This window comes from Pseudomonas syringae pv. tomato str. DC3000 (genome assembly GCF_000007805.1).
GTDB classification, from domain to species: Bacteria; Pseudomonadota; Gammaproteobacteria; order Pseudomonadales; family Pseudomonadaceae; genus Aquipseudomonas; species Aquipseudomonas avellanae.
In genome coordinates this window covers 6,168,537-6,215,000 of sequence record NC_004578.1, presented here as the reverse complement: position 1 = coordinate 6,215,000, position 46,464 = coordinate 6,168,537, and the positions used below count along the sequence as shown (strand labels likewise).

The 46,464-nt window shown below is 55.5% G+C and carries 37 protein-coding genes, 3 rRNA genes and 4 pseudogenes (2 of these 44 running past the window's edge); 22 read left to right on the top strand and 22 right to left on the bottom strand.

All coding sequences use genetic code 11. The features are described from left to right. The 3 genes from PSPTO_RS28275 to rrf (PSPTO_RS28265) form a co-directional block, all read left to right on the top strand. Positions 1 to 816, top strand: a 23S ribosomal RNA gene (locus tag PSPTO_RS28275) (it extends 2,078 nt beyond the left edge of the window). Positions 817 to 974: 158 nt separating this feature from the next. Next, positions 975 to 1,090: ribosomal RNA gene (gene rrf, locus PSPTO_RS28270) — 5S ribosomal RNA — on the top strand. Between the two features lie 107 nt (positions 1,091 to 1,197). Then, a 5S ribosomal RNA gene (rrf, locus tag PSPTO_RS28265) occupies positions 1,198 to 1,313 on the top strand. A 175-nt stretch (positions 1,314 to 1,488) separates the two neighbouring features. Here rrf (PSPTO_RS28265) and PSPTO_RS28260 read toward each other — a convergent pair. The 7 genes from PSPTO_RS28260 to PSPTO_RS28230 form a co-directional block, all read right to left on the bottom strand. Further along, complete coding sequence (locus PSPTO_RS28260; RefSeq protein WP_011105510.1) at positions 1,489 to 1,965, bottom strand: SRPBCC family protein; 477 nt, start codon at positions 1,963 to 1,965, stop codon at positions 1,489 to 1,491. Positions 1,966 to 1,998: 33 nt separating this feature from the next. After that, the gene (locus tag PSPTO_RS28255) at positions 1,999 to 5,448 is read right to left on the bottom strand and encodes a non-ribosomal peptide synthetase (protein ID WP_011105509.1); all 3,450 of its coding nucleotides are present in this window, start codon (positions 5,446 to 5,448) and stop codon (positions 1,999 to 2,001) included. Next, a complete protein-coding gene (locus PSPTO_RS28250) occupies positions 5,445 to 6,392 on the bottom strand; it encodes a diiron oxygenase (RefSeq protein WP_005771640.1) in 948 nt (315 codons plus the stop codon). The genes PSPTO_RS28255 and PSPTO_RS28250 overlap by 4 nt, the downstream gene beginning before the upstream one ends. A gap of 42 nt (positions 6,393 to 6,434) precedes the next feature. Continuing rightward, entirely contained in the window at positions 6,435 to 7,211 is a 777-nt protein-coding gene (locus PSPTO_RS28245) for a DUF3050 domain-containing protein (protein WP_007247460.1), read from the bottom strand. A gap of 805 nt (positions 7,212 to 8,016) precedes the next feature. Further along, positions 8,017 to 8,754: a GntR family transcriptional regulator gene (locus PSPTO_RS28240; RefSeq protein ID WP_011105507.1), complete on the bottom strand. Its 738-nt coding sequence runs from the start codon at positions 8,752 to 8,754 to the stop codon at positions 8,017 to 8,019. Between the two features lie 319 nt (positions 8,755 to 9,073). Further along, on the bottom strand, positions 9,074 to 10,081 hold the full coding sequence (locus tag PSPTO_RS28235) for an aldo/keto reductase (RefSeq protein ID WP_011105506.1): 1,008 nt from the start codon (positions 10,079 to 10,081) through the stop codon (positions 9,074 to 9,076). A gap of 20 nt (positions 10,082 to 10,101) precedes the next feature. Then, complete coding sequence (locus PSPTO_RS28230) at positions 10,102 to 10,791, bottom strand: HAD-IA family hydrolase (protein ID WP_005771635.1); 690 nt, start codon at positions 10,789 to 10,791, stop codon at positions 10,102 to 10,104. A gap of 154 nt (positions 10,792 to 10,945) precedes the next feature. Here PSPTO_RS28230 and PSPTO_RS28225 point away from each other — a divergent pair, with 154 nt between their 5' ends. After that, the gene (locus PSPTO_RS28225; protein ID WP_011105504.1) at positions 10,946 to 12,427 is read left to right on the top strand and encodes a YdgA family protein; all 1,482 of its coding nucleotides are present in this window, start codon (positions 10,946 to 10,948) and stop codon (positions 12,425 to 12,427) included. Here the strand turns inward: PSPTO_RS28225 and PSPTO_RS28220 are convergent. Beyond that, positions 12,384 to 12,653 (bottom strand): annotated as a pseudogene (locus PSPTO_RS28220) (hypothetical protein); the annotation flags it as partial. The gene PSPTO_RS28225 and the pseudogene PSPTO_RS28220 sit on opposite strands and share 44 nt — an antisense overlap. Positions 12,654 to 12,685: 32 nt before the next feature. On the opposite strand from PSPTO_RS28220, the gene PSPTO_RS28215 reads away from it, so the two are divergent. From PSPTO_RS28215 to PSPTO_RS28205, 3 genes are all read left to right on the top strand, one after another. After that, positions 12,686 to 13,018 (top strand): hypothetical protein, encoded by a 333-nt coding sequence (locus tag PSPTO_RS28215; RefSeq protein ID WP_010203159.1) that lies wholly within the window; start codon positions 12,686 to 12,688, stop codon positions 13,016 to 13,018. Positions 13,019 to 13,200: 182 nt separating this feature from the next. After that, positions 13,201 to 13,701 (top strand): hypothetical protein, encoded by a 501-nt coding sequence (locus tag PSPTO_RS28210; protein ID WP_011105503.1) that lies wholly within the window; start codon positions 13,201 to 13,203, stop codon positions 13,699 to 13,701. Then, positions 13,664 to 16,108: an alpha/beta hydrolase gene (locus PSPTO_RS28205; RefSeq protein ID WP_046464024.1), complete on the top strand. Its 2,445-nt coding sequence runs from the start codon at positions 13,664 to 13,666 to the stop codon at positions 16,106 to 16,108. The genes PSPTO_RS28210 and PSPTO_RS28205 overlap by 38 nt, the downstream gene beginning before the upstream one ends. Before the next feature lie 81 nt (positions 16,109 to 16,189). On the opposite strand, the gene PSPTO_RS28200 is transcribed toward PSPTO_RS28205, so the two are convergent. The 3 genes from PSPTO_RS28200 to tnpB form a co-directional block, all read right to left on the bottom strand. Beyond that, on the bottom strand, positions 16,190 to 16,618 hold the full coding sequence (locus tag PSPTO_RS28200; RefSeq protein ID WP_011105501.1) for a DUF2628 domain-containing protein: 429 nt from the start codon (positions 16,616 to 16,618) through the stop codon (positions 16,190 to 16,192). A 551-nt stretch (positions 16,619 to 17,169) separates the two neighbouring features. Continuing rightward, positions 17,170 to 18,723, bottom strand: coding sequence for an IS66-like element ISPsy5 family transposase (locus PSPTO_RS28195; RefSeq protein ID WP_003409202.1), 1,554 nt, complete (start codon positions 18,721 to 18,723; stop codon positions 17,170 to 17,172). A 17-nt stretch (positions 18,724 to 18,740) separates the two neighbouring features. Beyond that, positions 18,741 to 19,100 (bottom strand): IS66 family insertion sequence element accessory protein TnpB, encoded by a 360-nt coding sequence (gene tnpB, locus PSPTO_RS28190; RefSeq protein WP_003409203.1) that lies wholly within the window; start codon positions 19,098 to 19,100, stop codon positions 18,741 to 18,743. Positions 19,101 to 19,279: 179 nt separating this feature from the next. Here tnpB and PSPTO_RS28185 point away from each other — a divergent pair, with 179 nt between their 5' ends. Continuing rightward, positions 19,280 to 20,833 carry an IS66-like element ISPsy5 family transposase gene (locus PSPTO_RS28185; RefSeq protein WP_003409202.1) on the top strand — a complete coding sequence of 518 codons (1,554 nt, stop codon included), beginning with the start codon at positions 19,280 to 19,282 and terminating at the stop codon, positions 20,831 to 20,833. Positions 20,834 to 20,878: 45 nt separating this feature from the next. On the opposite strand, the pseudogene PSPTO_RS28180 reads toward PSPTO_RS28185, so the two are convergent. From PSPTO_RS28180 to PSPTO_RS28165, 5 genes and pseudogenes are all read right to left on the bottom strand, one after another. Further along, positions 20,879 to 21,232: pseudogene (locus PSPTO_RS28180) on the bottom strand (RHS repeat protein); the annotation flags it as partial. Between the two features lie 182 nt (positions 21,233 to 21,414). Further along, entirely contained in the window at positions 21,415 to 21,753 is a 339-nt protein-coding gene (locus tag PSPTO_RS28175; protein ID WP_052746235.1) for a DUF7668 domain-containing protein, read from the bottom strand. Next, positions 21,750 to 22,322 (bottom strand): hypothetical protein, encoded by a 573-nt coding sequence (locus tag PSPTO_RS30750; RefSeq protein ID WP_327191521.1) that lies wholly within the window; start codon positions 22,320 to 22,322, stop codon positions 21,750 to 21,752. Before PSPTO_RS30750 ends, PSPTO_RS28175 begins: the two co-directional genes overlap by 4 nt. Further along, a pseudogene (locus PSPTO_RS28170) lies at positions 22,305 to 22,808 on the bottom strand (RHS repeat-associated core domain-containing protein); the annotation flags it as partial. The pseudogene PSPTO_RS28170 and the gene PSPTO_RS30750, both read right to left, overlap by 18 nt. Before the next feature lie 156 nt (positions 22,809 to 22,964). Continuing rightward, positions 22,965 to 23,255, bottom strand: coding sequence for a hypothetical protein (locus PSPTO_RS28165; RefSeq protein ID WP_024677613.1), 291 nt, complete (start codon positions 23,253 to 23,255; stop codon positions 22,965 to 22,967). Positions 23,256 to 23,426: 171 nt separating this feature from the next. On the opposite strand from PSPTO_RS28165, the gene PSPTO_RS28160 reads away from it, so the two are divergent. Further along, a complete protein-coding gene (locus PSPTO_RS28160; RefSeq protein WP_007247571.1) occupies positions 23,427 to 24,404 on the top strand; it encodes an IS5-like element ISPssy family transposase in 978 nt (325 codons plus the stop codon). 129 nt (positions 24,405 to 24,533) lie between these two features. Here the strand turns inward: PSPTO_RS28160 and PSPTO_RS28155 are convergent. The 6 genes and pseudogenes from PSPTO_RS28155 to PSPTO_RS28130 form a co-directional block, all read right to left on the bottom strand. After that, a pseudogene (locus PSPTO_RS28155) lies at positions 24,534 to 25,256 on the bottom strand (RHS repeat-associated core domain-containing protein); the annotation flags it as partial. 40 nt (positions 25,257 to 25,296) lie between these two features. Next, positions 25,297 to 25,749 carry a hypothetical protein gene (locus PSPTO_RS28150; RefSeq protein WP_149032210.1) on the bottom strand — a complete coding sequence of 151 codons (453 nt, stop codon included), beginning with the start codon at positions 25,747 to 25,749 and terminating at the stop codon, positions 25,297 to 25,299. Positions 25,750 to 25,757: 8 nt separating this feature from the next. Then, positions 25,758 to 30,476, bottom strand: a complete 4,719-nt coding sequence (locus tag PSPTO_RS28145) for an RHS repeat-associated core domain-containing protein (protein WP_011105498.1) — start codon at positions 30,474 to 30,476, stop codon at positions 25,758 to 25,760. Beyond that, the gene (locus PSPTO_RS28140; protein WP_046463476.1) at positions 30,476 to 31,213 is read right to left on the bottom strand and encodes a DUF4123 domain-containing protein; all 738 of its coding nucleotides are present in this window, start codon (positions 31,211 to 31,213) and stop codon (positions 30,476 to 30,478) included. The genes PSPTO_RS28145 and PSPTO_RS28140 overlap by 1 nt, the downstream gene beginning before the upstream one ends. Then, the gene (gene tssI / locus PSPTO_RS28135; RefSeq protein WP_011105496.1) at positions 31,203 to 33,245 is read right to left on the bottom strand and encodes a type VI secretion system tip protein TssI/VgrG; all 2,043 of its coding nucleotides are present in this window, start codon (positions 33,243 to 33,245) and stop codon (positions 31,203 to 31,205) included. The genes PSPTO_RS28140 and tssI overlap by 11 nt, the downstream gene beginning before the upstream one ends. Before the next feature lie 131 nt (positions 33,246 to 33,376). Further along, positions 33,377 to 33,895, bottom strand: a complete 519-nt coding sequence (locus PSPTO_RS28130) for an Hcp family type VI secretion system effector (RefSeq protein ID WP_011105495.1) — start codon at positions 33,893 to 33,895, stop codon at positions 33,377 to 33,379. A 785-nt stretch (positions 33,896 to 34,680) separates the two neighbouring features. Here PSPTO_RS28130 and tssA point away from each other — a divergent pair. The 13 genes from tssA to tssH all read left to right on the top strand — a co-directional run. Continuing rightward, a complete protein-coding gene (gene tssA, locus PSPTO_RS28125; protein ID WP_011105494.1) occupies positions 34,681 to 36,237 on the top strand; it encodes a type VI secretion system protein TssA in 1,557 nt (518 codons plus the stop codon). Positions 36,238 to 36,269: 32 nt separating this feature from the next. Continuing rightward, a complete protein-coding gene (tssB, locus tag PSPTO_RS28120) occupies positions 36,270 to 36,776 on the top strand; it encodes a type VI secretion system contractile sheath small subunit (RefSeq protein ID WP_011105493.1) in 507 nt (168 codons plus the stop codon). A gap of 28 nt (positions 36,777 to 36,804) precedes the next feature. After that, complete coding sequence (gene tssC / locus PSPTO_RS28115; RefSeq protein ID WP_011105492.1) at positions 36,805 to 38,283, top strand: type VI secretion system contractile sheath large subunit; 1,479 nt, start codon at positions 36,805 to 36,807, stop codon at positions 38,281 to 38,283. A gap of 13 nt (positions 38,284 to 38,296) precedes the next feature. After that, complete coding sequence (tssE, locus tag PSPTO_RS28110) at positions 38,297 to 38,704, top strand: type VI secretion system baseplate subunit TssE (protein WP_011105491.1); 408 nt, start codon at positions 38,297 to 38,299, stop codon at positions 38,702 to 38,704. A gap of 10 nt (positions 38,705 to 38,714) precedes the next feature. Then, the gene (locus tag PSPTO_RS28105) at positions 38,715 to 39,239 is read left to right on the top strand and encodes a PAAR domain-containing protein (protein WP_003413692.1); all 525 of its coding nucleotides are present in this window, start codon (positions 38,715 to 38,717) and stop codon (positions 39,237 to 39,239) included. 31 nt (positions 39,240 to 39,270) lie between these two features. Next, positions 39,271 to 40,209 carry a DUF6402 family protein gene (locus tag PSPTO_RS28100; protein ID WP_011105490.1) on the top strand — a complete coding sequence of 313 codons (939 nt, stop codon included), beginning with the start codon at positions 39,271 to 39,273 and terminating at the stop codon, positions 40,207 to 40,209. After that, positions 40,209 to 40,619 (top strand): hypothetical protein, encoded by a 411-nt coding sequence (locus PSPTO_RS28095; RefSeq protein ID WP_011105489.1) that lies wholly within the window; start codon positions 40,209 to 40,211, stop codon positions 40,617 to 40,619. The genes PSPTO_RS28100 and PSPTO_RS28095 overlap by 1 nt, the downstream gene beginning before the upstream one ends. A gap of 172 nt (positions 40,620 to 40,791) precedes the next feature. Beyond that, positions 40,792 to 41,769, top strand: a complete 978-nt coding sequence (locus PSPTO_RS28090; RefSeq protein ID WP_007247571.1) for an IS5-like element ISPssy family transposase — start codon at positions 40,792 to 40,794, stop codon at positions 41,767 to 41,769. A gap of 160 nt (positions 41,770 to 41,929) precedes the next feature. Further along, positions 41,930 to 42,427, top strand: a complete 498-nt coding sequence (locus PSPTO_RS28085; protein WP_226992671.1) for a hypothetical protein — start codon at positions 41,930 to 41,932, stop codon at positions 42,425 to 42,427. Further along, complete coding sequence (locus PSPTO_RS30080; RefSeq protein ID WP_193383850.1) at positions 42,414 to 43,016, top strand: hypothetical protein; 603 nt, start codon at positions 42,414 to 42,416, stop codon at positions 43,014 to 43,016. The genes PSPTO_RS28085 and PSPTO_RS30080 overlap by 14 nt, the downstream gene beginning before the upstream one ends. Then, entirely contained in the window at positions 43,006 to 44,793 is a 1,788-nt protein-coding gene (gene tssF, locus PSPTO_RS28075) for a type VI secretion system baseplate subunit TssF (RefSeq protein ID WP_046464013.1), read from the top strand. Before PSPTO_RS30080 ends, tssF begins: the two co-directional genes overlap by 11 nt. Continuing rightward, positions 44,757 to 45,764: a type VI secretion system baseplate subunit TssG gene (tssG, locus tag PSPTO_RS28070; RefSeq protein ID WP_011105487.1), complete on the top strand. Its 1,008-nt coding sequence runs from the start codon at positions 44,757 to 44,759 to the stop codon at positions 45,762 to 45,764. Before tssF ends, tssG begins: the two co-directional genes overlap by 37 nt. 13 nt (positions 45,765 to 45,777) lie before the next feature. Continuing rightward, a protein-coding gene (gene tssH / locus PSPTO_RS28065; RefSeq protein ID WP_011105486.1) for a type VI secretion system ATPase TssH crosses the window boundary here: on the top strand, positions 45,778 to 46,464 show its 5' end (the start). 1,962 nt of this gene lie beyond the right edge of the window; the window shows 687 of its 2,649 coding nt (coding positions 1-687); it begins with the start codon at positions 45,778 to 45,780; the stop codon falls past the right edge of the window.

The following is a 46,464-nucleotide window of genomic DNA, read 5'->3' as shown; positions in this document are numbered from 1 at the left end:
CACTGGACTTTGAATTTGCTTGTGTAGGATAGGTGGGAGGCTTTGAAGCGTGGACGCCAGTCTGCGTGGAGCCAACCTTGAAATACCACCCTGGCAACTTTGAGGTTCTAACTCAGGTCCGTTATCCGGATCGAGGACAGTGTATGGTGGGTAGTTTGACTGGGGCGGTCTCCTCCTAAAGAGTAACGGAGGAGTACGAAGGTGCGCTCAGACCGGTCGGAAATCGGTCGTAGAGTATAAAGGCAAAAGCGCGCTTGACTGCGAGACAGACACGTCGAGCAGGTACGAAAGTAGGTCTTAGTGATCCGGTGGTTCTGTATGGAAGGGCCATCGCTCAACGGATAAAAGGTACTCCGGGGATAACAGGCTGATACCGCCCAAGAGTTCATATCGACGGCGGTGTTTGGCACCTCGATGTCGGCTCATCACATCCTGGGGCTGAAGCCGGTCCCAAGGGTATGGCTGTTCGCCATTTAAAGTGGTACGCGAGCTGGGTTTAGAACGTCGTGAGACAGTTCGGTCCCTATCTGCCGTGGACGTTTGAGATTTGAGAGGGGCTGCTCCTAGTACGAGAGGACCGGAGTGGACGAACCTCTGGTGTTCCGGTTGTCACGCCAGTGGCATTGCCGGGTAGCTATGTTCGGAAAAGATAACCGCTGAAAGCATCTAAGCGGGAAACTTGCCTCAAGATGAGATCTCACTGGAACCTTGAGTTCCCTGAAGGGCCGTCGAAGACTACGACGTTGATAGGTTGGGTGTGTAAGCGCTGTGAGGCGTTGAGCTAACCAATACTAATTGCCCGTGAGGCTTGACCATATAACACCCAAGCAATTTGAGTCGAATGACCAGATTGCGGTGACTGTGGAGATGACACGAACCGAAGGTTTGCGTCACGAACGACACCTGCAACAGCTTGCTATCACATACCAGATTTGCTGAAGCGCGCCGTACGGCACGACTCGGTACCCGAATTTCTTGACGACCATAGAACATTGGAACCACCTGATCCCATCCCGAACTCAGCAGTGAAACGATGTATCGCCGATGGTAGTGTGGGGTTTCCCCATGTGAGAGTAGGTTATCGTCAAGATTAAATTCCAAAAACCCTCATCGCTTACGCGTTGAGGGTTTTTGTTTAAGTAGAAGTCACCAAAATTCGCTGGGACGTTACCTGATAACGCATCGGCAACAGAATTTCTTGACGACCATAGAGCATTGGAACCACCTGATCCCATCCCGAACTCAGCAGTGAAACGATGTATCGCCGATGGTAGTGTGGGGTTTCCCCATGTGAGAGTAGGTCATCGTCAAGATTGAATTCCGAAACCCCTCATCGCTCAGGCGATGAGGGGTTTTGTCGTTATGGGCTACTGCTCAGCCAACCGCCCCGGCTGACACCAACATCCACACAGGCAAACACCCACCTCAGGAAATGAAAAAGCCCGCCCAGGCTTTCGCACTGAACGGGCTGCACCAGCAAGGCCTGTATCAGCCAAACAGGCTGCGCACGTTACTCATCGCACCGTCAGCAAACCCCTGAAGAAACCCTTCAAACGCGTCCCCCTCAGGCCCACCCTGAACAGGGTCTGCAACGATTGTCCAACTGGCGACACACGTGTTGTCACCGGTAGCCTCAACCGCCATCGCAGCCCACAGGTTATTGACCGGCAAGCTGGTATGTATCAATGACCAGGTCATGTAATGCGCGTGATCATCCTGGGAATTCAACTGCTCGATCGCCACATTGCCATCCTTGAACAGCTTCTTGCGCACTGAGCGAGGACCTTTGCCGGTGACTTCAGTGCTCTCCAATGCCGGAATAAATGCTTGAAAACCGCCAAAATTGCCCACGATAGCCCACACACTATTGGCATCGCCGCAAACCTCTACAGCCGATACAACGCGGCACATCGTCGGGTTGTTGATCAGTGTGTCGGGCTTTAAATCAATGTGAATATGGTTCATAGACTTCTCCATTAACGTCAGTAGAGGATCGACTCAGATGAAGTCGATTTCTTTCAGGTAATCGCAACCCTTGCGCAGCAGCGCCGGAGTTTTCTGCGGGTATTGCTCGCCCATGCAGCGGACGCCGCTCTGGGTGTTCTGGTACTCGATCATCGAGATGTCGCCGATGTCCTCTTCAAATCCGTCGAGGTAAAAACCCAAAACGCCAAACAAAGCGTTCTGGCTGTCGACACGGCCAAGCTGGGCCTGCCACTGCTCCACGCTGACCAACTCGAAGTCACGTCCAGCCTCGCGGAAGGCTTCCACGTAGTTGTTCCAGCTCAAGGGTTCGGGGTTGTGCAGATTGAACACAGCGCGCTCTGGCTGATAACGACTGGCGTGGAAACCGATAAAGCGCGCCAGAAAGTCCACCGGCATCAGGTCGAAGTTGATGGGGAATTGCGGAACCTGGCCCAGTTGCAGCGACCCCTTGAGCATCAGCATCAGGCGGTTTTTCTGCGGCTGGCACACGCCGGTAACACTGTTGAACGCGATATTGCCGGGACGATAGATGTTCACCCACACGCCTTGATCGCGGGCACGTTGCAGGACCCGCTCAGCGACCCATTTGGACAGGTTATAGCCGTTCTTGATGTAGATCGGCGGGGTAGCCGCCGCCGGTTGTTCAAGCACGTTGCCGGCGGCATCGATGGCGCTGCAGGCAGACAGGGTCGAGACGAAGTTGAAGATCTTCTTGCTGCGCCCCTCACACAGCTTCAGGCATTCAAAGACCGGTGCGACGTTGTCTCTGGCCAGGGTTTCATAATCCTGAACGTGGTTCACATTGGCCGCGTTGTGCACCAGTACGCCAAACTCAAGATCCAGTCGTTCATACACCGCGTCATCAAGGCCCAGCCTGGGCCTGGTTACATCAGCCGGGTAAACCTTCACCCGACTCAAGTCCAGGTGGTCCAGCCGATTCTCCCGCAGGGCGTATTCGAAGCGCTGTTGTGCACTTTGCTCCGGGGTTTCCCGGACCAGACAGGCAATCTCGGTCGTTCCCCAATTCAGCAGCGCTTCAACGATGTGCACACCGAGAAAGCCGTTTGCACCGGTAACAATCACCTTATGAACATCACCCAACTGACTGACGGGCAATGTCGTCAGCGGCGTATCTGCATCGGCATCCAGCAGAGCCTGCGCACTGATGGTGTAACCCGCAGTGCCGTCGCTGTCGATCAGGCTGGCCAGCGTCAGCACGGTCGGTGCTTCTATGAAACGGTTGATCGGGATACTGCGCCCGAACCGCTCGCGAATGCCCAGCAACAGGCGCGACAAAAGAATCGAATGGCCACCCAGATTGAAAAAGCTCTCGTCTGTCGAGATGTCTCCTGGCGGCAGCTCCAACAGCTCAGCCCACAGTTCCAGCAAGGCCTGCTCCTGCGCGGTCGAAGGTAAGCGCCGCGTGGGGTGCTCTGCAAAGCTCAGCGGTATTTCCAGGAGTGCCTTGCGGTCAACTTTGCCGTTATGTGCGAACGGCATGCTCGGCAATGTCGTGTAGACGGCGGGATGCATATAGTCCGGCAGCAAGCGCTGCACATGGGCTCTCAACGCCTGTTCGTCATGAGCGGAATACGGTTGAGCGACAAACGCCAGAATTCGCCGTTGTGCGTCGATCACCACCGCGACCTGCCGATAAAACTGGCTGGCCCTCAGGCAATGCTCGATCTCTTCAGGCTCGACCCGAAAGCCGCGAATCTTCACCTGGTTGTCGCGTCGGCCACTCAAGACAACACCGTCAGCCGTCCACTGTGCGATGTCTCCGGTGCGATAGGCGCGCAGCTCCTGACCCTCAGGCAGCGTCAGCCACACATAGCGCTCGGCCGTAAGCTCGGGATTGTCGATGTAACCCAGGCACACGCCGGGGCCTACGATATACAGCTCACCCTGAGTCTGCTCTGGCACGGGCTGCAAGTGCTCGTCCAGAATCCACACCTGACTGTTGGCAATCGGTCGCCCTAGATGACGATTGCTGCTGGACGGCTGAAACTCGCAGGCAGTGACCAGCACCGTGGCTTCTGTCGGGCCATACAGGTTATGGAAATGGCATTGCCCGCAAAGTTGCGCAATCACATGCGGCTCGCAGACGTCACCGCCGGTCATCACATGCTCGATTCCCAGCGGCTGATCCAGCGGCAGGACGCTCAACAGCGCAGGCGGCAGAAACGCATGGGTGATGCCCTGTTTCAGTACGCTGATCAGTTGTAAGGGATCGCGACGCTGGTCTTCGTCAGGCACGACCAGCTCGGCACCACTGAGCCAGGTGGGAAAGATGTCGATGACCGACGAATCAAAGCTTAGCGTCGAGAATTGCAACACCCGGCTGTGTTCGCTCAGGCTCACATGCTCGGCGTACCAGGCGGTGAAGTGGCTGAGGTTGCGCTGGCTCAGCGACACACCTTTGGGCTGCCCTGTGGTGCCCGACGTGTACAGCGCCATGCACGGCGCGTGCTGATCTGCTCGAACAGGTCTTTTCGTGAGAGCCACATTCACCACACGCACCGCGCTGATATCCAGCGCCGGAAACTCCGCAGCGGCCAGTGGATGCGAGCCATCGTGCAGTAACAGCATCGCTCCCGAGTTTTGCAGAATGTACTGCTGACGTTGCACCGGCTGGCCGGGGTCAAGCGGCAGATAAACCGCGCCGCAGCCAAGAATCGCCAGGATGCCCGCGTACAGCTCGGGCGACTTGGCCAGGCAGATACCGATTACGGGAGGAGCATCGGCTTTCGCGTGCGCCAGCATCGGCAGCAACAGGTACTCAATGGCGATGCTGTGTGCGTGCAGTTCTCCATAGCTGAACGTCTGATTACCGACGGACAGCGCCGGGCGTTCGGCAAACTTCAGCAGCGCCTGCTCCAATCGCTCGGTGATGGAGGTTTCTGCCAGCTTGAGCAAACGGGGCTGCGCCGTTTGATTCAAACGGTGTTCAAACAGCAACTGATCCACCGCCTGCAAACCACACTGGCGATCGCTTTGGGCAGGCGTCGTTGTGGGCACGCTGATGATGAAGTAGTCATCGTCTCGCGACAGCCTGCTGACCTGCAGCGCAATCAGGTCAACCAGCCTCGCGATAGCACGATCACGCAACTCGCGGCCGTTACCTGACGCCTCGGATGACAGCCACTCGCGAACGATCAACCGTTGAGCCTTGACGCTGCCGTGCCAGCACAACAGCTCCAGCCGAGGCAGGCCGAACGCAAGGGTCGAGTCGAAACCGACACGCAGGCTCAGATGAACGCAGCGTCCATAAGCTTGCGGCAACATCGGGCTCAGATCCAGGCTGCCGTCTTCGATCAGAATGCACGCATCAGGCATCGTCAACCCGGCCAGTGCATGCTGCTCACCAATGAGTCGCGCGCCATGCCCGTGGTCTTGTAGCTCGGTACTCAGTTCACCCAGGGTCAGGCTGTGACCGATGAGCACAATCTCCAGGCGCTTCATTGCAGCGATCCCTGAACCGGGAGGTAGTGAGCCAGCGCTCGCTGTACATAAGGATCGTCGAGCATCGAACTGCTCTTGAAGAAGCGCATGATGTTGCCGATCAACGGGTGATGGCGATTGACCGGAAAGCTCAACGCCAAGGTTTCGGCCTTGAGTGCCTGCCTGACCGGATCCGGCACCTGCAAGCGCTCGATCAGCGTAAAGTCGAAGCCGTTCTGGATATCGTTGGTCAGATATTGCGCGATGAAGACCGGCAGAATACGGGCGATGCATTCACGGTCCTGCTCAGCCGCCGTGTGCCAGTAAATCCGCACCAATCGCGCCCAGAATCCCGAGTGACGCCCCTCGTCCAGCAAGTGGTCGGCCATAAGGCCCTTAATCGATTGCTTGACCGAGTCGTCCTTGGCGAACGCTGCTACATCATGGGTCACGGTGTTCTCCGCGATGGCAACGCAAATCAGCTCCACGGCGCTGCGCAGGTGCTCTGGGGCCAACGCCAGCGCTGCGGGTATGGCGCGGCTGAGCTCGATCTCGGTCGGCAACTGAATAGGTTCGATACCGGTCAGGGCGATGGTCTGCTGCATGAAGTCCATGGCCACCAGTGCGTGGTAGTCCTCATCGACCACCACCGTCATCGCGTCATAGCGGCAGGCAAACGGAAAGCGAATCGCGAAGTTGTCCTTGGCAATGCTGCGTGCAGTCTTGTCGACGATCTCGGTTTCGAATATCACCACGTCGTTGATGAACTTGTAGAGGCTCTGCACCAGCGCGTAATCACGCAAATGCGCGCACTCGCGGGTGAACGTGTCGCTGAGCACCAAGGGCTGGCGGCTGAGCGGATAGATCAGTTTTTCATCGTTCTCAACAATCCGGCGCGGGCGAGTGCGAATGGTGGCGCGACCTTCCCACGCATCGATGAACGACATGTAGTCTTCTGCTTTCATGATGGCTTCCTTGTTAAGGCTTGAGGGTGTTGCGACCCGGTTCTACGCACTGGCCTGCATCAGCGGCGCCCGCATGCTCATGCGCAGCGTGTCCCATAGCTGCACCCGGCTTTCCACGGCAGCGATGGCGGCCTGGTACACCTCCGTTTCACGCTGCGCGTCACCGGCAACCAGCCGCGCCAGCAATTGCTCCGCTGCCGGGCCGTGATCTTCGGAGTCCACTTCGATATGGCGCTCCAGGTAGTAGCGAAAGGTCGGCGCCTGTTCGACGGTGATGCCCCAGTCATCGAGAATGCTCTGGAACATCAGCGGGATGACGCTCTCGCGGCCATGCAGAAATGCCGCAGCAACGCTGTGCGCCGGCGCATGCAGGGCGGTGTCGAGGGTGTGTGTCACGAATGCCGAGGCTGCCTGACCCGCATTGACCTGTTGCAGGGCGGTTGCGTAGTGCACGCCTTGTTTCTGCAGTTCGATGAAGCGCTCGATCTGCGCAGTGCTTGCGCCGATTTCGCGCATGGCGTCCAGATACAGTTCGAAGTGGCTGTAGTGACCGTGCCCCAATCTGTCGTCGGACTCTTCCCCCAGCACGATTTCGTTGATCAGACGGGCGGCAGGCGCATCGGTGGGTGGCAGCCACGGCAGTCGGGTGCAGGTCAGTTCCTGCTGCAGCCGCTTGGTCAACGACATAAAGTCCCAGACGGCGAAGACATGCGTTTCCATAAAGCGCTGGAGCACGTGCAGGGAACTGATTTCTGCAAAGATCGGGTGGCGGCTAAGTTCGAGTTTCTTGTGCTCAAGTTGAGTTTTCTCACAATACATAGCGATATCCCTAAGTCATGATGGCAGTAAATGAGTCTTTACTTTTTGGTCTGAGGAAAGTGCCGCTATTGCCGGGTGGAAGTTACGTTGCTGTCGGATCTCAGGCGAACAACTGCCTGGCGATTGAGGCGCTGGTTCGCCGCAAACACACAACGTTACTTTCAATTCAAGACCCGGCGCGTGGTCGGCTTTACGGGCCGAGACCCCTATGGCGTTTGCTTTCCCGACAGCCAGTGCGTTAGTCCAAGCTGGCTGCGAATAAAACTTAAAACAAATTTAACAAGCCGCGCAATAACTTTCTTACACTATTTTACTTGGTGTTTTTTCGATGCGTAAGTTGCCTTATAAAACTCAAGAAGACAGTTTTATAAGCGCGCAGGCAGCCCTTCCGACTGATTGAGTCAGAATTATTAATAATGAACGAATGCCTCGCTCAGCGTTGCCGTTATGCCGAACAATCAGAAGTTGAGGTTTTTAATGGGCGATGTTGGAAATGACTTCCAATGTCTGCGTGCCCCGTTCAGCAACTCCTTATCCATTGAGTTCAGATGAACAGAGAACCGTCCTGAGCCTGCGCGGACAGTTCAGCCATAGCCTTGGAAAACCCTCCGGTCGGGTTTCCTGAGGTCACAGCCGAGTTTGCCTGATTCGAGCGTCAGGCCACCCGGCTGATCAGGAAAATAACCATGAAAGCACTATGCCAGGTGCGGGACCTGACAATGTGCAAGAAGGGCGGGCAGGGAAGTGCGAACGACCCATCCGCAGGCCAGAGCTCAGGACCTGTCGGATAAGCCGCTTTGATGATTCAGGCGGGGGTATTCTTCTTCGTGCGGGCTGGCTTTACGTTGCCTGCCTTCTGGCTTTGCAGGTACTGGGTGACGGCTTGCACGCCCCGGTTGAGGTGATACTGCAGCGCTTCAACGCACGGCTCGACCGCTTTCTGTTCGGCCAGCCGGAGCAACTGCCAGTGGTCATCCTGAGAAAGCTTGCCCAGGCCCATGGAGGAAAGATTGAAACGCAAAAAGCGCTCCTCTTCGTTCAGGCCCTCTTCAACCAGCCGCATCAGGCGCTTGTTGTGGGTCTTGGCGTACAACGACAAGTGAAACATCCGGTTGAGCCTGCCGATCTGGCCAAAGTCAGTCTCGACTTCGAGTTGCTCGATATAACTCGCAGCCGCTGCCAGATCGTCTGCGTCCAGTAAAGGGATCGACAAACGCAACGCCTCGGACTCCAGCAGGATCCGCAAGGCATAGGCGTCTACCGCATCTTCGGTAATCAACGGCGCGACGACAGCGCCTTTGTGCGTTTCGACACGCAACAACGATTGCGCCTCGAGCTGGCGCAGTGCTTCGCGCACGGGCATCCGGCTGACGCCAAACAGCGTTGCCAGTTCCTGTTGGCGCAGGGCTGTGCCACTGGGAAGGCTGCCATCGATAATGGCATTTCGCAGTTTTTCTTCAATCACGGTTCTGGCAAGGTGCGCCGGAGGCTGCTCATTGCCCAGTACGGAGCTTAGAAAGGCTTCTCTATCTGATTTGCGCATCGGCCTACTTCTTCATCAACCTTGGCTGGACAGGGTCCAATTAATCGCTGTATTGCCGACAGACTAGCCAAGACTTGCCAGTAAGTCGCGAAAATAGAAGCATCATTATGTTTTGTCGCTTTAACCGGTGTGCATTCAGGCCTCCGGTTATCCACAAGCGTCCCCTATCTTAGCGCTCATCCGTGCAGCGTACCGAGCCAGCGTCAGGACTTAACAGGAATTTCACCTCAGGCTTTCATGCCGCCGCGCTCTGTAACGTGCATTCCAGAGCGCATCGGTGCGAGCCTTTGCGACGTAAAGCCGCAGGGTGAGAACGGCCTCAGCGAACCGGACGACCAGACACAAAGTGCTGGGTATCATTGAAGCCGGGCGTAGAGGCATGCCCAGGGGTTACCAGCGAATCAATGAACGCCTCATCCTCGGCGGTAATGCTCACTTCAAGCGCCTTGGTGTAGCCGTCCCACTGTTGCTCGGTTCTCGGCCCGACAATGGCCGAAGTCACTGCCTTGTTGTTGAGCACCCAGGCAATGGCGAACTCGACAATGCCGACACCCTTGTCCTGCACGTATTCTTGAATCCGCTGGGCAATACGCAACGACTCCACGCGCCATTCGGTTTCCAGCAATCGCTTGTCCTGGCGACCGGCCCGGCTTTCGCTGTCCGGGGCGATATCCGGGGCGTACTTGCCACTGAGCACGCCACGCGCCAGCGGGCTGTAAGGCACCACGCCAAGGCCGTGATAAGCGGCTGCAGTGATCTGCTCGATTTCGGCCTGACGGTTTACGATGTTGTACAGCGGCTGGCTGATGACCGGTTTGTCCACGCCCAGACGCTGCGCGACGTTGACGATTTCAGCGATTCGCCAGCCGCGAAAGTTCGACACGCCCCAATAGCGTATTTTGCCCTGACGGATCAGATCGCCAATGGCCGAGACCGTCACTTCCAGTGGAGTGTCATGGTCTTCCTTGTGCAGGTAGTAGATATCCACATAGTCAGTGTCCAGTCGGCGCAGACTGTTCTCGATGGCGTTGAAGATGTGCTTGCGGTTCAGACCGGCCCGGTTGGGCACGCCGTCGGCTGGCCCGATGGCGACTTTGGTGGCCAGTACCCAGTCGCTGCGCTGTGCGGCGATGGCGCGACCGACGATCTCTTCCGAACGCCCGCCGTTGTAGACATCCGCCGTGTCGATGAAATTGATGCCTTGGTCGCGGGCCTTGTCGATGATACGCAGGGACTCTTCGGCAGCGGTCTGTTCACCGAACATCATCGAGCCGAGGGTCAATGTGGAAACCTTGAGGCCGGACTGGCCGAGGGTTCGATACTTCATGCTTAACATCTCCTTGTCATTCAAACGAGTTCAGGCAGCCCCCACGCTTTGAGCGGGAAGTCGGCCAGTGAGGCTAGCAGCAGATCCGCGTGCTCGTATTGCTCGACCGGCATGTGCGAGTCCGGCACCGCCACGGCGTACATCCCGGCAGCCTTGGCTGCCGTTACGCCGAACGGTGAGTCTTCGAAGACCAGGCAATCGGCCGGCGCAACGCCAAGCCGGCGCGCGGCGACCAGAAAGATGTCCGGAGCCGGTTTGGCTGCGCCGACTTCCGGGTCATCGGCAGTCACGATGGTGTCGAACAGTTCAAACCAGGCGCGGTGCTGCGTCGTCTTGGCCTGAAAGTAATGCACCGACGAACTGGTACCCACGGCGATGGGGATATTGTGGGCGGCCAGATGGCGGACCAGCGCTTCGGCTCCGGGCATTGCCGGGGCTTTGGGGAAACGCTCGTCGAGCATCGGCTCGCGGATTTCGAGAAATTCGTCGATCGACATCGGCAGTTCAAGCGCCTTGATCACGTAATCCGAGAAATCCCGGGCACCGCGGCCGATGGTGTGCTGCTTGATTGACCAGTCGAAAGTTCGACCGTGGCGACTGGCAATCAGGTGTGTGACCTCCGTGTACACACCCTCAGTGTCCAGCAGCAGGCCATCCATATCGAAGATAACGGCCTTGATCGGGCCTCGTTCGTTGTGCTGTTCGCTCATGTGATCACGTCCCGTCGTCAAATTCGTTTCAGCCTAACGTTTCCGTGAATACCGTGGCTACCCTGTGTTTCTGATAAAATTTCGCGGTTTTCAAGCTGTGCTGTCAGTCCCGGTACGACTTTCCCATCATCAGAACGGATATCTTCACGTCACTATGAATAAATCAGCAGGTATAGCGGTTGGCGTCATTGTCGTAGCGGGTGCACTGGTTACGGCGGGTGCCTGGTACACCGGTAATCAACTGGAAGGCGCGCTGAACGACTCGATCGGCAAGGCCAATCAAGAGCTTTCCAAGTCATTCAAAGGCACTGACACCAGCGTCAAACTGGAAATGGTTTCGCTGGAAAAGCACTTTTTCAGCAGCACGGCGCACTACCGTGTCGACATCCAGAACCTGTCCGATAGCACCCAGGGCGGCCAGTTCCTGTTTGTCGACCAGATCGAGCACGGCCCGATCCCGTTGTCGCATTTGAAGACCCTGAACCTGATACCGGTCATGGCCCTGAGCAATTTCCAGATGGAAAAAAGGCCCAGCGCCGAGAAATGGTTTGCCATGAGCAAGGACGTTCCGCCGCTCAAGGGCAAGGCCAGCATTGGTTACGACCGCGCCACCAAAGGCACGCTGCAGATGGCGCCGCTGGAAATGACCGACGTGGACGGTACGTTCCGGTTTTCCGGGCTCGACCTGAATGCTGAGTCGTCCGCCGATGCCGAAAAATTCAGCCTCGCCGGCAACATGGAAAACCTGCAACTCAACGTCGCCTCAGCTGAAGGGCCGGTGAGCATCGAAGTCAAAGGCATGACCTTCGACACGGGCGGCACCAAGGGCAAGTCCGGTTTCTATCTGGGCCATACCAACATGAAAATCCAGAACGCGGGCTTCCAGGTCGTCGGCAAGCCACAGGTGCAGATCAAGGATTTCTCCAACACCAACCTGGCGCAGGAAGATGCCGGTAACCTGGCAGCCCAGGTCAACTATGACGCCGGCATGATCGCCTACGGCGGCAAGGATGTCGGCTCTGCGCACATGGGCTTCAAGATCGCCAACTTCGACGTGGTGGCCACCCAGGCGCTGTACCAGTTGTATCAGGACAGGATCCTGCCTCAACAGCAAGCCGCAGCGCTGGAGAAGCGCCCGTTCCGTATGGAGCTGAACCCGGCAGATCAAGAGCTGATGAATACCCAGATGAAGAAGCTGCTGGTCGCCAAGCCGCACGTTGAACTGGAAAAACTCTCGCTCAAGACCAGCAATGGCGAAAGCCACATGCGCATTGCGGTGGACCTTGCCGATCCGGGCCCGCTTGATCAGCCGTCCAATGTGCTGCTCATGAAAACCCTGGGCGAAGTCAACGCCAAGGTCGTCCTGTCCAAACCGATGATCCGCGACCTCGCTACCCAGCAGGCCATCCGTGAAGGCCAGACCGACCTCAAGGTCATCGCAGAACAGGCCAAGGCTGCCAGCGACATGGCCAGCGTCATGGCCGAGATGATGCAACTGGCCAAGGTCGACGGCGACAACATCGTCTCCGACCTGCATTACGCCAACCAGATGGTCGACTTCAACGGCCAGAAAATGACCGTGCAGCAATTCGTCAGCAACGTGATGGGCAAGGTGGGTGTGCTGGGTAACCAGTAAGCCGCTGTCGCGCGCTCAGGGCTGCGCGCTGTGCAGCCCTGAGCGCGCAGGCCTTTGTAGCAGGCATGTCCTGCATCAGGGTTCTGATCACGCGCAGCGTAATGGAGTCGGCGGCCGCGCCGGACAGGTGAACGTCGACCGGGGGGCTGCTCAGCACATTCGCAACGCTGCCTACCTGTTCCTTCAGCCGCGAGATAACCGCCTGTTCATCCACCGTAGAGGCCATGCCGATGGCCAGACGCCGGAAGAGAGTGACTCGTGACGTTTAAAGAACTCAAGGGGTATGTGAGCAGCGCTGACGCCGACCTGGTCCGCCTTGAGTCGGTCGACCAGAGCCTTCACCAGACGCTGCTCAGGCTTGGATTTGTGGCCTCCGGTGAGCCGGGTATCCATGTGCTGGATGTCATGGACGAGCAGCACAAGGCAAGAGTATTCGATGCATTGCGCCTGGAGGGCATCGCCTTTTCTGGCGGTCGAGAGTGGTGCCCTGCGCAGGTATTCGAATACCTGAGGGACAAGGGTCTGCTGAGCGGGCCTTTTTTGACAGTAGTCTGGACAGCGCCGGGCCAATATCGGGTTGTCCATAGCTGAAATGGGCATGATTACTTACGGTGTTTTTACTGTTACGCCATTCCAGTTGACGATCAGCCGATGCACTGCCCAGGCACGCAACCCTTCAATCTAAAACGGGAAAAGCCGTAAAGCGTTCGGTATTAAGCCCCTCCAGAAATCGCTACACTCACCGCCTCACAAGGACGACCCAAGGACCTGCAATGCCGCTCCCTTCTGCCACCCTGCGGCGCACGCTGGTGATCTGGTTGTATGCCGTTGCTTCAGCGCACGTGCTGGGCAGTATGGTGTTCACCTGGGCGGGCTTTTCCGGTTTGCTCGACAGCTACCTGACCACGCTCGAACAGGCGTTCTGGACCGAGGCCGTTCCCGCTGCCGCGCGTGCGCAACAGGTCTGGTGGATGGCGCTGTTCGGCGCCACTCTGCAAACCTATTCGGTGTACATGCTCGCGCTGGTGCATCTGGGTAATCGTCTGAAAAGCGCCATGCCGTGGGGCTGGCTGATTGCAGGCCTGTTGCTCTGGGCACCTCAGGACATACTGATTTCCGTACGCGGCGGTGTCTGGTCGCATGTGTGGCTGGATATGGCGGCGTTGCTGGCATTGCTGCCGCCGTTGTTCTGGCTGTATCGCCATGATCGCGCCACTGTGCAGAAGGAACTCCACGATGTCGGACTTGCCCTTCATGTACCTGTTGGGCGGTAATGGCAGTACTGCCCAGTGGTGGGATGATGCGCTGCCACACTTTCAGCGCTATCAGGTTATGCCGCTGGAGTTGCCCGGCTTCGGCAGCAACCCGCTACCGCCCTGCGACGACCTTGCCGCCTATGCGGATGCGCTGTTGGCGGCAACGGTGAGAGGCAGTTCAATCGTCGCGGTGGGCGTCAACGCCTTGCTGGTCATGCATGCGTTGCAACGACAGCCGGGGCACTTTTGCAGAAGCGTGTTGCTGGCACCCGTGGGCGCTTTCCTGTGGCAGAGAAGCCTGCCTGCATTGATGTCGCCGTTGCCTATCCGCAAAACCATTCACTGGTTGCTGGCCAACAAGCCCAAGCTGTTTGCGCACAAGTTTTCCAGGCACGCCTGGCCCGACTCGCACTACCGGCGTATGGGGGCCGGTTACGCCCGCTGCCGCGCTTTCATTCCGTATTGGGACATGGTGCGCGCCGACACCGCGCTGCCGTTGCTGGAGTGGGTGCAGGACCCGATCGAGCTGGTCTGGGGCGATCAGGACAAAGTCCTGGGTATCGATCAAGCCGCCGCCTGGTCCGCTATCCTGGCCCGTGCCGACCTGACCATCAGCTTAAAACCGGGCTGGGGACATTACCCGTGGATCGACTCGCCGGCCGAGTTCGCCCAGTGGCTCGAATCCGGCGAGCGCGGTTTTGTCGCACACACCAAAGGCGGACGTCTGCGCCTGGCGGCCATTACCGGGCAACCGGTGCCTGCGGCGTTGTCACTTGTGCAGGGTGACGACTCGGCCTTGCCAGCGTTTTTGGCCAGCCAGCCCGATGCCGTCTGGGCGGTGCGTTCGTCCAGCTTCGGCGAGGATCAGGCCGATGCGGCAAATGCCGGGCTCAGCACCACCTTTCTTCGTGAGCCCGCCCACAACGTGCCCGCGCGTATTGCAGAACTGCACAGTGCCGGGGTCGAAGAGGTCGTGGTGCAGCGCTTCATTACACCGGTGCTTTCCGGTATCGCATTTGTGCGTCACCTGTCGGTCGAGCTGGAGTGGGTCGAAGGTCATCTGGAGTCGCTGGCCGACGGTCAGGCAAGCCCTGATCGAGCGATCCTTTCCCGCCTCGGCGAATCCTGGAGCAGCGGCAGCTTCAAGCCCTCCCATGGGTTGACTCAGGAAATGCTCTGGGGCTTTCTGCAAGGTGTTCTGCGGGTCTTCCATTACGTGCCGGGCGATGTCGAATGGGCGTGGGATGGCAGCCGGTTGTGGTTGCTGCAATACCGACCGATCAGCGATTACGGCTGGCGTCGGCACCTGACCGCCGCCAACATTGCCGAGATCCTGCCGCCACAGCCCAGTCGCCTGGTGGAATACGCCCAGCGACGTGCCGCAGGCAGTATCCCGGCGATCATGGCGCGCTGGGACTCACGCATCTTGCAGGATAACGAGCCGTTCACAGCGTTGTTCGGCGCGGCGTCCTACATCAACAACGACCTTTTTCTTGCGCGCCTGGCTGACTGGGGCATTGCCTCCAGCAGCTACGCCGGTGAAGTCGGTGGCGCGACGCCGCATCTGCCCTGGCGACCCCTGCGGCTGTTGCGTTCGCTGCCGTTGTTCCTGCGCATGCAGCGCATCGCGCGTGGCCACCTGCTGACTCTGGAACAGCAACTGCACCGTTTCGACCGGGAGTTGCAGACGCTGACCGCACACGGCGCAGACGGCAAACAACTCGCCGACTGGTTCACGCGCTTCTACGTGTTCGTCGTGCAGGGCAACCTGTGTATCGCCACCTCGCTGGCCAGCAGTGGCGGTGACCTGTTGGGGCGTCCGCCGACCGCTTACGACGACCTTGAACACTGCCCGCATCGGTTGCCCTGGGAAACCGACCCCGCTACGCCACGCCCGGCACAGACCGACCTGCCGTTGCAGGCATTTCCGAGCTGGCCGAAAGCGATCCGCCTTGCCCACAGCGCAGGCTTGCCAGGTATGCGCGGCTATTACCTGCAAGTGCGCGAGTGGTACCGCGACAACTTGATGCGCGTGTTCTTTCGCCTGCACCACGCCATGCCCGTGGCCGACCGGGCGCACTGGTTCGCACCCCACCCGGATATTCGCAGCCGTGATGGCAGCTTCTGGCAGGACGGCCGCGAAGGCACCGAGCAGGCCACCGGCTTCATGATCTATCCGGGACAGGTGCAGGGCATTCTGGGTGAGGATATCTTGCTGGAAGACACCCTCGACCCCGGACGCCACGCGCACTACCAGAACGCACGCGCCGTAATCGCGCGCATGGGTGGGCGTCTTTCCCATGGGTCTACCTTGCTGCGCGAACTGCGCAAGCCTTCGGCGGTGCTGCCCAATGTCGATATGGCGTGGGTGGGAAGGGAAGTGCGGTACGCGGATGGGGAATTGCTGTTGGTCGAGGGGCAATGACAGCGCCCGAGGGAGGCTTGTCTACCGCGAACCCGCCCTCTCATTGAGAGGTACGGGTGCTCAGTTGGCTGCATCTGCAAGTCAGAGACGCATGCCTTTGAACGGGTTCCAGCCTTGCTCGCCTTTTACTTCCTTGAGGTAGTAGGAGTAATTGGCAGTCAGGGAGTACATCATGGAAAACATGACGTTCAAGCCAGTCCCCAATGCCTTTGGAGCCTCCATTCCGAAGATTCCGAAAAGCACGGCTATAACGATATTGACGGCGATGATGATGCCGATCAGCGCCAGGTTTTTCTTCCACAGCCCCAGCACGAAGAAGTAAATCGGGCCAAAGAAAAACGTGATGACATTAGCGCAAATAAGCAGCTTCTTCTTGAAGCCGGGCAGCGCGTTGACCGCAGGCTTGAAGCGCGGATCGTTCGGCGCACCGTAAGTCTCGAAAAGGTTGAAGCGTTCCTGCCACTTTGCACTGTAATTGCCAGCGCTTTGGGTCTGATCTGCTGTGCTCATGGTTCTACTCCTGATGTTCCGTTGGGATGACGTTTTCTTCCGGGAAATCCTGTGTCTCGATGTTTCTTGCTTTTATGACCGCGCGGCGATTGTATGAACTTTACAGGTGGGTGACTACGCTGCTGCATGCCTATTTCCTGAAATCTGCGTAGGCCAGGCATGGCGAAAGGCTTACACGTGCTGGAGGCGGTTGGCTATTTCCGCCCTGACGCTTGCCTCGTAATATTGGATCCATCAACTGGTGAACAGGAGTTCACCAGGGTCAAGGATGACCGACCATTGCCTTGGAGGCAGCCGACAGGGAGTCGGGATGGTCTTGGGAAAACCCGCTTCGGCGGGTTTTTTATTGGGCGCGAGAACGCTTTGTTTGGCTCAAGCTACTCGCGCAGTGCGTTTCGCTTGCGCAGGTTTTCACGATGCTTCTCAAGATCCTTGCGGCGACGCATCTCCTGACGGATCTCCTTGCGTTCGGATCGAATAATCCTCCACTGCAAGCGCAATTCCCGGTAAGCGATCCACCAACCACACCTACCATCAGATGCGGCTTCCGTTTATCTTGGCATTTCCGGTGAGCAGTTCCACGGCAGCAACGCCTCATAGTCGGCCACCGACTGCGCAAGTGGCAACCTCTCCAGTACGTGGCGCAGCCACGTATAGGGCTCCTGGCCGTTGACCTTGGCGGTCTCGACCAAGCTATAGATCTGTGCACTGGCGGTGGCGCCTTTAGGCGTGTCGCTGAACAGCCAGGCTTTGCGCCCAATAACAAACGGCTTTATTGCGCGCTCTGCCGGGTTGTTGTCGATCGGTAAAAAGCCGGCTTCCACGTAACGCTTCAGCCGACTCCAGTTATTCGCCAGATAACCAACTGCCTTGCCCAGCACGCTTTGCGGCGTCACGTGGGACTGAGTTTTATCCAGCCAGCTTTTCAACTGAGCCAAGATTGGCAGGCTTTTCTCCTGCCGACCGGTAAAGCGCTGTTCGTCGCTGCCGTCTTTCAATTCGCGCTCGATACCGTACAGCTTATTGATCATCGTCAGCGCGATATCGGCACGCCCGGTCTTGCCCTTAGGTTGCACTTTTTGTGCTTCGACAAATTTGCGCCGCGCATGGGCCATACACGCCAAGCGCTCCACGCCCGGTTGTAACGCCAGCGCGTTATAGCCCGCGTAATCATCAGTCATCACATAGCCGCGATAACTTTCCAGCAGCCGTAACGGTACGTCCTGCGCGCGGCTGGAAGTGTAGTCGAACAATACGACTTTATGATCTGGAGGCCCGCTGGCCTGTACCCACATCCAGGATTGGCTGGTCGGGTCTCGATCTGGTTCTTTCAGTACCTGAACGCGGGTTTCGTCACAGTGGATGACCGGGCTTTCCAGCAATCGATCACGCATCAGATTTAACAGCGGCTGCAAATGTTCGCCGCACTGGATAATCCAGCGGGCCAACGTTTGACGCGGGATTTCTATGCCATGTCGGCTTAGCACCGTTTCAAAACGATGCAGCGGCAAGCCGTCGACATACTTGGTGGTCAGCAGCATGGCCAACACGCTGGGGCTGGCCATGCTCTTTTCAATCAACTGCGCAGGCTTGCCGGCTGTGACCGGTGCCGACTCACAGCCACGACAGCCGTAGACTTTGCGGATGTGTTTGATCACCCGAATCTGCATCGGCACGATATCCAGTTGCTCGCTGGTTTCCTCGCTGACGACATGCTTGCGGCAACCGCAGGCACAGGTCAGTTCGTGTTCGGGCAGCTCGTGGATGACTTCAATGCGCGGCAGATCAGCCGACAGTGGCTTGCGCTTGCCACGGCGTGGCGCAGGAGCAACTACTTCCTCATCAGCATCGCCGACCGGGAGCATAGGCTCGCTTTCAGGTTCATTGAACAAGGCAAGTTGAGGGGTATTAGGCTCGACGGTTTGTTCGGACTTTCGACCAAAAATACGGTCACGCAGCAGCTTGATCTGCTCTTTGAGATCAACGATGTGAGTGGCGTAGGCGTCTTTAACTTCCTGTTCGCGCGAGCGTGCTTCGTAGCTCTCAAGCAGCATCTGTTTGAGCAATACGGGATCGTCAGGAAGGTTGTCGGGCAATGGTCGCATGCCCTGGATTATACCCGTCAGGCAACAAACCTTGGAGTCAAAATCTTATGAGGACGGTTGCGCCACAGATCAAATCCATCCAGCAGCCAATTCAATTCCTGAACCGTCAGCACAATGGCTTCGTCGACATCATCTGGCGAGATTTTGAAACGCTCGGACTCGAGACGCTTGAGCCAAAGGCAGAAGCCGTTACGCTCCCAATACAAAATCTTCACTCGATTCCGGGATTTGTTGAGAAAGACAAAGAGCACCGGATCAAAGACCGCCACTTTAATATCCAACTCGACCAAAGCAGCTAAGCCATCGATGGATTTTCTGAAATCCACGGGTTTGGGATAGAGGTAGACTTTCTCGACTTTGGCGTCGGGTCGCATCATGGTGCTGGCTCCTGAAAGAAAACGGGAGCACAGCATCAGGCGTCAGCCAGTGGCTTGAAATGTGGGGTTCGTGGATCGGATACATTGAATTGGCTGCTGGATGGATTTGATCTGTGGCGCAACCGTCCTCATAAGATTTTGACTCCAAGGTTTGTTGCCTGACGGGTATAATCCAGGGCATGCGACCATTGCCCGACAACCTTCCTGACGATCCCGTATTGCTCAAACAGATGCTGCTTGAGAGCTACGAAGCACGCTCGCGCGAACAGGAAGTTAAAGACGCCTACGCCACTCACATCGTTGATCTCAAAGAGCAGATCAAGCTGCTGCGTGACCGTATTTTTGGTCGAAAGTCCGAACAAACCGTCGAGCCTAATACCCCTCAACTTGCCTTGTTCAATGAACCTGAAAGCGAGCCTATGCTCCCGGTCGGCGATGCTGATGAGGAAGTAGTTGCTCCTGCGCCACGCCGTGGCAAGCGCAAGCCACTGTCGGCTGATCTGCCGCGCATTGAAGTCATCCACGAGCTGCCCGAACACGAACTGACCTGTGCCTGCGGTTGCCGCAAGCATGTCGTCAGCGAGGAAACCAGCGAGCAACTGGATATCGTGCCGATGCAGATTCGGGTGATCAAACACATCCGCAAAGTCTACGGCTGTCGTGGCTGTGAGTCGGCACCGGTCACAGCCGGCAAGCCTGCGCAGTTGATTGAAAAGAGCATGGCCAGCCCCAGCGTGTTGGCCATGCTGCTGACCACCAAGTATGTCGACGGCTTGCCGCTGCATCGTTTTGAAACGGTGCTAAGCCGACATGGCATAGAAATCCCGCGTCAAACGTTGGCCCGCTGGATTATCCAGTGCGGCGAACATTTGCAGCCGCTGTTAAATCTGATGCGTGATCGATTGCTGGAAAGCCCGGTCATCCACTGTGACGAAACCCGCGTTCAGGTACTGAAAGAACCAGATCGAGACCCGACCAGCCAATCCTGGATGTGGGTACAGGCCAGCGGGCCTCCAGATCATAAAGTCGTATTGTTCGACTACACTTCCAGCCGCGCGCAGGACGTACCGTTACGGCTGCTGGAAAGTTATCGCGGCTATGTGATGACTGATGATTACGCGGGCTATAACGCGCTGGCGTTACAACCGGGCGTGGAGCGCTTGGCGTGTATGGCCCATGCGCGGCGCAAATTTGTCGAAGCACAAAAAGTGCAACCTAAGGGCAAGACCGGGCGTGCCGATATCGCGCTGACGATGATCAATAAGCTGTACGGTATCGAGCGCGAATTGAAAGACGGCAGCGACGAACAGCGCTTTACCGGTCGGCAGGAGAAAAGCCTGCCAATCTTGGCTCAGTTGAAAAGCTGGCTGGATAAAACTCAGTCCCACGTGACGCCGCAAAGCGTGCTGGGCAAGGCAGTTGGTTATCTGGCGAATAACTGGAGTCGGCTGAAGCGTTACGTGGAAGCCGGCTTTTTACCGATCGACAACAACCCGGCAGAGCGCGCAATAAAGCCGTTTGTTATTGGGCGCAAAGCCTGGCTGTTCAGCGACACGCCTAAAGGCGCCACCGCCAGTGCACAGATCTATAGCTTGGTCGAGACCGCCAAGGTCAACGGCCAGGAGCCCTATACGTGGCTGCGCCACGTACTGGAGAGGTTGCCACTTGCGCAGTCGGTGGCCGACTATGAGGCGTTGCTGCCGTGGAACTGCTCACCGGAAATGCCAAGATAAACGGAAGCCGCATCTGATGGTAGGTGTGGTTGGTGGATCGCTTACGTCGTAGCGATAACGCAGCTGGCTGCCGTCCGGGTTGATGCGGCGGCTGACCAGATGCAGGTTGTCGGCGTATTCGTAGCGGGTGATGCGGCCCAGTTCGTCGCGCTCGGCGGTGACTTTGCCGTAGGCGTTGTAGGAGAAAGCACGCGTGGCGCCGCCGGGCAGGGTGATCTGCGCCAGGCGGTTGGCTGCGTCCCACTGATAATGGGTGATGGCGCCGGTTTCTTCCTGACGGGTGATCTGCCGACCCAGGGCGTCGTAACGGTATTTACGCTGGCCACCATCGGGCAGGCGCTCTTCCAGCAGTTGGCCAAGGCCGTTCCAGCCCAGCGTGTGACGACTGCCGTCGGGGTGAGTATCAAAAGCGGTACGGCCAAAGGAGTCCTGATTATAAAAATCTTACATCCGCTTTAGATAATATGGGGTAAGCCTAGTGTACTGTTTGCGAAATAGGTTACCCCTGACCTTCAATCTAAGCTATTGATAAAATTTGACTTTTCCTTTAGTCAGTAGCTGGTTTTTTCGAAAACAGTACACTAGAGCACGTGAAGGTCAGACATCTGAAGCTTTTCATTCTCGCCTTCATGGATTAGCTCTAAGGATAATGTTAGATCGCTCATTCCCTCTTCAGTTGTCCATAATGGTACATCGATTTTCAAGCCGGACCCATCTTGGTACTCATATATATATGCTTTCTCCATAAAAGAGTCTGGAGGTGAAGTAAGCGTTCTGCCGTACTCTAAAATTCTTGCTTCAATATCTTCTTTATTTAGTCTGCCGTACCAGTTGTTTGATGATATTTTTTTAAAGTCATTGCAGGCTAATGCCTCTAATAGATCTCTTATTTCTAGTTTTACGCTGTTTTTTATATTCATTTTCGTCTGTTTCCTGGAATGCGAGTTGTGGTTTCCGGAGTAACGCCAATACCTTTAAAATGCTCATCAGCACCCCTGATCAAGGTTTTTGCATCGTCCTTACTAACCCCTGCTTTACGCAACGCTCTGTAGCCAAAAATACGCTCAAGCCTATAGGTTCCTCCGCCAGATCTACGCTGAGCCTGAGTGGCCTCGTAGTGGGGAGTTCCTTTTTTGGTAGATGGGCCGGGAAGTTGTACAGCAGGTGCCGCATTTCGATCATATCCTGGTAAATCCCTTACAGCCGCATCTTGAATAATGTGATGTGAATCTTTTGCCTTCGCATCATTCAAAGCCTTGTGACTTCCGCTGACTATCGGAAGGCTAGGTTCGCCTTGGTTGACACTAGCTTTCGTTTCCGGTGCTTTTGTTTTACCGATTGGATTCCCAATACTTGACCCAGGACAGTTGGATATTGCGGTTTGGGATCTAATGTTAGATTGAACGGTAGAAGCGGCTTTCCTAGCAGTACCAGCAGATCTAACAGCGGCAGCCCGAATAGCACCAAATATCAACCCCAACGGATCCACCCACCCAGTAGGGTTAGGCACATACTGGTAGTTGTTCAGCCCACCCGCCAGCTTGATCGGGTCCGGGGTCAAAAACCGTCCAGTGCCCGGATTGTAATAGCGATGCCGGTTGTAATGTAAGCCCGTTTCCGCATCGAAGTACTGACCCTGGAAGCGCAACGGGTTGTCGATCTCGCTGATGTCGAGGGTGGCGAGGTTGCCGTAAGCCCGGTATTTGGCCGATCACACGATCTCGCCGCTGTAGTCGGTGAGTTCCTGCGGCGTACCCAGGTGGTCAAGCTGGTAATAGAACGGTGCGGCTTTGACCGAGCCTTCGCCATCCAGCATCGCCAGCGGGCAGAAGGTGCCGGGTTCGTAGATGTAGCTGCGATACCGGTTGGTTGCGCTTTCGGCGATGAGGCGTTCACCTTGCCACAGGAACTCAGTGGTGTGTCCGTCGACGATCTTCTCGATGCATCTTCCGAAGGCGTTGTACTTGTAGGACGCGGCACCGTGAGCTTGATTGAATCGGGCGTCAGCCAAGTAATAGCGTTACAGTAATGCTAGTGGTAAAAGCTGCACTATAATACATGGCAGAGCAAGCTGGAATGGGCTGTTTAACATTCGGGTAAGACCTTACTGACGCCCACACAAAAAATAAATTTAGGGCTTCCAGAATTTAATTCCTTCTAAGTGTCGCTCCATATCATCCATATCATCCTCTCCAAGCGTTGAATCAAAATTTTCACTTATTATCTTTCTCACTTTGGCTAGACGCTGAGTTATTTTTTCATTGTCGATGAAGTTGGTGGTGGCCTTTTGATAATCTTCAGTAGGTTTATCTTGATAGTAACTTCCCATTTTATGTAATGAAATTAATATAAACTCGATATCTGCTAGTATTTCGAGCGCCTCATCTCCTGACAGACTTATTTTTTTATTGCTTTCTAGCATTATTTTCTCCTTGTAAATGTTGGATTTTTGAGCTTTAAATTTCCTTTGATTGTAAGTTCTATAGTGCCATATCTAGGGTTTTTCACCCATTCTAACTGAGAGTTAGGGAAACTCTGAAAAAGGTTTCCTGATTTGGCAAAATACCCCAACACCTTTCACCGAGCTTCCCTGATGAAACAGATGACCTTCGCCGATGCCGAGTACGCGGGTAAACGTAAGCATACCCGCCGCGAGCGCTTTCTCATCGAGATGGATCAGGTTGTGCCCTGGAAAGGCTTGATTGCCCTTATCGAACCACATTATCCAAAGGGCGAAGGTGGCCGTCCGGCTTATCCGCTGATGGCGATGCTGCGTATTCACCTGATGCAGAACTGGTTTGGTTACAGCGATCCGGCGATGGAGGAAGCACTTTACGAGACAACGATCCTGCGCCAGTTCGCAGGGTTGAGTCTGGATCGAATCGCCGATGAAACCACGATTCTCAACTTCCGGCGTCTGTTGGAAAAGCATGAGTTGGCAGGCGGGATTTTGCAGGTCATCAATGGCTATCTGGGTGATCGAGGTTTGATGCTGCGCCAAGGTACGGTGGTCGATGCGACGATCATTCATGCGCCGAGCTCGACCAAGAACAAGGACGGCAAACGCGATCCCGAAATGCATCAGACGAAGAAAGGAAACCAGTATTTCTTCGGCATGAAAGCGCATATCGGCGTCGATGCCGAGTCGGGTTTAGTCCATAGCCTGGTGGGTACTGCGGCGAATGTGGCGGACGTGACTCAGGTTGATCAATTGCTACATGGTGAGGAAACCTATGTCAGCGGTGATGCGGGCTACACCGGCGTGGACAAGCGTGCGGAGCATCAGGATCGTCAGATGATCTGGTCAATTGCGGCCCGCCCAAGCCGTTATAAAAAGCATGGCGAGAAAAGTTTGATCGCACGGGTCTATCGCAAAATCGAGTTCACGAAAGCCCAGTTACGGGCGAAGGTTGAACATCCGTTTCGCGTGATCAAGCGCCAGTTTGGTTATACGAAAGTCCGGTTTCGCGGGCTGGCTAAAAACACCGCGCAACAGGCTACTCTGTTTGCCTTGTCGAACCTTTGGATGGTGCGAAAACGGCTGCTGGCGATGGGAGAGGTGCGCCTGTAATGCGGAAAAACGCCTTGGAAAGGTGCTGTTTGAAGGAAAATCGATGAGTTAAGAGCGGAAAACGTCTAATTATCTGATCGGGCGAGCTTTTTTTGAACCTCAGGCCATGAGAGCGTCAAAAATCGATGCCTACTTCAGACCTTCCTTAGGTACATCTGTTTCGATATAGTCCCTACCACGCCCTCTGCCAATTTGATATTTTTCTTCTGCATCAGCTGGACTCATCGGCTTTTTATTGGCTAGTTCTGCATAAACTCGATTATTATCCTGAGCTTGTATTATGCCGTCATTTTCGATACCGGCAGAGCCTTTTCTATTGGTGTAGTGTCGGACACGAGTCGTATTTTCTCCACGTGCTACAGGAGCAGGTACTGCTGGTTCGCCTTCATTTGTTTTCGCTTTCTCTGGAGGGCTTCCAACATCGCCCACAGATTTTGTTCCCGGACATTCACTATTCAACCCCAACGGATCCACCCACCCCGTAGGGTTAGGCACATACTGGTAGTTGTTCAACCCACCCGCCAGCTTGATCGGGTCCGGGGTCAAAAACCTTCCAGTGCCCGGATTGTAATAGCGATGCCGGTTGTAATGTAAGCCCGTTTCCGCATCGAAGTACTGACCCTGGAAGCGCAGCGGGTTGTCGATCTCGCTGACGTCGAGGGTGGCGAGGTTGCCGTAGGCGCGGTATTTCGCCGACCACATGATCTCGCCGCTATAGTCGGTGAGTTCCTGCGGGGTACCCAAATGGTCAAGCTGGTAATAGAACGGTGCGGCTTTCAGCGGGCCTTCGCCGTACAGCATCGCCAGCGGGCGGAAGGTGCCGGGTTCGTAGATGTAGGTGCGATACCGGTCGGTGGTTTTTTCGAAGATTATTGATGTTGGTCTGTTACATCTATCGCCAGTGTATGATTAGCTTGTCTGGACGTTCCATTGGTATTTGTACAGTAACTCCGTTGGATGAATAAGCATGAATCTCCGCTCCTTCAACTTTTAAGTTCTCAAATGGATTTGTTTTGCTTAAAACAACTAGCCATACTAATTCTTCCGTGTGCTTTCTTGTTAATGCGATGAAGCCATCCTCCCCGGCTGCGAAGCATTCGCCACATTGTACAATGCTATCATCAAAGCCTTCTATTTTGCTAATGGTTGATAGGCCCTCACTTGCATTGCTGTCAAGAGAATAATAATCTGATGCGGGAATCCATATTTTATTTTTTAATGATATATCATCTTTAGCTAGATCGAAAAGACAAAAAAAACCATTCCCTGAAGTTATCGAGTCTGTGCGCGGATATATTTCTTCTAACCACTGCTCTTGTATAATTTTTATTTCGTCTGAAAACATTTTATGCCCTATTCATTAATTTTAGGTAGTGTGTTTAGTCCTTTTGGAGGTACAGGCTCACCATCTAGAAGATTTCGTCTATCTTCTCTTCTGAGTTTAAAAGCTTTCTCCCAAGTTTTTTTCGAACCTGGCATTATATCTTCGGCCAGTACAATTTGTATAGGTATTGAGTTTAAGCCGACAGATCTAGCGGCTCTTAGCCTTCGGTTGTCATAAGACACAAGTTGACCGTCAACCTCCATTACGTTAAGAGCGGAACCTGGTCGGGACCAATCCCAATCACCTTGTGACATTTTTGCTTCATATTCATTGCCGTGTACGCCGCGCTGTGAAAAATTTATGTCCTGGGGATTTACATAATGTTTACCAGCTGCATATCTTCTGCCATTTGATTCAGGCGGTCTGAGCTCTTCCGAGTTGTCGTAAGAGTTGGATGGACTGGATGCTTCCTCAACTGGGATTTTGTTTTTTTCTGAATCTGGACATTCTCCACTCAACCCCAACGGATCCACCCACCCCGTCGGGTTAGGCACATACTGGTAGTTGTTCAACCCACCCGCCAGCTTGATCGGGTCCGGGGTCAAAAACCGTCCAGTGCCCGGATTGTAATAGCGATGCCGGTTGTAATGTAAGCCCGTTTCCGCATCGAAGTACTGACCCTGGAAGCGCAGCGGGTTTTCGATTTCGGCGATGTCGAGGGTGGCGAGGTTGCCGTAAGCCCGGTATTTGGCCGACCACATGATCTCGCCGCTGTAGTCAGTGAGTTCTTGCGGCGTGCCGAGGTGGTCAAGCTGGTAATAGAACGGTGCGGCTTTCAGAGGGCCTTCGCCGTCCAGCATCGCCAGCGGTCGGAAGGTGCCCGGCTCGTAGATGTAGCTGCGGTAACGGTTGTCGGCGCTTTCGGCGATCAGGCGTTCGCCTTGCCAGAGAAATTCGGTGATGTGGCCATCGATGGTCTTTTCGATGCGCCGGCCAAAGGCGTCGTATTTGTACGAAGCCACGCTTCCGCCCGGCAGGCTGACGCCGATCAGGCGGTGCTGGCAGTCGTAGCGGTACTCGGTGACGAGCTTTTGTCCGGTGCCGCGGCGTTCGCGGATCTGGTTGCCGTAGGCGTCGTAATCGTAATGGCGGTCGCCCTGCATCAGCAGGCGGTTGCCTTTGACGTTGGCCAGGTTGGCAGCCGGTTGATCGCCTTGGCCGAGGAGGTTGCCTGCGGGATCATGGGCGAAGCTTTCCGGGGTGGTGCCACGCACGTTGATCAGGCGGTCGAGCGGATCGTAATGATAGCTACGGTTGCCTTTTCGGCTGTCGTTGACGCCTGCCAGATTGCCGTTTGCGTCGTACGCGTAGTGGCGGTGGAACAGGTGGCGATCCTGTTGGCTGACGCTGTGTGCTTGCAGTCGGCCTTGTTCGTCGTACTGATACTGACTTAGCAACAAACCTTGCTGGCGTTGCTGTTCGCGGCCGGCGCTGAACTGGTGGGTGGTCAGGCGCGAGCCGTTGAGGTCGATGCTGCCGAGCTGGCCACCACGCTGATGGTGGTAATCGAGCTTACTGCCGTCAGGCAGGCGGCAGTGTTTCAGTTGGCCGACAGTGTCGTACTCGTAACGCAGCGTGCCCCAGCCCTGATGCTCGGTGATCAGGCGGTCCTGCAAGTCGTATTCGTAAGCCAGCGGCCAGTGGCCGTCGTCGACGCTGACCAGACGCCCGAGGGCGTCGTAGCGGTAATGGATCGCGCTGCCATCGGCCAGGGTTTTCACCAGCAGACGGCCAGCGGCATCACGTTGGTATTCAGTGGACAACTCGCTGCCGTCGTCGCCGAATTCGGTTTTCTTCAGTAACTGGCCGTTGAGGTCGTACTCGTAGGCGGTGCTGCGGCCGTCGAAACCGGTTTCTCGCTGGATCAGGCCGTTGCTGTAGTAGTCGAGGTGGTAGTGCTCGCCGCGCTCGTTTTCGATCTCGGTGAGCAGCAGGCGCGCGTTGTCGTAACGATAACGCAGCTGGCTGCCGTCCGGGTTGATACGGCGGCTGACCAGATGCAGGTTGTCGGCGTATTCGTAGCGGGTGATGCGGCCCAGTTCGTCGCGCTCGGCGGTGACTTTGCCGTAGGCGTTGTAGGAGAAAGCACGCGTGGCGCCGCCGGGCAGAGTGGCTTGTGCCAGGCGGTTGGCTGCGTCCCATTGGTAATGGGTGATGGCGCCGGTTTCTTCCTGACGGGTGATCTGCCGACCCAGGGCGTCGTAACGGTATTTACGCTGACCACCATCAGGCAGACGCTCTTCGAGCAATTGGCCTAGGCCGTTCCAGCCCAGTTGATGACGGCTGCCGTCGGGGTGACGGATCTCCAGCAAGCGGCCGCGCAGGTCATAGCTGTAATGGGTTTCGTTGCCGTCCGGGTCGGTCTGGACGGTAATGTCGCCTTGTTCATTACGCTGATATTTCCAAGTTGCTTTACCCCGACGAACATCACTGACGAAGCCGCGATGGTATTCGTAGGCTACCGGTTCGTCTTCCGGTGGAATCAACGCGATCAGCAGTCCGTCTTCGTCATAGCGGTATTCAGTGATCGCACCCAGCGGGTCTTTCTCCGCGATCAGTCGGCCTTTCTCGTCATAAGCTTTTTGCGTTTCAGCTCCATCAGGGGTGGTTTCACTGATGAGGCGCGCATTTTCGTCGTGTACATAAACCTGTTCACTGCCATCGGCATTGAGAACAGTGACCTGGCCTGCGTCGTCCCATATGTAACGCGAGTCCATCTGAGAAAAGTTGGCCCAGTGATGGATGCTTCGCGATGACTTGCCTTCGTTCTCCCATTCCCAGAAAAAGCTCGCGCCTCCAGCAAGCTGGCGCTCCTGGATCACGTTTTGTTCGTTGTAACGGTAGTGCTCGCTTTCGCCCGCCGCGGTGGTTGCGCTGACAAGCTGACCTTTCACGTTGTACTGGTAGGTCACCAATGTCTGTACGGTCGCCCAAGGATCTTGCCGTTCGCCCTGATCGGTATAGTCGGGCCGTTGCTGCTGATAATCCACTGCGACGATATGGCGATCTTCATAACGCAGAAGCAGAGAGCGCCCGGCGTTGTTGTCGATCCGCTGCACGCGATCTACAAGGTCGTAAGTGATTTGAAGCTGGTTGTCGTAGGCGTCGCTGATAGTAATCAGGCGCCCGGCACGAAAGTGGTAGAAGCGTGGTTGCTTGCCAGCTTGAGTCAGGATCAGCTCGCCGGGCGTATTGCCGAGATAGATCGCCGCTTTGGCCAAGCTATTGGTGATAGCAGGGCGATGCTCGGTCGGCATCGGGAAGCGGGTCTGGCGGTTTTCATTGTCGATCCATAGCACTCCCTCATCGTCAAGTTGAAGACGATGGGATAACGCATGGCTCCAGCCATAACCGAGACGGCTGTCAGTTTCTACCGCGCTGGTGCGATACAGTCGCGTCCATTCAAAGGGCAGCAGGCCATCGAGTTGCCCATCGGTCAGGGTGAGCAGCTCTTCCCCTGTCACCATTGAAACCGGGCAACCGTTGACACAAGTGTCCTGCGCCGCCGCTGCACTTTTACCGTCATGTGTCCTGGATTGGCTGGCTGCATCGTCGAGACGTTTACTGGTTCTGACTGTGGTGTTTCTTTTGCCGTCAAAACGTAGTTGGGCGACGCCTTGGTTAGTGGCTGATACTGCGCCGCGAGCTGCTACCGCGACGTATTTGCTCACATAGCCCATGAAGCCTTTGATGATATTGAACACGGCTTTTACAAAGCCGGTGACCGCGTTGAGGATGATCTTGCCGTACTTGGCCAGGCGTGCAGCCAGATAAAACAGCCCTGCGCCCTCGGCTGCCAAGGTCAACACGACGGATATGACAATGTCGATCAGGATGCCGATAGTGGCTGCCGAGGTCATCTTCGCCGTCTGGCCTGCAGCCTGGGTCGGCGGTAATCCGGCCACCCATATCGAGGCGCAGCGAACCATCAGGAAAAGGGCCGCCTCGTCGCTGGCAAGCAACATGGCTTTTTTCATGACATCAGGCGCTTCTTTGGCCAGTTTGACCAGTTCGTCAGCACCTGCGCCCAATTCCTCCGCAAATTTCTTAGGGTTTTGCAAAATATCCAGCGCTTTGGTGATGCCGTCCCACACGCCTTTAATGGCTTCCCAGCCACCCTCCAGAATGCCTGCGCCGATCGCCATTGCTGTCGCCGAAGCGCTTTGATTGGACCACTGGGGTTTGAAGCCTGCCCACTCCTTGCGCAGGAAGCCTTCCAGGTCAGCACTCAGACCGTCATAGGATTTGAACAGGGCATCAATTTGAGCGGGGGTGACTTTGTCATGGACATGAATTTTATAAGCTTTGCCCGGTTGCCCCTGAAAGCTGCCTTTGCCTTGCTTGTCCAGCATCACGGTGGTCTTGGCGCCACCTTCAACGGCAATAACATCAACCTGAATGTCACCGACAGGAATGTCATACAGCGACTCAAACTTACTCTCGATCAAAAGCGGGCCGACGAGAGGGCACTTGGCGACGTATGAGAAATCGTCGTCATTCATGCTGACCGCTTTACTCGATCCCCCTGCTTTGATGACGCGCTCCATGCCTAACAGTGAAGGCATGTCTGTCGCGCGGCTGCCTTTGTCGGCCAGCTCTGCATACCAGGTTTTGGTTTGTTCACGGTACAGCGTCAGGCTGTCTTTGAACGAGTCCAGTTGTGCTTCGATATCGGCAACGCGATCCATCAGCCTTGCTCCAGAATCAGGTGGTTAAGCAGTGCTTCGTTGAGAGATGTTGAAACGTCTGTACTGCGCACAAAGTGGTCGATCTTGCGGCGCAATATGGACTCTGGAAAGGCGACATAGATATCCGGCCGTTCTTCAGTCAACCACTGCATCAAATTATCGATCAGCGTTACTGGATCTTTTTTCGTCAACTGATCCAAAAGAGGTTGAGGCACCTCCCACCAAGGCCAGTCTTTCACCACTGGCAATGCCCCTGACCCGGTTTTCAGCGCTCGTCCATTGATCAGATAGCGATCAAACACCGGCAACACTTCCACTGCCGCCTCACCCAACCCTTCCAGAATCGGATAAATATGCCGCCCATCCCAGAACCGGAAAAACACCTCGGCTCCGTCCGGCATCTTTACCTGGGTCAGGCTGCGAAGGTGCTCGAACACTACCTGCGATGGATGCGTCGAAACGGCCAGCCAGCCCCAGTCTTCGGCATCGGTTTCGGCCACCCAGTTCAGGAACGCTGATCGAGGCATCAGCTCGCTCAGGTAGGGCATCACCGGCTGCCAGGTATCGTACGGCGTGCCGCCCCAGATCGGGGTGACCTGGGTGCTGGGTTCTACCTGATAAAGGGTTTTGAGCGCCTCTGCATCACTGGCCGCACTCACAACCAGATAGAGATGCTCACCCACCTGTAATGGCTGCTCAGCCAACCAGGCCTGCGGAGTCAAAAGATCAGATCGCACACGCACCGTCCTTGCACTTCTCGCATTCTTCACAGAACGGCGCGTTGCGTTTGAGGGTGTTGATCTGCGCCGGGGTTAGAGCCGCACCGGCCTTGTCGGCATCGGCCTGCAGCAAAGGACCCGGCATCAGCGGGGCTGCCGGGGTGCCGTTGCCGGGGCTACCGCCGTCGTTGACGTGGATGAACGGGCCGCTCAGGGTCACGCCGCTGGCGTCGATCTTGATGAAGCTGCCCCCAGCCTTAAGGGTCAATTCGCTACCGGCTTCAAGCACCACTTTCACGCCGCTGCTCAGGTGGATCTCTTGGCCTGCTTCGATGAACTGACCGGTGCCGACCTTGACGTGCTGGTTCGCACCTACGGTGAGGTGATCGTCAGCCCGTGCTTCGACTTTGCGGTCGGCGTAGACGGTATGGTGCTCTTCGGCCTTGAATTCGCTGTGGCTGTTCTGCTCGACTGTGTCGTGTCGTTCGTTGCCGACGCGTATCTTCTGATCGTTCTCGACGTTCTCGTCCCAGTCGCGCTGGGCGTGCAGGAATATCTGTTCCTGGCCTTTCTTGTCTTCGATACGCAGCTCGTTGAAGCCGCCGCCACCGGGTGAACTCATGGACTTGAAAGTGCTGCGGGTTTTGTTAGCCGGCAGGTCGTACGGAACCACGTTTTCCTTGTGGTACAGGCAGCCACTGATCAGCGGCTGATCGGGGTCGCCTTCAAGGAAAGTCACCAGCACTTCCATGCCGATGCGCGGAATGGCGATGCCGCCGTACATCGCACCTGCCCAGGCCGAGGAGACCCTCAGCCAGCAGCTGGTCTTGTCGTCGGACTGGCCTTCGCGGTCCCAGGGGAACTGCACTTTGACGCGGCCGTACTGATCGCAGTGGATTTCTTCGCCTTTGGGGCCGGTGACCACGGCACTTTGGCTGCCGAGAATGCGCGGTTTGGGGTGGGTCAGCGGCGGACGGTTGGGCACGTCCCACGGGGTGGCCTGGAAGCGGTTGCGGTAGCCCTGATGGAAATCATCCTTCAGGTCGGTTGTGTCGCTGGTGACCGACTCCTCCAGCACCTGCGGCTGTTTGCCTTCGTGCAGGATTTCGGTCAGCAGCCACAGATCGTTCCATTTGGCTTTGGGGTGCTGGGTCAGCGCCAGAAAGTGGCCGCTGACCAGCAGCGGCTGATCGCTCTTGCCTACGGCCAGTTGGTAGTCGCTGCGATGACGTTCCAGTGCTCTTTTGGCCAGTTGCTTGCCGCGTTCGCGATCCACGAAGCGGCCAGGGTAGTCGTAGTCTTCAAGGTCGGGGATGGCATCGCCCCGGTTTTCGCTTTCCAGCGTCAGGCGCGGTTTCTCGAAGTCGTAGTCGCGGCGTGTCGTGCGGCTAGTGCGGGTTTCCATGCGCAGGTCGAATCGCTTTACCACCGGATCGGTGGCGACCATGCCTGAGTCTTGCTGGTAGGCCACTGGTGCAAGTTTCGGGAACACCGTCTGGTCATCGCCGAACACCAGTGTGTGGCCGTTGGTGCTGTGCTGGAAATGGTAGTGGATACCTTCTTCCTCGCACAGCCGTTGGACGAAGTGCAGATCCGATTCATCGTATTGAACGCAGTAGATGCGTTCAGGATAAATCGACCCGACTTTGAATTCGTAGGCGTTGCCTTGAATGCCGTGCTCTTCGAGAACAATACCGATGATTTTCGGGACGGTGAGGTTCTGGAAGATACGCTGGTTGGTACGGTGGGCAAGGTAGGCCAGTTGCGGGCGTAAGGTCACGGCGTAGCGGGTTAGCCGCTTGCCCGAGTCGCCCTGTGAGGCGCGGTAAATCTGGCCATGAATGCCGCTGCCGTCAGGCGAGAGCTGCAGAAAGGCCGGTTTATGTAGCAGCGTTTCGAGGTCCAGGGATGGCTGCTCACTGACCAGATCGACCTCAAACGCAAAAGGCTGGCTGATGGCTTCCCGACCTTGCAAGGCAAGAACCTGCAGATCATTGGAAAGACCTTCTATGGTCAGGGAAAAGTGAGTCTGATTGGCCGGCGCGAACATCCCTTGTTCCTCGTGCAGTGTTGCGGCGCGCGTCCAGGCTCAACAAGCAGCCCGACACACGCAAAATTCTGGAGGTGCGTAAACAACATCGACCAGCAGAGCTGGCCGATGCTTGAAACGGTCGGCCAGACTTAGCCAGCGACCGGGGAACGCCAGTCATCGGAACCCGAAGTACCGGATACTTCGTGGGTCCAAGTGATTTTGCGGTAGGTGAATTCTACGTCTTCCAAATGGGTGAAATGCGCGTTCGCCGGGTCTTGGCAATTGTGCATGTAGTCCTTGATGTCAACGATGATCGCGTCTTCAAGCTTGGTGGTGTAGTAGTGCTCTTGAGTGCCGGCAGCCGAGGTGCGGTACCACTGGATGGTGATTTCGGTCAGACGCTCGCCAGAGGTCAGTGCTGCCAGCAGCAGAGGCGAGGACTTGTCGAACACTTTGGTGATCTTGACCGGCTTGTGGACGCGCTGACCGGTAGGTTGGCCCGACTGCGGGTCACGCGGGATGATGAGTTCGTGGCTGAAGCCCTGAACCATCACTTGGTCTTCGTGACCTTCCTGGTAGGTGTTGCCGACCGAGTCAGCAGTGAAGGCACCGGCGGTGATCAGGCCTTGTTTGGTGCCGGTGATGGACATGTACGCTGGCGTAGCCATGGAGGTGCTCCTTGCTGGATAGATGTAGTTGCCCGGGAGGCGAAATCGCTCATTGGGTTCAGCTCATCTTCCAATCATCATGCCATGTTACAAAAAAATCATGTAAATCAACTGGCTACGCCCGCAGTCGCGGCGACTTGATCCCCTTACGTTGTAAAAAAGCTTTTGGTTTGCGCAAGAAGTTGCGCACTGTTGCGCAACTTCTTGCGCACTTGGCTGTGCCCCTCGTTAACTAAGGTCTGTGGCGATATATCCACAGGTTACTAACAGTTTTGGTGCGCAGCTTTCTGCGCATGGTGGCGTTGTGCCGACGCATGTCTTATTGCTGCGAAATACTCAGCCAGATAAATTTCAGACATCTCCTACATCGTTTTTGATGTGTCGGTAAAGAGATTTTGTCATTATGGAAGCTTGAATTTGTATCAATTTTAATCGCTTTCTTAGACGTGATCTTTTTTCTTTGAGCGGTTTTGAGCGTATGCGTCCTGCTGAGGTTTTCAGGGGTAAATCTATATTTTTCAATAGGTTAATTCAGGTTTTTCATTCGCTTAGATAGTCAAGTATTACTGAGGTGTGGCCATGAAAAGAAATTTCCTACAAAAAAATAAGGATATTCGCCTTGATGTTTAATCGAATGCTTGCTAGTGGCTATTGCCGTGAGTAAGATGGCCACTTATTTGGAAGCGCGCCATTCTCGACCGGTCAAGCCGCGTCGCTACCCTTTCAGCTTCCTTGTGCCATTTCACTGTAATGGCCGTAGGTATGATCGTAATCGAAGGTCATGGATGTCCTACTCAAGCAAACTTTCTGCTCACTACCTGGAACTCGCCAAGGCCCCTGTTTCGCCTGCTAGTTTTGCGGGCGATGACGTTCGTTTTTCGGTCGAGTTCGAGTCGCTGGAAAGCGAGTTGGGTAAAGCCCAGTCCATGCATGAAGCAGGGCAGATCGACTGGCTTAAAATCCGTGAAAACAGTGAGAGCCTGCTTCGCACCCAGTCCAAGGACTTGCGGGTAGGTGTCTGGCTTGCATGGGCGCTTTATCAGCGAGAGTCCTTCCAGGGCCTGTTGGCCGGTCTCGGTGTTTTGCACCATCTTTGCGAGCAGCACTGGGCTGACATTCACCCGAAAAAGGCCCGCACGCGCGCCGCTGCCATTGGCTGGCTGGTGCCGCGTCTCGAGCAGGTGCTGAACGAAAACGTCGCGCTCAAGGAGCAGTTGCCAATGTTCCGGCGTCTGGTCGAACACCTTGAAGGCCTCGATAAAGCGTGCACCGAACATTTGGGCGACGACGCACCTTTGCTACTGCCGATCTCCCGCCGTCTGAAAAGCATGGTCCAGCGCGCTGCTGACAACCAGCCCGAGCCTGGTGTAGTCGGCGCAGCGGTTGCGCAGGTCAAGCAGGCTGCCACACAACTCTTCACGCCTGGTGCGCCTATCGATAACGAAAAGGAAGCGCACAAGGCCCTGCGCGCCCAGCAGGAAAACGCGCGCCCTTTATGTGCATGGTGGCTTAAACAGAAAGCCAGCGATCTGCGAGCCTTGCGGCTTAATCGCACACTGCTGTGGCTGCCGATCGATGCTGTTCCGGAGCGTAACGCCGAGCAAATCACTGCCCTGCGAGGCCTGCCGGCAGACAAACTCAAGGCTTATCGGGATCGCTACGAGCAGGCCAAATATGCCGATCTCTTGGTCGAGCTGGAAGCGAGCCTGGCGAAGGCGCCTTTCTGGTTCGACGGCCAGCGAATGGTATGGGAATGCCTGCAAGGCCTGAACGCAGAGATGGCGATGCGTGAAGTGGAAATCCACTTCGCGCTTTTGATTCAGCGCCTGCCCGGCATCATCGAATTGCGCTATCACGATGGAACGCCGTTCGCCGACCCGGCGACGCGTGCCTGGATCAGCGCAAGCGTCTTGCCGCATCTGCAAACCAACAACGCACCGCGCAAGGTGGAAGTTACCGATACCCAGCCAGCCTGGGAAGTGGCCCTTGAAGCGGCGTTGCTCGTCCTGCGCAAAGAGGGCTTGAAAGCCGCTGTGCAGTTCCTCAAGCAAGGGCTGCAAAAGGCGCAGGGCGGACGCGCTCGATTTTTCTGGCAGTTCGCTCTCGCCCGACTGTGCTTCGTGGCCAAAAAATACGAACTGGCCAAGGCGCAACTCGAGACGCTGGATCAGACATTACAGGAGTCGGGCCTGCATGCATGGGAGCCCGATCTTGCGCTGGAAGTGCTGCATCTGCTGCATAGCTGCTGTGAGCTGCTACCACAGAACCAAGTGGTGCGCGAACGCAAGGAAGAGATTTATCGCAGGCTGTGCCACCTAGACCTCGAAGTGGTACTCGAATAGGCCTTAGGGCCACAACCGACAGGAGAAAAGCCATGGCCAAAGAAGGCTCTGTAGCCCCCAAGGAACGCATCAACGTCACTTTTAAACCCGCTACCGGCGGTAATCAGGAAGAGATCGAGTTGCCGCTGAAGTTGTTGGCAATCGGTGATTACACCCATCGCAGGGACGAGCGCAAAGTTGAAGATCGCAAGCCGATCAGCATCGACAAGACGACCTTCGACGAAGTGTTGGCCAAGCAAGAGCTTGAACTGACACTTAGCGTGCCGAACCGCCTTCAGGACGAAGAAGGCGTAGCGGAAGAGCTGCCCGTGAAACTGCGTGTCAACTCGATGAAAGACTTCAACCCGGCCAGCCTGGTTGAACAGGTTCCCGAGCTGAAAAAACTGATGGAACTGCGTGATGCGTTGGTGGCGCTCAAAGGCCCGCTGGGTAACGCGCCTGCGTTCCGCAAAGCTATCGAAGGCGTTCTTGCCGACGACGAATCCCGCGGTCGCGTACTGGGTGAACTGGGCCTGAAAGCCCCAGCCCCGGACGCTTGAGTCCCTATCAGCCAAGGAAGTCAAATTCATGCCAAGCAATAGCTCAGCAAAGCAAAAAAGCGTTGAGACAAGCGAACACAGTATTCTCGACAGCATCATTGCCCAGACCAGTCTGACGCGTGACGACGAAGCCTATGACATCGCCAAGCGTGGCGTATCGGCCTTCATTGAAGAGCTGCTAAAGCCGCAGAACAACGGTGAGCCGGTCAAGAAGGCAATGGTCGACCGCATGATCGCCGAGATCGATGCCAAGCTCAGCCGCCAGATGGACGAAATCCTGCACCACCCAGACTTCCAGTCCCTGGAATCGTCGTGGCGTGGCCTGCAGTTGTTGGTCGATCGCACCAACTTCCGTGAAAACATCAAGATCGAAATCCTCAACGTCTCCAAAGATGATTTGCTGGAAGACTTCGAAGACTCGCCGGAAGTGATGCAGTCGGGCCTGTACAAGCACATCTACACCGCAGAATACGGCCAGTTCGGTGGTCAGCCAGTGGGCGCGATCATCGCCAACTACTTCATGTCTCCAAGCTCGCCTGACGTGAAACTCATGCAGTACGTATCTAGCGTAGCCTGCATGTCTCATGCACCGTTCATTGCTGCTGCCGGCCCGAAATTCTTCGGTCTGGAGAGCTTCACTGGCTTGCCGGACCTGAAAGATCTGAAGGATCACTTCGAAGGCCCGCAGTTCGCAAAATGGCAGAGCTTCCGCCAGTCGGAAGATTCCCGTTACGTCGGCCTGACCGTTCCGCGCTTCTTGCTGCGCAATCCGTACGACCCGCAGGAAAACCCCGTCAAGTCATTCGTGTACAAGGAAACCGTCGCCAACAGCCACGAGCATTATCTGTGGGGCAACACGGCTTACGCGTTCGGCACCAAGCTGACCGACAGTTTCGCCAAGTTCCGCTGGTGCCCGAACATCATCGGCCCGCAGAGCGGCGGTGCAGTTGAAGACCTGCCGTTGCACCATTTCGAAAGCATGGGCGAAATCGAGACCAAGATCCCTACCGAGGTTCTGGTCAGCGACCGTCGTGAATACGAACTGGCTGAGGAAGGCTTCATCTCCCTGACCATGCGTAAGGGCAGCGACAACGCGGCGTTCTTCTCCGCCAGTTCCGTGCAGAAGCCGAAGTTCTTCGGTAACAGCGCTGAAGGCAAGGCTGCAGAGCTGAACTACAAGCTGGGCACCCAGCTGCCGTACATGATGATCGTCAACCGCCTGGCTCACTACTTGAAAGTGCTGCAGCGCGAGCAACTCGGTTCGTGGAAAGAGCGTACCGATCTCGAGCTGGAACTGAACAAGTGGATCCGCCAGTACGTCGCAGATCAGGAGAACCCGAGCGCCGAAGTGCGCGGCCGTCGCCCGTTGCGCGCTGCCCAGATTACCGTCAGCGACGTCGAAGGTGAACCTGGCTGGTACCGCGTCAGCCTGAACGTGCGCCCGCACTTCAAATACATGGGTGCTGATTTCACCCTGTCGCTGGTTGGCAAGCTGGACAAAGAGTAAACGGAGCTCACTCATGACTGGATACGGCAGCCTTTTCGAACGCCTCAATGGCGATGCGGAAAAACGCGTCAGCTGGAGCCGCGAGGTTTCAGCCACGGCCTCCGTGGCTGCCCATCTGGCCAAGATGCTCAGCACCCGTGCGGGCAGCGTGCAAACGCTGTCCGACTACGGGCTACCCGATCTCAATGACATGCGCCTGAGCCTGCACGACTCGCTGACTCAGGCCCGTTTGGCCATCGAAAGCTTCATCGAAGCCTACGAGCCGCGCTTGAGCAATGTGCGTGTCATTTCCCTGCCGCGTGATCACGATCAGCTTCGCCTGTCCTTCAGCATTGAAGGCCTGCTGGAAGTCGAGGGTTTCAAGCGTCAGGTCAGTTTCGCCGCTCGCCTGGATGGTAGCGGTCAAGTGAAGGTTAATTAAGGAGATTCGTATGTCTGGAAAACCCGCAGCACGCGTCACCGACCCCACGGCTTGCCCGCTCCCCGGCCACGGCACCAATCCTATCGTTGCTGGCTCCAGCAACGTGTTTTTCGACGGCCTTCCGGCCGCCCGCCAAGGCGATGCCTCGGCGTGTGGCGGTGCGATGTCAGGTGGTTTGGCGACAACCGTGCTGATCAACGGAAAACCGGCTGCCACGGTTGATTCTGTCGGGACTCATGGCAACAGAGTGATTGCCGGTTCCGGGACAGTGATTATTGGTAATTCCCATACGCCTGCGCCGTTTGTGGCGCCGTTGCCAGTGGAAATTCAGTGGCCGTTTGATGAGCACTACATAATCAGTTGTCAGGACAGCGGTAAGCCATTAGCGGGTATTGCTTATAGCTTTAAAACGGCTTCAGGGAAGGCCGTTTCTGGCATCACTGGGACGGACGGTAGAACTCAAAAGCTTTCATCTTCGGAGGCGGAGGCATATGAGTTTATCATCGAGCCTCAGTCAGAAGTTGTGATCGGTTGATTATGATTCTAAATAGATAGCGAGCACATTTATGACAGACAATACAGTAGCTTCCAGTTTGACACCAGCCAGTAATCAGGCCGGGAAGACTGCGACTGTGCGTCAGTTTAAAGTGAGTGATATTCCTGCTGCGATGGATAAAATGAAATGGCCTGTGGCCGCAGCGTTGATGCGTCATTGGTTTAATGGAAAGCCTTGGGCCAACGCTAGTGGCGGAATGGAGACGGAGGAGAAACAACGTACAAGGCCTGTGCCTGATGAGTACATCGAAGAGAATATAGTTAAGATGGCATGGGTGCTTAAGTTCGAAAAGCCTGCGGAAACACGCCGCATTTTGGGTGGCGCTTGGAATAATGCAAAAGCATTGCCTGAGATTCGCACCAAAATATTGCGTGCTTTTGGACAGTCTGCACCTGGATGTTACCCCGTTAGATTTAATGGTAAGGGGCGCGAGGCGGAGAAGTTCGGTTACTTCAATTCCAGATCTGTTAATTTCGGTCAATTGGGCGGGGGTGAGCTGGATGAGCTGCGCGGTGCCTTGGCAAATTTTAATATGAGAGTTGTTGCAGAAGGCGTGGTAAATGTTTTCGATGATAAGGTTGAGTTCGTTGCAGATCGCCTAGGCTATTACGTTGAAGATAATTATGACTTTAGCGATGGTGACGACTTTTTTAGTCAGCCCCTTGGTTATTGGAACTTCGATGGCGTAGCTGGTCTTTTCGAAGCCAATGGGCAAAATGCCGCAATCGCTCAGGAGACTACAGCAATCGCTAAATCCTCCATATTCGGTATGAGCGAGGCATCAGAAAAGCGCTACATAGAGATGGGAAATAAAAGATATTTTTTCATTCAGAATAAACATTTTGTTGAATATAGAAAGCTTTACTCTAAGGGCGGAGATTTTAAAATTTTTTCTGACATTTTTTATGAGCAGATCACCCCCATTTCTATTAAGTTTGTGAGGGGATAATGTTTTCTAAAAAAATAAAAATTATCTTGGTTTTGTTGATTGCCGTTATTGGTGTATTTGTCGGTTCTTTAAATAATATTAAGCATCGTCAGGCCAGCAGCTTCGTGGTGAGTGACACTGGCAATTATCTCATTGAAAATGTTTCGGCTCGGGGATTGCTTGTGCCGTTCGAGAATCTGTCATATCTGCGCATTACAGATAAGAGAGATTCAAATACAGTGTTCCGTTCCCCACTATATCCGAGCAGTTCGCTCGATATGAGCAGCCATGAGGACGAAGTGATTGTTGGTATTGTGTGGCTTGATTTTTATAAGCGCGATCAGCATTTCGTTCTTAGGTTTCCCGAGTGGGAAACGCATTGGTTGAATTTTTTTATTAGCAATACTCCATATGAAGTGATCGGGGAGTAGCGGAACAGTGAATCGTTTAGATAGAGTAACCTCGGTTCATTATTCTTTTTCCAGACTCCCTCTGGCAAAAGCGTTCACCTTGATTACGACTCCGCGGGCCAAGCTAGGGAAACTCTGAAAAAGGTTTCCTGATTTGGCAAAATACCCCAACACCTTTCACCGAGCTTCCCTGATGAAACAGATGACCTTCGCCGATGCCGAGTACGCGGGTAAACGTAAGCATACCCGCCGCGAGCGCTTTCTCATCGAGATGGATCAGGTTGTGCCCTGGAAAGGCTTGATTGCCCTTATCGAACCACATTATCCAAAGGGCGAAGGTGGCCGTCCGGCTTATCCGCTGATGGCGATGCTGCGTATTCACCTGATGCAGAACTGGTTTGGTTACAGCGATCCGGCGATGGAGGAAGCACTTTACGAGACAACGATCCTGCGCCAGTTCGCAGGGTTGAGTCTGGATCGAATCGCCGATGAAACCACGATTCTCAACTTCCGGCGTCTGTTGGAAAAGCATGAGTTGGCAGGCGGGATTTTGCAGGTCATCAATGGCTATCTGGGTGATCGAGGTTTGATGCTGCGCCAAGGTACGGTGGTCGATGCGACGATCATTCATGCGCCGAGCTCGACCAAGAACAAGGACGGCAAACGCGATCCCGAAATGCATCAGACGAAGAAAGGAAACCAGTATTTCTTCGGCATGAAAGCGCATATCGGCGTCGATGCCGAGTCGGGTTTAGTCCATAGCCTGGTGGGTACTGCGGCGAATGTGGCGGACGTGACTCAGGTTGATCAATTGCTACATGGTGAGGAAACCTATGTCAGCGGTGATGCGGGCTACACCGGCGTGGACAAGCGTGCGGAGCATCAGGATCGTCAGATGATCTGGTCAATTGCGGCCCGCCCAAGCCGTTATAAAAAGCATGGCGAGAAAAGTTTGATCGCACGGGTCTATCGCAAAATCGAGTTCACGAAAGCCCAGTTACGGGCGAAGGTTGAACATCCGTTTCGCGTGATCAAGCGCCAGTTTGGTTATACGAAAGTCCGGTTTCGCGGGCTGGCTAAAAACACCGCGCAACAGGCTACTCTGTTTGCCTTGTCGAACCTTTGGATGGTGCGAAAACGGCTGCTGGCGATGGGAGAGGTGCGCCTGTAATGCGGAAAAACGCCTTGGAAAGGTGCTGTTTGAAGGAAAATCGATGAGTTAAGAGCGGAAAACGTCTAATTATCTGATCGGGCGAGCTTTTTTTGAACCTCAGGCCATGAGAGCGTCAAAAATCGATGCCTACTTCAGACCTTCCCTAGGGATTTTTGCAATGGTGAACAGTATTGTTTTATGCGCAACGGCCCCGGATAAACCTCTTCTGGCTCTTTTCTACACCGCAGCTAAATCCTATTTGGCAAGGAGCTTTGGATCAGTATGGAGAGAGGGAAAGATGATTGCCAAATTAGCGCGAAGTTTGCTCATACATTTTTTTGCCTGCGTCATTTATATTGTTGCTAATTACTATGGGGTTTTTCTCTATAAAGTGATCTTTGGTAGTTTGACCTCTCGGGGTGCTTCCATTGGGATTGCCATGTACATGATTTTTTATCTATTTGTTTTTTTGAATTTGGTGATTGCTGTAATTTCTAAGCGACTTTTTAAGTGGTGCGCTGTTGTTTTAATAGTTGTGTTGATATTAGTTTATCTGCTGCCACTTTACCCTGTTCGAGCGATAGCTTATAGCGTTTTGGCGGGTGGGCTTACTGCTCTGGCAATAGCGGTGGCTGGCAAATTCGAAAGGTTCTGGCTCTCTCGTGACCTCAAATAAAATTCTTTTTCCATATTTGTCGCACTTTGGATATAAAGTAGTCATGAGAAAAAAATCGTTAACGTTGGCCTTTATTAGTGTTTTGCTCTGCGCCTTAGGCGCTACTTGGTTGTATGTTAAACAAGGAGCTGCTTCGGCGGCCGTAATGTATTCAACAACCTGGAATGACTCGAAAAAGTGTTATATCAACTCATATATTCCCCAGTATTCGAGGTTTAGTGTTGTTGGGAAGTTTGTAAAGCTGTTCACCAGCGAAGCTTTTTTTCGAGTGTATACCGATAAAGGAGAGCTGCTGAAGTCGTCTGAGTGGCTGCTTTGGCAGAGTGAGTTCACGACGGATGAGCGTTCGCAGTGGGTTCATGGTCATGCGATTTATCCAACTTCAACCGGGTATGAAGGTTGGAATATTTCAGAGTGCGCGTCTTTAAACGACAGTAAAGAGAACGCGTTAAACGGCGGTTTCACCGCCCGTGTCGCATGGTCCGACTCTGCTCGTCGTGGGCCAGGTAGTGCCAGGTCTGACGCTCGCGTTCTACAAGACAATTTTTCAATGAGTTCTACTACCAGGCAGGTAACCCGTGTCCTTTAACCATTACTACCAGAGCGAACTCACTGCACTGCGCCAGCTTGGTCGTCGCTTCGCCGAGCGTAGTCCGGCGTTGGCGCCGTTTCTGGGGCAGGCCGGACGGGATCCGGATGTGGAGCGGTTGCTCGAGGGCTTTGCGTTTCTGACCGGGCGGTTGCGTCAGAAGCTGGATGACGAGCTGCCGGAACTCAGTCATTCGCTGATGCACCTGCTGTGGCCCAATTACATGCGGCCGTTGCCTGCGTTCAGTATTTTGCAGTTTGATCCGTTGAAACGTTCGGGTCCTGCGCTGACGGTCGAACGTGATACACCGGTCGATAGCAAGCCTATTAATGACGTGCGTTGTCGCTTCCGTACGTGCTACCCGACCGAAGTTCAGGCGCTGGATCTGACCGCGCTGAATTACTCGGTGAAAGGCGGTGGTTCGTTGCTCAGCCTGCGCCTGGAGATGAGCGCTGAAGGTCACTTGGGTGAGCTTGAACTGAGCCGCCTGCGTCTGCACTTTGCAGGCGAGCGCTATATCAGCCAGATGCTGTACCTCTGCCTGCTACGCAATCTCGAGGGTATCGAGCTGATCCCTCTGGACGCTGCCGGCAAGCCCATCGACGGTGTCAATGGCGCGCCAATGGCGTTCAAGATGCCGGGCGACCGTGTACAGCCGGTAGGGTTTGCCGAAGAAGAGGCGTTGATCCCGTATCCGCTGAACACGTTCCGCGGTTATCGCTACCTGCAGGAGTACTTCGCGTTTCAGGACAAGTTCCTGTTCGTCGACATCAACGGTCTGGATCTGCTCAACGCACTGCCAGAAGAGACACTCAAACAAGTGCGCGGCCTTGAGTTGCGCTTTGATATTCGCAAGAGCGGCATTCAGCGTCTTCGTCCCACCCTGGATAACGTAAAGCTGTATTGCACGCCGATCGTCAACTTGTTCAAGCACGACGCCTTGCCGATTCGCCTTGATGGCAAGCAGGACGAGTACCTGCTGCTGCCCGCCGAATATGGCCTGGAAACCTGTGGTGTGTTTTCGGTTGAAACCGTGACCGGTTGGAAGCCGGGAGGTCTTGGCTATCAGGATTATGTGCCGTTCGAATCCTTTGAGCACGACCCCAGTTTCGACGTGCCCAACAGCCGTCCGCATTACAGCATTCGCCAGCGTTCTTCTTTGCTCCATGAAGGCCTCGACACTTATCTGAGTTTCGGCATTCGCCATACAGAAGCGCACGAAACCCTGTCGATCGAGTTGATGTGCACCAATCAGAACCTGCCACGCAAACTCAAACTGGGCGAAATCAACGTGGCCTGCGAAGATACGCCGGAGTTTTTGAGTTTCCGCAATATCACACCGGCTACCTCCAGTTTCGCGCCCCCGCTGAACCGTGACTTCCTGTGGAAGTTGATCAGCAATATGTCGCTCAATTACTTGTCTCTGGCTGACGTCAATGCGCTGAAGGTGATTCTGGAAACCTACGATTTGCCCCGTTACTACGACCAGCACGCGGAAAAAGTCAGCAAGCGCCTGTTGGGCGGTTTGAAATCGATCAAGCATCAACACGTGGACAGATTGCACCGAGGGTTACCGGTACGCGGATTGCGCACTGAGCTGACCATCGACCCGGAAGGGTATATCGGCGAAGGCGACATGTTTGTATTCGCTTCGGTTCTCAACGAGTTTTTCGCGCTTTACGCCAGTCTCAATTCGTACCACGAGCTGCGGGTAAAAAGCACACAGGGAGAGGTGTACCAATGGACACCACGTATGGGCCTCCAGCCCCTGCTTTAAGCGGGCTGACCCTCGGTATACGCGAGTACTCGCTGTTTCAGGCCGTGCTGCTGGTCATTGACCGGCTGCGCGATGCACACCCGCACCTGAGCGAAGACGATCTGTACGACCAGCTTGAATTTCAGGCCAACCCAAGCCTCGGCTTTCCGTCGAGTGATGTCAGTCGCGTGGAGTTTTTTCACGAGCACGGGCAGATGCGCGCGCGCATGCAGTTCAACCTGATCGGCCTGGTCGGTTCCGGCTCGCCATTGCCGGCGTTCTACGGCGAACAGGCGCTGGGCGACAGCGAAGACGGCAACCCGACGCGCAACTTCCTCGACCTGTTCCACCACCGTTTGCAACGGCTAATGTTGCCGATCTGGAAGAAATATCGCTACCGGGCCAGTTTTGAAAGCGGCGCGCTCGATCCGTTTTCTGCACAGCTGTTTGCCTTGATCGGCCTGGGTGGCGAAGAGATTCGACGTGCTCAGGAACTGAACTGGAAACGCCTGCTGCCCTACCTGGGCTTGCTCAGTCTGCGTGCGCACTCGGCTGCGCTGATCGAGGCAGTGCTGCGTTATTACTTCAAGCATGCCGAACTGACCATTGAGCAGTGCATCGAGCGCCGCGTGGAGATTCTCGACGAACAGCGCAATCGCTTGGGGAGTGCCAACAGCATGCTCGGTGAGGACCTGGTGTTGGGCGATCACGTGCGTGACCGTAGCGGCAAGTTCCGCATTCACATCCGCGAACTCGACTGGCAACGCTTTCACGAATTTCTGCCGATCGGTTTCGGCTATCAACCGCTGTGTGCGCTGGTGCGCTTCACGCTGCGTGATCCGCTCGACTACGACATTCGACTGGTTCTGCGCCAGGAAGAAATCCGCGAGCTGCGTATAGGTGAACAAAACGCCTGTCGATTGGGGTGGACCAGTTGGCTCGGTCGCGAAAAAGCGGACGGTGTGGTGACCTTGGGCAGCAAAATTCATTAAGGATCAATGACTGATGAGCAATGTAGACCTGCAACAACTTATTCAAGCGCTGGACGCCGAAACCCGTCGTGATCTGGAAAGCTCCGCGGAGCGCTGCGTAGCCCGGGGCGGTAGCAAGATTCTGGTTGAAGATCTGTTGCTGGAGCTGCTGGAGCGTCCGCAAGGTCTGCTCGCGCGTGCCCTGCAGGATGCTGAAGTGGACGCTGGTGAATTGAGTGCCTCTCTGCAATCGCGGGTCGAGCACAGCGCTTCACGCAACCCGGTGTTTGCTCCGGAACTGGTGCAATGGCTGCAGGATGCCTTGCTGGTGGCCAACCTTGAACTGGGTCAGACCCAGGTCGAACAGGCCGCGCTGATCCTCGCACTACTGCGCAACCCGATGCGCTACGCCGGTAGCCGCTATCAGCCTTTGCTGGCCAAACTGAATATTGATCGGCTGAAAGAGTTTGCTCTGTCCAAGCAAGAGCAGCCTGCCAACGGCAAATCGGCTGCTCAGGGCGAATCGCTGTTGGAGCGTTTCACTCACAACCTGACCCAGCAGGCCCGCGACGGCAAGCTTGATCCGGTACTGTGCCGCGATGGCGCGATTCGGCAAATGGTCGACATCCTGGCTCGGCGCCGCAAGAACAATCCGATTGTGGTCGGCGAAGCCGGTGTCGGTAAAACCGCCATCGTTGAAGGTCTCGCATCCCGAATTGCT

Bases quoted from the DNA above. Each gene is read 5' to 3' on its own strand.
- PSPTO_RS28250 (WP_005771640.1), bottom strand. From the start codon at position 6,392: ATGAAAGCAGAAGACTACATGTCGTTCATCGATGCGTGGGAAGGTCGC.
- PSPTO_RS28150 (WP_149032210.1), bottom strand. From the start codon at position 25,749: ATGTTTTCAGACGAAATAAAAATTATACAAGAGCAGTGGTTAGAAGAA.
- PSPTO_RS28240 (WP_011105507.1), bottom strand. From the start codon at position 8,754: ATGCGCAAATCAGATAGAGAAGCCTTTCTAAGCTCCGTACTGGGCAAT.
- tssC (WP_011105492.1), top strand. From the start codon at position 36,805: ATGCCAAGCAATAGCTCAGCAAAGCAAAAAAGCGTTGAGACAAGCGAA.
- PSPTO_RS28130 (WP_011105495.1), bottom strand. From the start codon at position 33,895: ATGGCTACGCCAGCGTACATGTCCATCACCGGCACCAAACAAGGCCTG.
- PSPTO_RS28100 (WP_011105490.1), top strand. From the start codon at position 39,271: ATGACAGACAATACAGTAGCTTCCAGTTTGACACCAGCCAGTAATCAG.
- PSPTO_RS28230 (WP_005771635.1), bottom strand. From the start codon at position 10,791: ATGAGCGAACAGCACAACGAACGAGGCCCGATCAAGGCCGTTATCTTC.
- PSPTO_RS28210 (WP_011105503.1), top strand. From the start codon at position 13,201: ATGCCGCTCCCTTCTGCCACCCTGCGGCGCACGCTGGTGATCTGGTTG.
- PSPTO_RS28195 (WP_003409202.1), bottom strand. From the start codon at position 18,723: ATGCGACCATTGCCCGACAACCTTCCTGACGATCCCGTATTGCTCAAA.
- PSPTO_RS28165 (WP_024677613.1), bottom strand. From the start codon at position 23,255: ATGCTAGAAAGCAATAAAAAAATAAGTCTGTCAGGAGATGAGGCGCTC.
- tssA (WP_011105494.1), top strand. From the start codon at position 34,681: ATGTCCTACTCAAGCAAACTTTCTGCTCACTACCTGGAACTCGCCAAG.
- PSPTO_RS28145 (WP_011105498.1), bottom strand. From the start codon at position 30,476: ATGGATCGCGTTGCCGATATCGAAGCACAACTGGACTCGTTCAAAGAC.
- PSPTO_RS28175 (WP_052746235.1), bottom strand. From the start codon at position 21,753: ATGAATATAAAAAACAGCGTAAAACTAGAAATAAGAGATCTATTAGAG.
- tnpB (WP_003409203.1), bottom strand. From the start codon at position 19,100: ATGATGCGACCCGACGCCAAAGTCGAGAAAGTCTACCTCTATCCCAAA.
- PSPTO_RS28225 (WP_011105504.1), top strand. From the start codon at position 10,946: ATGAATAAATCAGCAGGTATAGCGGTTGGCGTCATTGTCGTAGCGGGT.
- PSPTO_RS28105 (WP_003413692.1), top strand. From the start codon at position 38,715: ATGTCTGGAAAACCCGCAGCACGCGTCACCGACCCCACGGCTTGCCCG.
- PSPTO_RS28160 (WP_007247571.1), top strand. From the start codon at position 23,427: ATGAAACAGATGACCTTCGCCGATGCCGAGTACGCGGGTAAACGTAAG.
- PSPTO_RS28245 (WP_007247460.1), bottom strand. From the start codon at position 7,211: ATGTATTGTGAGAAAACTCAACTTGAGCACAAGAAACTCGAACTTAGC.
- PSPTO_RS28200 (WP_011105501.1), bottom strand. From the start codon at position 16,618: ATGAGCACAGCAGATCAGACCCAAAGCGCTGGCAATTACAGTGCAAAG.
- tssG (WP_011105487.1), top strand. From the start codon at position 44,757: ATGGACACCACGTATGGGCCTCCAGCCCCTGCTTTAAGCGGGCTGACC.
- PSPTO_RS28085 (WP_226992671.1), top strand. From the start codon at position 41,930: ATGGTGAACAGTATTGTTTTATGCGCAACGGCCCCGGATAAACCTCTT.
- PSPTO_RS28255 (WP_011105509.1), bottom strand. From the start codon at position 5,448: ATGAAGCGCCTGGAGATTGTGCTCATCGGTCACAGCCTGACCCTGGGT.
- PSPTO_RS28235 (WP_011105506.1), bottom strand. From the start codon at position 10,081: ATGAAGTATCGAACCCTCGGCCAGTCCGGCCTCAAGGTTTCCACATTG.
- PSPTO_RS28090 (WP_007247571.1), top strand. From the start codon at position 40,792: ATGAAACAGATGACCTTCGCCGATGCCGAGTACGCGGGTAAACGTAAG.
- PSPTO_RS28185 (WP_003409202.1), top strand. From the start codon at position 19,280: ATGCGACCATTGCCCGACAACCTTCCTGACGATCCCGTATTGCTCAAA.
- PSPTO_RS28205 (WP_046464024.1), top strand. From the start codon at position 13,664: ATGTCGGACTTGCCCTTCATGTACCTGTTGGGCGGTAATGGCAGTACT.
- tssE (WP_011105491.1), top strand. From the start codon at position 38,297: ATGACTGGATACGGCAGCCTTTTCGAACGCCTCAATGGCGATGCGGAA.
- tssI (WP_011105496.1), bottom strand. From the start codon at position 33,245: ATGTTCGCGCCGGCCAATCAGACTCACTTTTCCCTGACCATAGAAGGT.
- tssB (WP_011105493.1), top strand. From the start codon at position 36,270: ATGGCCAAAGAAGGCTCTGTAGCCCCCAAGGAACGCATCAACGTCACT.
- PSPTO_RS28260 (WP_011105510.1), bottom strand. From the start codon at position 1,965: ATGAACCATATTCACATTGATTTAAAGCCCGACACACTGATCAACAAC.
- PSPTO_RS28095 (WP_011105489.1), top strand. From the start codon at position 40,209: ATGTTTTCTAAAAAAATAAAAATTATCTTGGTTTTGTTGATTGCCGTT.